38 protein-coding genes are annotated in these 43,842 nt (G+C 68.3%); 15 read left to right on the forward strand and 23 right to left on the reverse strand.

The window, feature by feature from the left end; all coding sequences use genetic code 11:
* The 4 genes from PMI02_RS08865 to PMI02_RS08880 all read right to left on the reverse strand — a co-directional run.
* Window positions 1–810 (reverse strand): hypothetical protein (locus PMI02_RS08865; protein WP_007681709.1); only part of this gene is annotated, 810 nt, incomplete at its 3' end.
* Window positions 807–1,565: an SDR family oxidoreductase gene (locus tag PMI02_RS08870; protein WP_007681711.1), complete on the reverse strand. Its 759-nt coding sequence runs from the start codon at window positions 1,563–1,565 to the stop codon at window positions 807–809. The genes PMI02_RS08865 and PMI02_RS08870, both read right to left, overlap by 4 nt.
* Before the next feature lie 74 nt (window positions 1,566–1,639).
* A complete protein-coding gene (locus tag PMI02_RS08875) occupies window positions 1,640–2,269 on the reverse strand; it encodes a glutathione S-transferase family protein (protein WP_007681712.1) in 630 nt (209 codons plus the stop codon).
* An 84-nt stretch (window positions 2,270–2,353) separates the two neighbouring features.
* On the reverse strand, window positions 2,354–2,983 hold the full coding sequence (locus tag PMI02_RS08880; protein WP_007681713.1) for a DUF4198 domain-containing protein: 630 nt from the start codon (window positions 2,981–2,983) through the stop codon (window positions 2,354–2,356).
* Window positions 2,984–3,120: 137 nt separating this feature from the next.
* On the opposite strand from PMI02_RS08880, the gene PMI02_RS08885 reads away from it, so the two are divergent.
* Together PMI02_RS08885 and PMI02_RS08890 are read left to right on the forward strand one after the other, a co-directional pair.
* Complete coding sequence (locus PMI02_RS08885; protein ID WP_007681714.1) at window positions 3,121–3,444, forward strand: hypothetical protein; 324 nt, start codon at window positions 3,121–3,123, stop codon at window positions 3,442–3,444.
* A gap of 63 nt (window positions 3,445–3,507) precedes the next feature.
* On the forward strand, window positions 3,508–5,466 hold the full coding sequence (locus PMI02_RS08890) for a TonB-dependent siderophore receptor (protein ID WP_007681715.1): 1,959 nt from the start codon (window positions 3,508–3,510) through the stop codon (window positions 5,464–5,466).
* Window positions 5,467–5,475: 9 nt separating this feature from the next.
* Here PMI02_RS08890 and PMI02_RS08895 read toward each other — a convergent pair whose 3' ends face one another.
* The 9 genes from PMI02_RS08895 to PMI02_RS08935 form a co-directional block, all read right to left on the reverse strand.
* Window positions 5,476–6,477: a L,D-transpeptidase gene (locus tag PMI02_RS08895; protein WP_007681716.1), complete on the reverse strand. Its 1,002-nt coding sequence runs from the start codon at window positions 6,475–6,477 to the stop codon at window positions 5,476–5,478.
* Window positions 6,474–7,142 carry a hypothetical protein gene (locus tag PMI02_RS08900; protein WP_007681717.1) on the reverse strand — a complete coding sequence of 223 codons (669 nt, stop codon included), beginning with the start codon at window positions 7,140–7,142 and terminating at the stop codon, window positions 6,474–6,476. Before PMI02_RS08900 ends, PMI02_RS08895 begins: the two co-directional genes overlap by 4 nt.
* Window positions 7,139–8,137: a 2-hydroxyacid dehydrogenase gene (locus tag PMI02_RS08905; protein WP_007681722.1), complete on the reverse strand. Its 999-nt coding sequence runs from the start codon at window positions 8,135–8,137 to the stop codon at window positions 7,139–7,141. The genes PMI02_RS08900 and PMI02_RS08905 overlap by 4 nt, the downstream gene beginning before the upstream one ends.
* Before the next feature lie 6 nt (window positions 8,138–8,143).
* Entirely contained in the window at window positions 8,144–8,941 is a 798-nt protein-coding gene (locus PMI02_RS08910; RefSeq protein WP_007681723.1) for a hypothetical protein, read from the reverse strand.
* A gap of 81 nt (window positions 8,942–9,022) precedes the next feature.
* Window positions 9,023–10,231, reverse strand: a complete 1,209-nt coding sequence (gene nhaA / locus PMI02_RS08915) for a Na+/H+ antiporter NhaA (RefSeq protein WP_007681724.1) — start codon at window positions 10,229–10,231, stop codon at window positions 9,023–9,025.
* Between the two features lie 137 nt (window positions 10,232–10,368).
* The gene (locus PMI02_RS08920) at window positions 10,369–12,795 is read right to left on the reverse strand and encodes a DUF3772 domain-containing protein (protein ID WP_007681725.1); all 2,427 of its coding nucleotides are present in this window, start codon (window positions 12,793–12,795) and stop codon (window positions 10,369–10,371) included.
* 115 nt (window positions 12,796–12,910) lie between these two features.
* Window positions 12,911–13,327, reverse strand: coding sequence for a thioesterase family protein (locus PMI02_RS08925; RefSeq protein ID WP_007681726.1), 417 nt, complete (start codon window positions 13,325–13,327; stop codon window positions 12,911–12,913).
* 77 nt (window positions 13,328–13,404) lie between these two features.
* Window positions 13,405–14,256 carry a sigma-70 family RNA polymerase sigma factor gene (locus tag PMI02_RS08930; RefSeq protein WP_007681727.1) on the reverse strand — a complete coding sequence of 284 codons (852 nt, stop codon included), beginning with the start codon at window positions 14,254–14,256 and terminating at the stop codon, window positions 13,405–13,407.
* On the reverse strand, window positions 14,256–14,708 hold the full coding sequence (locus tag PMI02_RS08935) for a carboxymuconolactone decarboxylase family protein (protein WP_007681728.1): 453 nt from the start codon (window positions 14,706–14,708) through the stop codon (window positions 14,256–14,258). Before PMI02_RS08935 ends, PMI02_RS08930 begins: the two co-directional genes overlap by 1 nt.
* Before the next feature lie 161 nt (window positions 14,709–14,869).
* On the opposite strand from PMI02_RS08935, the gene PMI02_RS27030 reads away from it, so the two are divergent.
* The 7 genes from PMI02_RS27030 to PMI02_RS08965 are packed head-to-tail and all read left to right on the forward strand — an operon-like array spanning window position 14,870 to window position 22,851.
* Window positions 14,870–15,013 carry a hypothetical protein gene (locus PMI02_RS27030; protein WP_157222449.1) on the forward strand — a complete coding sequence of 48 codons (144 nt, stop codon included), beginning with the start codon at window positions 14,870–14,872 and terminating at the stop codon, window positions 15,011–15,013.
* Between the two features lie 13 nt (window positions 15,014–15,026).
* Window positions 15,027–15,116 carry a K(+)-transporting ATPase subunit F gene (gene kdpF, locus PMI02_RS08940; RefSeq protein WP_007681729.1) on the forward strand — a complete coding sequence of 30 codons (90 nt, stop codon included), beginning with the start codon at window positions 15,027–15,029 and terminating at the stop codon, window positions 15,114–15,116.
* A gap of 13 nt (window positions 15,117–15,129) precedes the next feature.
* On the forward strand, window positions 15,130–16,833 hold the full coding sequence (gene kdpA, locus PMI02_RS08945) for a potassium-transporting ATPase subunit KdpA (protein WP_007681730.1): 1,704 nt from the start codon (window positions 15,130–15,132) through the stop codon (window positions 16,831–16,833).
* Between the two features lie 12 nt (window positions 16,834–16,845).
* Window positions 16,846–18,876, forward strand: a complete 2,031-nt coding sequence (kdpB, locus tag PMI02_RS08950) for a potassium-transporting ATPase subunit KdpB (RefSeq protein WP_007681731.1) — start codon at window positions 16,846–16,848, stop codon at window positions 18,874–18,876.
* Between the two features lie 23 nt (window positions 18,877–18,899).
* Complete coding sequence (gene kdpC / locus PMI02_RS08955; RefSeq protein WP_007681732.1) at window positions 18,900–19,490, forward strand: potassium-transporting ATPase subunit KdpC; 591 nt, start codon at window positions 18,900–18,902, stop codon at window positions 19,488–19,490.
* Window positions 19,487–22,156 carry a sensor histidine kinase KdpD gene (locus tag PMI02_RS08960; RefSeq protein ID WP_007681733.1) on the forward strand — a complete coding sequence of 890 codons (2,670 nt, stop codon included), beginning with the start codon at window positions 19,487–19,489 and terminating at the stop codon, window positions 22,154–22,156. Before kdpC ends, PMI02_RS08960 begins: the two co-directional genes overlap by 4 nt.
* Complete coding sequence (locus PMI02_RS08965; protein ID WP_007681734.1) at window positions 22,153–22,851, forward strand: response regulator; 699 nt, start codon at window positions 22,153–22,155, stop codon at window positions 22,849–22,851. Before PMI02_RS08960 ends, PMI02_RS08965 begins: the two co-directional genes overlap by 4 nt.
* 503 nt (window positions 22,852–23,354) lie before the next feature.
* Here PMI02_RS08965 and PMI02_RS08970 read toward each other — a convergent pair.
* Window positions 23,355–25,247, reverse strand: coding sequence for a potassium transporter Kup (locus PMI02_RS08970; RefSeq protein ID WP_086000108.1), 1,893 nt, complete (start codon window positions 25,245–25,247; stop codon window positions 23,355–23,357).
* A gap of 239 nt (window positions 25,248–25,486) precedes the next feature.
* Here PMI02_RS08970 and PMI02_RS08975 point away from each other — a divergent pair, with 239 nt between their 5' ends.
* A complete protein-coding gene (locus PMI02_RS08975; RefSeq protein ID WP_007681740.1) occupies window positions 25,487–25,789 on the forward strand; it encodes a hypothetical protein in 303 nt (100 codons plus the stop codon).
* On the opposite strand, the gene PMI02_RS08980 is transcribed toward PMI02_RS08975, so the two are convergent.
* Complete coding sequence (locus tag PMI02_RS08980) at window positions 25,758–28,127, reverse strand: TonB-dependent receptor (protein WP_007681742.1); 2,370 nt, start codon at window positions 28,125–28,127, stop codon at window positions 25,758–25,760. The two genes, PMI02_RS08975 and PMI02_RS08980, sit on opposite strands and share 32 nt — an antisense overlap.
* A 136-nt stretch (window positions 28,128–28,263) precedes the next feature.
* Between PMI02_RS08980 and PMI02_RS08985 the strand changes: the two genes are divergently transcribed.
* Together PMI02_RS08985 and PMI02_RS08990 are read left to right on the forward strand one after the other, a co-directional pair.
* Window positions 28,264–28,470 (forward strand): molybdopterin-binding protein, encoded by a 207-nt coding sequence (locus PMI02_RS08985; protein WP_007681744.1) that lies wholly within the window; start codon window positions 28,264–28,266, stop codon window positions 28,468–28,470.
* A 102-nt stretch (window positions 28,471–28,572) separates the two neighbouring features.
* The gene (locus PMI02_RS08990; protein ID WP_238539038.1) at window positions 28,573–30,327 is read left to right on the forward strand and encodes a sensor domain-containing diguanylate cyclase; all 1,755 of its coding nucleotides are present in this window, start codon (window positions 28,573–28,575) and stop codon (window positions 30,325–30,327) included.
* 43 nt (window positions 30,328–30,370) lie between these two features.
* Here the strand turns inward: PMI02_RS08990 and PMI02_RS08995 are convergent, their stop codons facing one another.
* The 6 genes from PMI02_RS08995 to PMI02_RS09020 all read right to left on the reverse strand — a co-directional run bounded on the left by PMI02_RS08995 (window position 30,371) and on the right by PMI02_RS09020 (window position 37,557).
* Window positions 30,371–32,779 carry a TonB-dependent receptor gene (locus tag PMI02_RS08995; RefSeq protein WP_007681771.1) on the reverse strand — a complete coding sequence of 803 codons (2,409 nt, stop codon included), beginning with the start codon at window positions 32,777–32,779 and terminating at the stop codon, window positions 30,371–30,373.
* 170 nt (window positions 32,780–32,949) lie between these two features.
* Complete coding sequence (locus PMI02_RS09000) at window positions 32,950–34,548, reverse strand: alkaline phosphatase (RefSeq protein WP_007681774.1); 1,599 nt, start codon at window positions 34,546–34,548, stop codon at window positions 32,950–32,952.
* Window positions 34,549–34,604: 56 nt separating this feature from the next.
* The gene (locus PMI02_RS09005) at window positions 34,605–35,048 is read right to left on the reverse strand and encodes a pyridoxamine 5'-phosphate oxidase family protein (RefSeq protein ID WP_007681775.1); all 444 of its coding nucleotides are present in this window, start codon (window positions 35,046–35,048) and stop codon (window positions 34,605–34,607) included.
* A 17-nt stretch (window positions 35,049–35,065) separates the two neighbouring features.
* Window positions 35,066–36,025, reverse strand: a complete 960-nt coding sequence (locus PMI02_RS09010; protein WP_007681776.1) for a DMT family transporter — start codon at window positions 36,023–36,025, stop codon at window positions 35,066–35,068.
* Between the two features lie 61 nt (window positions 36,026–36,086).
* Complete coding sequence (locus PMI02_RS09015; protein ID WP_036503047.1) at window positions 36,087–36,845, reverse strand: AraC family transcriptional regulator; 759 nt, start codon at window positions 36,843–36,845, stop codon at window positions 36,087–36,089.
* Window positions 36,846–36,891: 46 nt separating this feature from the next.
* Window positions 36,892–37,557 carry an extensin family protein gene (locus PMI02_RS09020; RefSeq protein WP_007681778.1) on the reverse strand — a complete coding sequence of 222 codons (666 nt, stop codon included), beginning with the start codon at window positions 37,555–37,557 and terminating at the stop codon, window positions 36,892–36,894.
* Between the two features lie 197 nt (window positions 37,558–37,754).
* Here PMI02_RS09020 and PMI02_RS09025 point away from each other — a divergent pair, with 197 nt between their 5' ends.
* Window positions 37,755–38,888, forward strand: a complete 1,134-nt coding sequence (locus PMI02_RS09025; RefSeq protein ID WP_007681781.1) for a phosphoserine transaminase — start codon at window positions 37,755–37,757, stop codon at window positions 38,886–38,888.
* A gap of 102 nt (window positions 38,889–38,990) precedes the next feature.
* The gene (serA, locus tag PMI02_RS09030) at window positions 38,991–40,574 is read left to right on the forward strand and encodes a phosphoglycerate dehydrogenase (RefSeq protein ID WP_007681783.1); all 1,584 of its coding nucleotides are present in this window, start codon (window positions 38,991–38,993) and stop codon (window positions 40,572–40,574) included.
* A gap of 189 nt (window positions 40,575–40,763) precedes the next feature.
* Here the strand turns inward: serA and PMI02_RS09035 are convergent, their stop codons facing one another.
* The gene (locus tag PMI02_RS09035; protein ID WP_081496666.1) at window positions 40,764–41,771 is read right to left on the reverse strand and encodes a hypothetical protein; all 1,008 of its coding nucleotides are present in this window, start codon (window positions 41,769–41,771) and stop codon (window positions 40,764–40,766) included.
* 101 nt (window positions 41,772–41,872) lie between these two features.
* Between PMI02_RS09035 and PMI02_RS09040 the strand changes: the two genes are divergently transcribed.
* Entirely contained in the window at window positions 41,873–42,997 is a 1,125-nt protein-coding gene (locus PMI02_RS09040; protein WP_036503051.1) for an ATP phosphoribosyltransferase regulatory subunit, read from the forward strand.
* Between the two features lie 9 nt (window positions 42,998–43,006).
* Here the strand turns inward: PMI02_RS09040 and PMI02_RS09045 are convergent, their stop codons facing one another.
* Window positions 43,007–43,840 carry an alpha/beta hydrolase gene (locus PMI02_RS09045; RefSeq protein WP_007681793.1) on the reverse strand — a complete coding sequence of 278 codons (834 nt, stop codon included), beginning with the start codon at window positions 43,838–43,840 and terminating at the stop codon, window positions 43,007–43,009.
* Window positions 43,841–43,842: the final 2 nt, after the last annotated feature.

Raw genomic sequence — 43,842 nt, forward strand, 5'->3', positions numbered from 1 at the left:
CGGCGGGGCACCCCCGCCGATACGGGCGGTCGCCACGGTGGCGGAGTGGGGCCGGATGCCGGGCTTGTGCCACGGCTTCCAGAACAGTGCGTCGGGAGAATGGGCGAGGTTGATCGAGGGTCCGGCGCGCCACTCGCTGCCCGGCGGATAGGCGAAGTAGAGATCGCCGAGCGGGCGCGTCTGCGCCCAGTACTGCCCGCCGACCAGCCCTTCGAAGATCAGCATGTCCTTGTTCTGGTGATCGAGCACGATCGCCTCGAAAGTCCAGTCGAGCCCGTCCTGCGAGCTGTAGAGCGTGGTCGAATGCCGCTCCGGGCTGACCGAGCAGGTGGTCATCAGATAACGCCCCTCCACGCGGCTGATTCGCGCGTCCTCCACCCCGTAGCACTGGAAATCGTGGGTGGGCGCCACCGCGCGGTCGTAATGGAAGGCGACCACGTCCAGCCCGTCCGGCGACAGTTCGACCGGCAGTAGCCACGACAGCGAGGTCAGCGCCATGACCGGCCATTCGCCGCCGCGCAGCATGAACTTGCGCGGGTCGGCGGTGTCGGCATGTTCCAGCGGCCAGGCGTCGAGCACGTAGCGGCCATCTTCCCAGCGGATCGCGTGGACGTGCCCGTCGTGGATCGGATGACGCAGCGCCTCGGCGACGCGCACCATCGCCAGCAGGTTGCCACTGGCCAGCCGAGTCAGGCCGGGGTTGAACGCGCCCAGCACGTAGGTCTCGGCGCCAAGATGGCCGGCGAGCGGCGAGCGGGCGAGGTCGATATCCCCGGGGGTGACGACCAGCTTGTCGACGGCGAACTTCATTCGCCGTCCTGCGCGCGGGGGACTATGGTGAGCTGCTGGACGACCGCCCGGCGCGGCTGGGTCAGCAGGTAGTGCACGCCGACCGCGATATCCTCGGCCCTCAGCATGGATTCGGCGTGGATCATTGCGCGCTGCTTCTCCGCAGGGATATCGGGATATTGGAAGTCGGCGCCGGTCTTCCCGGGCTCGACCAGTGCGACCTTGATGCCCATTGGCCCCAGTTCGCGGCGCAAGGCCTCCGAGAACCCGGCGATCCCGGCCTTCATGCCCGCGTAGACCGTCGAGCCGGGGCCAAGGACATGCGCACTCATCGAACCGATCAGAACGATGTCGCCCTTGTCGCCGAGCATTTTCTCGGCGGCATGGGCGCTCATCACGTAGGCGGTGAAATCGGCGGCGATGGCATAGCGGACTTCCTCGGCGCTCATGTCCGAAAGCGCGCGTGCCGGGACGGCGGCGTTGATCACGACGATGTCGGGCGAGGGCAGATACGCTCTCGCGGCCTCGAAGAAACGGTCGACGCCGTCAGGCTCGGCAAGGTCGAGGGCGATGCCGTCGCCCTCGCCGACCTCGCGGATGCGGGCGAGGGAGTCCTGGAGATGCTCGGGAGTCCGGCCGCAAACGAAGACCTTCACGCCCTCGCTCGCCAGCAGCACAGCGATGGCGCGGCCGATGCCGGTGGTGCCGCCCGAGATCACCGCCTGTCGGCCCTTGAGTGTCGGATGCCCGGTGTGCGCGTCTGCCAGATCGGTCATGCCATTCCCCGAGAGTGGCCCGCACAGCGCGAGCACCATCAGTTCAACGGCGGCGGCGCTGGCCCGTTCCCGGCTCAGGCGTACCTGTAGGGGCCGCCCCTCTCGAGCGCGGCCTCGTAGGCGGGGCGGGCGTGGATCGTCTCGAGCCATGCGCTCGTGGCGGGGCGTGAGCCATCGAGCCCGGCGCGGTCGCGCGCGGCCTCCAGCGGGAAGCTCATCATGATGTCGGCGGCGCTGAACTCCTCGCCCGCGAACCACGGACGCGAGGCGAGTTCGCTTTCGACGAAATCGAGATGGACATCGATCATCGGCTGGATGCGCTTCTGCGCGGACTTGCCGAACAGCGGCACCCGGCCGAGCACCAGCTTCATGACCAGCGGCGGCATCAGCGAGCCTTCCGCATAGTGCAGGAAATAGCGATAGCGCAGCGCCGCTTCGGCGTCGTCCGGCGGCCCCAGCCTGCCGCCTGCCTTGGCGACGAGGTACTCGATGATCGCCCCCGTCTCGGCCACCGTCAGCGAGGTGTCGCTGTCGACGATGACCGGCGACTTGCCCAGCGGATGCACGGCGCGCAGTTCGGGCGGGGCGAGCATGGTCGCCTTGTTCCGCTCGTAGCGCTTGACCTCGTAGGGCATCCCCAGTTCCTCGAGCATCCACAGGATGCGCTGCGAGCGAGAGTTCTCGAGGTGGTGGACGGTTATCATGGGTATGTCCTTGCGGTCGCGGGCCCTGCGTATAATGCCGGGGCCCCGCGGCGGTTGCCGAGGCCCCGGTCATGGCCGCGATGCTCAGTCGACGAAGGTGGTCGTCGCGGTGTGGTACAGCACCGCGACCTTGCCGCCCGAAGTGTCGAACGCGCCTTCCTCCTTGTGCGAGGCGGAGAGCAGGTAGCGGCCCTTGCCGCGCACAGGGACGGTCAACGTGCCGTCCTTGCCGGTCTTGAGCGACTTCGACCACTTGTCGGGGGAGATCACGGTGACGTCGGCATCGGCCACCGGCTTGCCGTCGCGGATCAGCTTGAACTGGCTGGAACCGGCGCTGACGGGTGCGATCTCGAAGGGCATCACCGCGCGGGCGTCGCTGCGGCCGGCGCGGGCGTAGTAGACGATGCCTTCCTTCTTGTCGTCCGGGCCCCAGGGCTTGAACACCGCATCGTCCTGCGCGCGCACGTCGCCAGCCGGGACCGCGACTTCGAGGTAGCCGGCCTTGCGGACCATCGGGGCGCTGCCGCCGCCTATGAGCTTGGGCGCCTTGAGGTTGCCGAACTCGGGATCGCCGCCCTCGGGCATGTCCATCGCCGGCTCACCGAGATAGATGCGCGCGGGGCCGTTGCCGTCACGCTCGATCCATACCTCGTGCGCCTGCGCCGAGGAAAAGGCGAACACGGCGAGCAGGGGTGCGAAGTATCTGGCTTTCATTTCAGGCTCCTTTAGCTTCATCGGCTATGTTGAGAATGAGACACAGTAGCCGCGAAATCGGGCGCAGCCAGCCGGAAAATCGCAGGCCTGTCCAAGGATGCCTTAACGAAGCCCCATGTCTGCTCTATGTGCGCCCCATGCGCGGGCTGATAAATCTCCTGATCATACTCGGCGTCCTGTGGTGCGGGCTCCAGCTTTCGCCTGCGGAGGCCGAGGAATGCTGCGTCGATCACTGCGCCGAAGCCGGTCTGGAAACCCCGCCTGACGAAGGCGCCGGCGTCGACCGGGAGCAGTCACATGCTACCCACCTCGGTCATAGCCACTGCCCGGTCGCGCCCGAAGGCGGCCTCGCACCGGCGCTAGCCGTGCCCGTTTCCACCGCCGCACCGCTGTTCGCCCGCGCTATCCGGGCCCTGACTTCCGCTCCCCAGGCCCCGCCGCTGGAGCCTCCCGCAGCCTGAAGCGACCGTCGTGCGGGCCTTCGCGCCTGCCTCTCGACTGCCGAGTTCAGGAGCCTATTTCCAATGCATTCCCCCGTCCGTGACGTCCTGCTTGCAGGCGTTGTTTTCCTCGTGCCCTCCGTCGCCGTCTCCCAGTCCGTCCCCGATACGCCCGCCGCCGAAGAAAAGGGCGGCGAGGAGATCATCGTCCAGTCCACTCGCTCCGGCCGCCGCGTGCAGGACGAACCCGTCCGCGTCGAGGTGATCGACCGCGACGAGATCGAGGAGAAGATCCTCATGCGCCCGGGCAACATTGTCATGATCCTGAGTGAAACCGGCGGCCTGCGCGTGCAGATCACCTCCCCGGCGCTCGGCGCGGCGAACATCCGGGTGCAGGGCATGGACGGGCGCTACACCCAGCTTCTGGCGGATGGACTGCCGCTTTACGGGGGGCAGGCGTCCTCGCTCGGCCTGCTGCAGATCCCGCCGACCGACCTTGGCCAGGTCGAAGTCATCAAGGGTGCGGCCTCGGCGCTCTACGGTCCTTCGGCGCTGGGCGGGGTCATCAACCTCGTCTCGCGGCGACCGGCTGGCGCGCCAGAGGCGGAAGCGCTGTTCAACGTGACTTCGCGCGATGGGCAGGACCTGACGGCCTATTCCTCGGCTCCGCTGGCCGAGGGCTGGGGCGCGTCGATCACCGGGGGCTATCACCGCCAGACCCGGCAGGACCTCGACGACGACGGCTGGATCGACATGCCCGGCTACGAGCGCTGGACCGTGCGCCCGCGCGTGTTCTGGGAGGGCGGGGACAACGCCTCGATGTTCCTGACCGCCGGCGCCATGACCGAGCAGCGGCGCGGCGGCATGCTGCCCGGCCGCACCACGCCGGACGGCAGCACGTTCGTGCAGTTGCAGGATACCGACCGCTTCGACGCCGGGCTGGTGGCGCAGGTGCCGCTGGACGGTGTGTGGACCGCGCACTTGCGCGCCTCGGGCATGACGCAGGACCATCGCCATGTGTTCGGCGACGTGACCGAGAATGATCGCCACGACACCGTGTTCGCCGAGGCCTCGCTGTCAGGCAGGAGCGGCACGACGTCGTGGATCGGGGGCGCGGCCTATCAGCGCGATGGCTTTCGCTCGCGCACTTTCGGAGCGTTCGATTATGCCTACGTCGTGCCGGGGCTGTTCGCCCAGCTGGAGCAGGACCTCGGGCCGGAGGTGACCATGGCGGCGAGCGGGCGCGTCGACTTCCACGACGAGTATGGCACGCAGTTCAGTCCCCGCCTCTCGCTGCTCTACCGTCCGGGACGCTGGACCATCCGGGCTTCCGGCGGGCGGGGATTCTATGCGCCGACGCCGTTCGTCGAGGAGATCGAGGCGGCGGGCCTGTCGCGGCTGGAACCCCTCGGCGACCTCAAGGCGGAATCGGCGAAGACGGCATCGCTGGACGTCGGCTACAAAGCGGGGCCGATCGAGGCCAACGTGACGCTGTTCGGCTCCAACACCAGCGACACCACGCGGTTGGAGACGGTCGCCGTGGACCGCGTGCGGCTGATCAACGTCGATGGGACCACGCGCATCCGGGGTACCGAACTGCTGCTGCGCTACCGGCGTAACGGCTTCACGGTGACGGGCAGCTACGTCTACGTCGATGCGAAGGAGCCCGATCCCGATGCCGCCCGCCGCCGCACCGTCCCGCTCACTCCCAAGCACACCGGTGGACTCGTCGCGATGTGGGAGGAGCATGACAAGGGTAGGCTCGGCCTGGAGGTGTACTACACCGGTCCTCAGTCGCTGGAGGACAACCCCTATCGCACCCGGTCGCCCGGCTACTTCGAGGTCGGCATGATGGGCGAGATCTCGCTCGGCAAGGCGCGGCTGTTCCTCAATGCGGAGAACGTCTTCGGCAAGCGCCAGACGCAGTACGACCCGCTGGTCCGGCCGAGCCGGGGACCGGACGGGCGCTGGACGGTCGATGCCTGGGGGCCGCTCGAAGGCTTCGTCCTCAACGGAGGCATCCGCCTGAAGTTCGGCGGCTAGCCCCTCGTCCTATGGCGTCGGCGCTACCGCGTCGAGCACGGTCATGGGTTCGTCCGGGGCCGTGCCAACGGCGGAATCGGTGATGAGGATCGTCGTGCCCGGCTGCAGCGCGGCCAGCACCGATTCGTAGAACCGGCGGGGCAGGTGGATGCGGTTCATCACCGCTTCGTCGACAACGCGGCCCTGCTCCTCGGCGTGGCCGGGTAGGCCGACATAGATCCAGCGGCGCTTGCCGGCGGCGGTGCGCGTCAGGGTGACGACGTGGGTGCCCGGATCGTCGTCAGCGACTTCGGCTACGCTGCGGCCGATCTCGATGCCGCTGCGCAGGACGACGACGCGCTGCTCGCGCTTCGAGACGATGATGGTCATCTGCCCTTTGGAAGAACGCTCGGGCGTCCAGGTAAACTGCTGGCTGCCGAGCGTGTCGGAGGCCAGCTTGCGGCCCTTTGCATCATAAGGCGCGAGCAGGCTGGCCTCGGTGGAGCGGACATGGTCGATGGCGTCGCCGTCGATCACGACGGTCGCCCCGATCGAGGTTATCTGGAACAGCGAGCGCGAGAAGCCGTAGGGCAGGTGCACGCAGCCGTGGCTCTCCGGGTAGCCGGGCAGGCCGCCCGCGTGGAGCGCCACGCCGTCCCAGGTCAGGCGCTGCTGGTAGGGCATCGGGGCGTTGTTGTAGACGCTGGAGTGGTGGTCGGCGTCCTTCTGGAGGATCGTGAAGACCCCGGTAGGCGTCTCGTGTCCCGCCTTGCCCGACGATACCGAGGTCACGCCGATGCGCACTCCGTTGCGGTAGACCGTCGCCAGCTGGCGCGAGAGGTCAACGTAGACCAGCACCGGCCCGCTCGGCGCGATGGCCGGTGCCCAGACCCATTGGCCCGGCTTCAGCCGCTCAGCGGTCCGGGCGAACTCCGCCGGGGAGCTGGCCGTCGATCCCTGCGCGGCGGCCGGGTTTGCCCAAAGCGCGCAAAGCATGAGCGCACCTGACAGGACGAGGCCGGTACGTGTCATTTGAAAAGAACCCCAAGCGTGAAGGTGACGGCGAGGCTCGCAGCCATGCCGATCGAGGCGTCGAGGAAGGAGCGCAGGTAGGACTGGCCCAGTTCATGGCGGAACCAGCGCACCTGGACCACGCCGTAGTACAGGAACCCTGCAAGAACCGACACGAGCCCCGTGATCTGGACCCATTCGTGATGGTGCATCGCCGCGTTCAACCCTCCACTCAGCAGCAGCGCAAAGGGCGAAATCGCATAGCACTGCGCGTAGAATGGCGGCTTAAGGGTATCGCGGTCGAGGTCGGCGCTGCTGCGGTTGACCTTGCGCGTCGCCAGCATCAGCGCGAACGTGCCGAACAGCACCACCCGCAGGAGCAGCAGCGAGGTGTTGTCGTTGACGAGCCCCGCCAGCCCGCTGTGGCTGGCGACGATGGGGCTGGTGCCGTCGATGGCGAGGCCGATTCCCTGCATGAGCAGGATGGTCAGGATGAGCATGATCGGCGGGCTGACGGTGCCGCGATACTGCACGTCCGGGTCGAGCTGCAGCTGGTCTTCCGCGTACTGCATCGTGGCGAGGGGCCGGCGCAGGATCCTCCACAATGTGACCGGAAAGAACACCAGCCAGCTCATCAGCTCATAGAGCAGTTCGTCGAGCGAGTTGAGCCACTGGACGAAGTTCATCCGGCGTGAAGCGCGTTGGCGAGCGGACGGCCGTTCTCGAAGTCGGTGAGGCTGGTCAGCGTCGTCTCGGCGATCGCGGTGAGCGCTTCCTCGGTGAGGAACGCCTGGTGGCCGGTGACGAGGACGTTGGGGAATGTGAGCAATCGCTGGAGCACGTCGTCATCGATGATCTCGTTCGACAGGTCGCCGAAGAAGATGCCCGCTTCCTGCTCGTAGACGTCGAGCGCGACGCCGCGGATGCGGCGCGTCTTGAGCGCGTCGATCAGCGCCTGCGTGTCGATCAGCGCGCCCCGGCTGGTGTTGACGATGACGAGGCCGGGCTGCGCCTCGGCCAGCGTCTTTGCATTGATGAGATGGCGGGTCTCGGGCGTCAGCGGGCAGTGGAGAGTGACGATCTCCGCCTCGCGCAGCAGCGCTTCGGGCGTGCTGTAGCGCACGCCGATGGCTTCGAGTTCGGGGTTGACCACGGGGTCGCTCGCCAGCACCTCGCAGCCGAATCCGGCGCGCAGGGTCCTCGCCACCAGCGCGCCGATCTGGCCGGTGCCGACGACGCCGACGAGGCGGCCGTGGAGGTTGCGGCCTACCAATCCGTCGAGCGAGTAGTTGTTCTCGCGTACCCGCGACCAGGCGCGGTGGATGTTGCGGTCGAGCGCGAGCAGCAGGCCCACGGTGAACTCGGCGACGGCGTGGGGCGAATAGGCGGGAACGCGCGTAACGGCGATACCGGCATCGGCGGCAGCGGCGAGGTCGACGTTGTTGTACCCGGCGCATCGCATCGCGGCGATCTTAACGCCCAGTGCCGCCAGCCCTTCGATCACCTCGGCATCGAGCCTGTCGTTGACGAAGGCGCAGACGCCGCCGCACCCCGCCGCCAGCGGCACGGTCAGCGGGCTCAGCCCGGCATCGAGAAAGACAAGGTCATGACCGTGCGCGGCATTGCCGGCAGTCAGGAACTGACGGTCGTAGCTGCGGGCTCCATAGACGGCGACGCGCATGGAGGTTTATTTGCAGCCCTGGTAGGTGCCGATGTCGGACACGTTCTGAACGCGCCCATCGGCGACGCCCATCTGCACGCACTGCCGGGTGCGGCCGTTGTACCAGTAGGTGTAGCTGGTGTTGCCGCTCTTCAACCCGCCTACGTTGCGGAAGCCCCGGCTCTGCATCTCGCCATCCGCGCTCGATCCGCGCGCGTCGACGAGGTCGTTGACGCCCACCGAGGGGCTGTACCCGGCGCCGTCGGAACGGTGGCCGCCGCGGTAGCTGGTCTCGTGGCCGTGCTGGGACACGCCGGATTCGTAGCCGCGCGAGTAAGGATCGGACTTGTCGTAGTTGTGGTATGGCTCGTTGTAGAGACCGTCGCGGTAGCCGCGCTCGAAGCCGGCGTCGGAGGCGTCGTCCGGGTAGTGCTTGCCGTCCTCGTGGTTATGCGACTTGTGGGCGAGCGCGATGGCGCCGATGATCGCGGCCACGCCCACGCCTGCTGCGATCGCCGCGCCATTCGAACTCTTGCTCGCTTTCTGGTTGCAGTCGGGCGCGGGGGTGGTGGTGATGGCATCGAACCGGCCGTCTATCACCGCGACACTGGCGCAGGTCTTCTGCGCGGGCTGCCACCAGTAGCTCCACTTGCGGTCGTCGCCGGTTTCGGTTTTGATGTGAACCCAGCCCCGGCTCTCGAGTTGGGTTTCGCCGCCTGCAGCCCGCGCCCCGACGAGATCGCGTAGTCCCGACGGCGGCTCGGCATGGCCGGGCGCGGAAAACAGTAGCGCCGCGGACATCGTGAGAGTCGTGGTCTTGCGCATCTCAGGTCCCTGTCCGCTATTGGAATAATACGTATCGATGGTCGCACACGAGGCGCGATTTTCCAACAACTTGGCTTCGAATTATTTCGGGTGAAAGACGTCTTTTCGAGATGGCGTGGCCGGCATGTCGCGCCGGGCGACGCGGAGCAGCGCATAGCCGAGCAGGCCAGAGAGGAACGACCCCGCAAGGATTCCGACTTTCGCCTCGGCCTGCAGGATCGGCGCGCCGGGGAAGGCGAGGAGGGTGATGAACAGACTCATGGTGAAGCCGATCCCGCACAGCAACGCCACGCCGACCATCTGCAGCCGCCCGGCGTGGGCGGGCATGTCGGCCAGGCCGAGCCGGATCGCCACCATCGAGAAGCCGAGCACGCCGATCGGCTTGCCCAGCAGCAGGCCCAGCCCCACCCCGAGCGTGACCGGCGCGACGAGGGCGTCCGGCGAGAGGCCCAGGAACGCCACGCCCGCGTTCGCGAAGCCGAAGATCGGCACCACGAGGAAGCCGACAGGCAGGTGCAGCGCATGTTCCAGCCGGTGCAGCGGGCTGCTGCCTTCGGCGTCCGGCCGGCCCGGCGTCGCCTTGAGCGGGATCGCGAAGGCGAGGACGACGCCGGCCAGCGTCGCATGGATGCCCGAGCGCAGGACCAGCACCCAGAGCACCGCTCCGAGGATGAGGTAGGGCGTCAGGCGAACCACGCGCATCCGGTTCAGGGCGAACAGCGCCGCGATCACGACTGCCGCGCCCGCGAGGTCCGGCAGCGACAGCGTGGTCGTATAGAACAGCGCGATGATGATGACCGCACCGAGATCATCCATGATGGCGAGCGCGGTCAGGAACACCCGGAGCGACACCGGCACCCGGCTGCCCAGCAGCGCGATGACCCCGAGCGCGAAGGCTATGTCAGTCGCCGAGGGGATGGCCCAGCCACCGATGCCGGGGCCGGGGTTGAAGGCGATGTAGATGAGCGCGGGCACGGCCATCCCGCCTGCCGCCGCGATGCCGGGCAGGACCCTGCGCGGCCAGCTGGACAATTGCCCGTCCATCACCTCGCGCTTGATCTCCAGGCCGACGAGCAGGAAGAACACCGCCATCATCCCGTCGTTGATCCACTCGTGGAGCGAAAGCGGGCCGAGGGGGGCGTGGAACAGGGCTTCGTAGTTGTCCCCCAGCGGCGAATTGGCGACGATCAGCGCCAGCGCGGCGGAGGCCATGAGCACCAGTCCGGCGGAGGATTGCCCCGTCAGGAACTGGCGAAGAGAGCTGACGTACTTGCGGGTGATCGGGGCCATGGGGTCTCCGGGCAGGCGTTCACGGCGCTGGCGGCCCGACCAGCGCAAAAGACCCTGCCCGCTCCCGCAAAGACCGGACACCCGCCTTTTCTATCGCACCCCGTGCCGCGATGCACAATGGCGGCAGGTTGGAAACGTCAGGTGGGGGCGGGATTCCCCGGCGCCTCATCCTCGTCCTTCCGGCGCGGCTCGAGCAGCCGGGGATGTTCGGCCAGCACTTCCAGGCGCTGGGGCACAGTGCCGATGTCGATCTCGTTGGCGGCGAACTCGCGCAGCAGGGCAAGGAACGTACGGCTGCGCGCGCCGTAGACGTCGCGGGGCGAGCCGACGTGGGCGAAGCAGTTGAACAGGATGCGTCCGTCGGCGATGGAATCGACGAAGGCGGCCGGGGCGGGGTCCTCCAGCACGGCCGGCTCCTCCACGAAGGCGCCGAGCACGATGCCCAGGACCTTGTCGACCTTGGTGCCCAGCGGCACCGAGAACTGGATCTGGATGCGGCCCAGCGGGCTCGACAGCGTCTTGTTGAGCACGGTCTTGGTGATGAGCTCCGAGTTGGGGACGATCAGCGTCGAGTGGTCGGCGAGGGTGATTTCGGTAGAGCGCACGCTGATGCGTTTCACGTCGCCCTCGTCGGTACCGACGCGCACCCAGTCGCCGATCTTGATCGGGCGCTCGGCCAGCAGGATCAGGCCCGAGACGAAATTCTGCGTGATCGCCTGGAGACCGAAGCCGATGCCGACCGACAGCGCGGAGAGCAGCAGCGCGATCCGCTCCACCCCGATGCCCAGCGACGCCAGCGTCCAGATGATGGCGAGCGCGATGCCGACGTAGCGCGCGACCAGCCCCGCCGAATTGCGCGCCGAACCGTCGAGGTCGGTGACGGGCAGGTAGCGCTTCTCCAGCCAGCCGGTGAAGCCGCGCACGATGGCAAGGCCGAGGGTAAGAACGATGACCGCGCGCAGGATCGCGCCCGGCGAAATGGCGACGCCGCCGATCTCGATCCCTTGCGCGAAGGTGCCCAGCCGGCCGAACACGCTGCCCAGCCCGCCGCCGCCGCCGAACGGCATCGTCAGCAGGCCCAGCGCGACCAGCACGAGCAGGATGCGCACCGCGCCCGAAATCAGCACGCCGAACTGGTCCACCACGCTGCCGCGCAGGCCGACTGTCCGGCTGAGGGTCTGGCCGAGATGGCTGTCGCGACTGAACAGCGTGGTCGCCACGTCGTCAGCGGTGCCGAGCAGGAGATAGAGCGCGGCGCCCAGGATCGCGACCCAGATGATGAGCCGGGCGACGAACAGGCTGAGCCCGACGTAGCCGCAGGCCAATGCGATCAGCGCCAGGATCACCAGCGCCCAGGTGACCAGCGTGGCCATCGCGAGGCCGGCACCGATCGGCAATCCGCCTTCCGCTTCGTGCCGGTCGGCCCGGGCCGCGCGAAGACGGCCGAGCAGGAGCAGGAAGGCGGCGATCCATGTGAGGTGGACCACCCCTTCGATCATCTGCCAGGCCGCCATCGCCGTGCGGCTCGCGCCCACCGCACTGTTGAAGTAATCGAGCAGGACGCTGGCGAAGGCGATTCCTGCCAGCAGCAGGATCATGGGATGGAGGCGCTTGGCCGTCTCGTCCGCCAGCGGTGCGATCCGCCACGAGGGTTGGCGGCGCATCAGCAGCGCCCCCGCGAGCGAGGCGGTGAACGCGGCAAAGCCGGTGGCGCCGACGAAACCGTCCAGCAGGGTGTCCCAGCGCTGCGGAAGCAGGCCGGCCCACCGGAAACCCTGCACCAGCATGAAGGCGGCGAGCACGGGCGCCAGCGTGCCGACCAGTACCCGCCACAGCGCGTAGACCGACCGGCGGACGCGGTGGCCCGGCGCGCTGCCGATGAGGTAGTGCTGGCCGAAGCGGCGACCGGCGAGCCGGATCGGGAACAGGAAGGCGAACGCCAGCGCCGCGCCCAGCAGCACCTGCCAGGGGAGCCCCCCGTCCCATTGCGCGCGGATCTGCTTGAAACCCTGCGTCAGGAACAGGTCGACCCGGCGCATGTCGCGCGGCATTGAGGCGAACAGCGAAGTCCAGAACGCGGGGGCCAGCGGGGAGTGGACGCGGGTGGAGAGCGTCTCGTTAAGTTGCTCCGCCTGACTACGGTCCATCTCGTCGACGAGTTGCTGCGCCTCGACTTCTGCAAGGCGGCCGCGCTTGAACGCCGCGTCGATCACCGTCCGGTTACGGGCGAGGTTCTGGCGCTGGCGCTGGATATCGGGCGCCTCGGCCACGTCCTTCGTCACTGGCCCGAGCCCCGCTATGCGCGCGTCCACCATGGCGAGCTGGTCTTCCAGCTGGCCTTCGGTCGCGCGCACGGTCTGCTGCACCGCCAGCGCCTTGACCCGCAGCGCCGAGCGATCGTCCGCGTCCACGGGGGTGTCCAGGGCGCGGTCGACGGCGCGCAGATCTGCTTCCGCCTGCGCGATCTGGCGCGAGAGTTCGGCGGTCGGCGCCACCTGCGCCTGCGCGGGTGCGGTTCCCAGGACAAGAAGCAGGGTTAGCAGCAGGCGGACGAAGACGGACATCAGTGCATTCTCTGGCGGGGGGACCGGGACGGTGCCCCGGTTAGGCAGCAATGCGCAAGGGGGCAATGTCCGCAGGCATGGTGCCCGGAGTAATGCGCGCCGACCGGAGCCCGGCTCAGGCCGGGTCGGCGCTTTCGCTCGTGAAGAAGCGCTGGATGATGTCGCGCGCCAGCCGGGCGGGGCGCAGGGTGGTGGCATCGACGCAGCACCAGCTCGACTTGACCTCGGCCAGCACTTCCTCGCCCCGGCGGATCACCGTTTCGTACATGGCGCGGGCGCCCTGGACCTTCTCGAGCAGGACCGTGGCGATCACGTCGTCGTCGATGAAGGCCGGCTTGCGGTAGGTGATCTCGTGCTTGAGCGCGACCCACAGGTGCTGGGCCACGGCCTCCGACGGGGCCAATGCGCGCCAGTGATCGAGCACGGCGGCCTGCACCCACTTGAGATAGCTGGCGTTGTTGACATGACCCATGAAGTCGATGTCGTCGGACTCGATGCCGACATGGAAGCGATGGGGGATAGCGTTGTTCACGTCGGCCCTTCTAACACTCCGACAAGGCGAGAGGTAGCCGAAAAGCGGGATTGGGTGGGCGTCCGTCGCATTCGGGCTTAATGTGCGGCCTTGTCCAGATGCCGCAGCTTGTCCGGGTTGCGCATGACGTAGATCGCGCGGATCAGTCCGTCCTCGACCAGGAGCGCGGTGGTCTGGAGGACGCCGTCCGGCTCGCGGGTCACGAAGCCCGGCAAGCCGTTGACGAAGCCGTAGCGGATCAGCTGCGATGGTCCGTGGCCGAGGCGGGCGATGGCGGCGTGGGCGCGCACCACTTCGCTCGTGCCGACCAAGACGCGGGCGACGGCGGGCCTCTTGCCGCCGCCGTCGGCATGCATGCGCACCCCGTCGGCGAGCAGCGCGCCGAGCTGGGCGACGCCCTCCCCGCGCGAGGCCTGAAAGAACGCGGCGGCGAGTTCCAGCCCCTGCTCGCGGTCCACGCGGTAGCGCACCCGCTCCGCCCGCACGTTGGTCCGCGCCCGGCTGGCAAGCTGGCGGCAGGCGGCGGCATCGCGGCCGATCGAGGCGGCGACATCCTCGAAGCTCTCGCCGAACACGTCGTGGAGCAGGAACGCCGCGCGCTCGAGCGGGGAGAGCCTCTCGAGCGCGAGCATCAGGGGTAGGGTGACGTCCTCGTCCGGTTCCTCCTCGACCACCGGTTCGGGCAGCCATGGCCCGCTGTAGCTCTCGCGGCGCACGCGCGCGGATTTCAGGTGGTCGAGGCAGAGGCGGGTGACGACGCGGCGCAGGAACGCGGCCGGAACCAGCACCGCCGCCCGGTCCGTCTGCGCCCACCGGATGAAGGCCTCCTGCACGACGTCCTCCGCATCGGCCATGGAGCCGAGCATGCGGTAGGCGACGCGCAGGAGGCCGGTGCGGTGGGCGTCGAAGCTGGCGGCGGCGTGGTCCATTACTTCCAGCCCAGCTCCGGGGCATAGAGATTGAAGCCGACCGCGAGGCGGTTCCAGCCGTTGATGACCACGATCGCCAGGCTCAGCTTCAATTGCTCCTCCTTGCTGAACTGGGCGTCCAGCGCCGCGTAGACGGCATCGGGCGCGCGGCGGGTGGCCACCTCGGTCATGTGCTCGGTCCAGCCCAGCGCGGCGCGTTCGCGGTCGGTGTAGCACGGAGCCTCGTGCCACGCGGCCAGCAAATGCAGGCGCTGCTCGGTCTCGCCCAGTTTGCGCGCCTCGGCGGTGTGCATGTTGAGGCAGTTGGCGCAGCCGTTGATCTGCGAGGCGCGGATCTTGACCAGTTCGAGCAGCGGCTTCTCCACGCCGCTCGCTGCGACCTGTTCGGAAAATGTGTACCAGGCTTTGAAGATTGCGGGCGAGACGGAGTAGATATCGGCGCGGGGCTGCATGGGGCTCATCCTTGTTTCGGGGTTGATGCCGACATGACGAGGCAGCGCGCGCCGGTGTGACATGGGCGGCGAACTTTTTTCGCCGCACTCGCCAATTCATATGAAAATACTATGCGGGCGGGCCTGGTCTCGTCTCGAATTGCAACGGCGGCACGGCCTACTTGGCGCCTGCAGACGAATCGCGCCGCCCTCTCGCGGCCGCGCCTGCAGGAGCATCACCCATGCAGGACATCCTCTGGATCGGCCTCTTCCTTACCCTGCTGGCGGCGAGCCTTGGCTACGTCGCCCTGTGCCAGCGCGCGTGAGGGACAGGCGATCATGACACTCGACCTCTGGCTGGCGGCGCTGACCGCGCTCGGCCTCCTCGTCTATCTTGTCGCCGTCCTCGCGCGGCCCGAACGCTTCTAGGAGGGGCACTCCCATGACATTGCAGGGATGGCTGCTGATCGCGGCCTTCGTCGCCGTTCTGCTGGCGCTCACCAAGCCGATGGGGCTGTGGCTCCACGCCCTCTACGAAGGACACCGCACGCCGCTGCACAGCGTTCTCGGCCCGGTAGAGCGGGGCTTCTACAGGCTCTCGGGCATCGACCCCGACGAGGACCAGTCGTGGCGCCGCTATGCGGTCCACATGCTGGTGTTCAACGCGGCGCTGCTGGCGCTGACCTATCTGGTGCTGCGCGCGCAGGGGCTGCTGCCGCTGAACCCGCTGGGTTACGGCGCGGTGAGCGAGCCGCTGGCGTTCAACACCGCCGTCAGCTTCACCACCAACACCAACTGGCAGAGCTACGGCGGGGAATCGACGATGTCGAACCTCAGCCAGATGCTCGGCCTTACGATCCATAACTTCCTCTCGGCGGCGACTGGCATCGCGCTCGCCTTCGCGTTCTTCCGTGGTTTCGCGCGGCGGAGCGCGACGGGCATCGGCAACTTCTGGGCCGACATGACGCGCGTCACGCTCTACCTGCTGCTGCCGATCTGCGTGGTCTACGCGCTGTTCCTGATCGCGAGCGGCGTGCCGCAGACGCTCGCGGGATCGGTCGACGTCTCGACGCTGGAGGGCATCAGGCAGACCCTCGCGCTCGGCCCGGTCGCCTCGCAGGAGGCGATCAAGATGCTCGGCACCAACGGCGGCGGCTTCTTCAACGCCAACTCCGCGCATCCCTTCGAGAACCCGAACGCGCTGACCAACCTGGTGCAGATGCTGTCGATCTTCGTCATCGGCTTCGGCCTAACCTGGACCTTCGGCAAGGCCGTGGGCAACACCCGCCAGGGCTGGGCGATCCTCGCAGCGATGCTCACGATCTTCCTCGTCGGCACCGCCGTGACCTATTCGCAGGAGGCGGCGGGCAACCCCATCCTCCACAGCCTCGGCGCGGCCGGCGGCAACATGGAGGGCAAGGACGTCCGCTTCGGCGTGGTCGGCTCGGCGCTGTTCTCCGTCGTCACCACGGCAGCGAGTTGCGGCGCGGTCAACGCCATGCACGACAGCTTCACCGCGCTGGGCGGACTGATCCCGCTGTTCAACATCCAGCTGGGCGAAGTCGTGATCGGCGGCGTCGGCGCGGGCATCTACGGGTTCCTGCTGTTCGCCATCCTCGCCGTCTTCGTGGCGGGGCTGATGGTCGGCCGCACACCCGAGTACGTCGGCAAGAAGATCGAGGGCCGCGAGGTCAAGCTGGCGGTCCTGGCGATCGCGGTGCTGCCGCTGATGATCCTGGGCTTCACGGCCATCGCCTCGGTGACTGAGGCCGGGCTGGCAGGTCCGCTCAACAAGGGGCCGCACGGCTTCTCGGAGATCCTCTACGCCTTCACCTCCGCCGTCGGCAACAACGGCTCGGCCTTCGCGGGACTGAGCGCCAACACGCCGTTCTACAACGGCCTACTGGGCGTGGCGATGTGGGTCGGCCGCTTCTTCATCATCATCCCGATGCTGGCCGTCGCGGGCAGCCTTGCCGCCAAGAAGCACACGCCCGCCACCGCAGGCAGCTTCCCGACCACCGGACCGCTGTGGACGGGCCTGCTGATCGGCATCGTGCTGATCGTCGGCGGCCTGACCTTCCTGCCCGGTCTCGCGCTTGGCCCCATCGCCGATCATTTCGCGATGATCCGTGGCCAGCTCTTCTAAGGACCCATGACCATGGCCCGTACGCCGCAGAAATCGCTTTTCACGGCCGACCTGATCGTTCCCGCGATCGGCGACGCCTTCCGCAAGCTCGACCCCCGCGAACTGATCCGCAACCCGGTGATGTTCACCACCGCCGTCGTCGCGGTGCTGCTCACCGTGCTGCTCATCGCAGGGCACGACGGGCTCGCCGCCGGCTTCAAGATCCAGCTCGTGCTCTGGCTCTGGCTGACGGTGCTGTTCGGCACTTTCGCCGAAGCGCTCGCCGAAGGGCGCGGCAAGGCGCAGGCCGCCTCCTTGCGCGCCACCAAGGCGGATCTCATCGCCAAGCGGCTCCGTGGGGACGGCTTCGAGGAAGTCCCCGCCAGTGCCCTGCGGGTCGGCGACGTGGTGCTGGTCGAGACCGGCGACCTCATCCCCTCGGACGGCGAGGTCGTCGCCGGCGTCGCCTCCGTCAACGAGGCCGCGATCACCGGCGAAAGCGCGCCCGTGATCCGCGAGGCCGGCGGCGACCGCTCGGCGGTCACCGCGGGCACCCGCGTCATCTCCGACCGGATTCAGGTGCGCGTCACCGTCAATCCGGGGCAGGGCTTCCTCGACCGCATGATCGCGCTGGTCGAAGGGGCCGAGCGCCAGAAGACGCCCAACGAGATCGCGCTGACCATCCTGCTTGTCGGCCTCACGATCATCTTCCTGATCGCAGTCGGCACTATCCCCAGCTTCGCATCCTACGCCGGGGGCTCCATTCCGATCTCGATGCTGGCGGCGCTGTTCATCACGCTGATCCCGACGACGATCGCCGCGCTGCTCTCGGCCATCGGCATCGCGGGCATGGACCGGCTGGTGCGCTTCAACGTGCTCGCCAAATCGGGCCGCGCGGTGGAGGCGGCGGGCGACATCGACGTGCTGCTGCTCGACAAGACCGGCACCATCACAATCGGCGACCGCCAAGCGACCGAGTTCCGCCCCGTCGGCGGCACCGATGTCGGCGAACTCGCCGAAGCCGCGCTGCTCGCCAGTCTCGCCGACGAGACGCCCGAAGGCCGCTCGATCGTCGTCCTGGCGCGCGAGCAGTTCGGGCTCGATACTTCGGCGCTGCCGGAGGGGGCGCAGGTCATCCCCTTCACCGCGCAGACCCGCATCTCGGGCGTCGATACCGGCGGACGGGTCATCCAGAAGGGCGCGGTGCAGGCGATCCTCAAGGCTAATCCCGGCGCCGGGGCCACCACCGCCGCGACCGAATTGCGCCGCATCACCGACGAGATCGCCCGCGCCGGCGGCACGCCGCTGGCCGTGGCGGTGGACGGGCGGCTGCTCGGCGCGATCTTCCTCAAGGACATCGTCAAGGCCGGCATCCGCGAGCGCTTCGGGGAGCTGCGGGCAATGGGCATCCGCACGGTGATGATCACCGGCGACAACCCGCTCACCGCCGCCTCGATCGCGGCGGAGGCCGGGGTGGACGACTTCCTCGCCGAAGCCACGCCCGAGGACAAGCTGGAGCTGATCCGCAAGGAACAGCAGGGCGGCCGCCTCGTCGCCATGTGCGGCGACGGCACCAACGACGCGCCCGCGCTGGCGCAGGCGGACGTCGGCGTCGCGATGAACACCGGCACCCAAGCCGCGCGCGAGGCGGGCAACATGGTCGACCTCGACAGCGACCCGACCAAGCTCATCGAGGTCGTCGGCCTCGGCAAGCAGCTGCTGATGACGCGCGGCGCGCTGACCACGTTCTCGGTCGCCAACGACGTGGCCAAGTACTTCGCGATCATCCCGGCCATGTTCGTCGCGCTCTATCCGGGTCTCGGCGTGCTCAACGTAATGGGTCTTTCCGGCCCGGAAAGCGCGATCCTGTCCGCGATCGTGTTCAACGCGCTGATCATTCCGCTGCTGGTGCCGCTCGCGCTGAAGGGCGTGGCCTACAGGCCGATGGGCGCGGGGCCGCTGCTGGCGCGCAACCTCGCCGTTTACGGGCTAGGCGGCCTCGTCGCGCCGTTCATCGGCATCAAGCTCATCGACCTCGCCGTCACCGGGCTGGGGCTGGCGTGATCGCCGGCCCAAGGAGATCTCAAATGAACAATGACATCCTCTCATCGCTGCGCCCGGCCCTCGTCATGACGCTGCTGTTCGCCATCCTGCTCGGCCTCGCCTATCCGCTCGCCCTGACCGGCATCGGGCAGCTGCTGTTCCCCAGCCAGGCCAACGGCAGCCTCGTCACCGCGAACGGCAAGGTTATCGGCTCCACCGTGGTCGGGCAGGCCTTCACCTCGGAGCGCTACTTCCAGACGCGCCCCTCCGCCGCCGGCAAGGGCTACGACGGGCTCGCCTCGTCGGGCTCCAACCTCGGCCCCACTTCGCAGGCGCTCGCCGACCGGGTCAGCGCCGACATCCAGCGCCAAGAGACTGCGGCACCAGGCCGACCCGTTCCGTCCGACCTGGTGACCACCTCCGCCTCGGGGCTCGACCCCCACATCACCCCCGAGGCGGCCTTGTATCAGGTGGAGCGCGTCGCCCGCGTCCGCGGCATCGAGCCCGAAGCCCTGCGCCGCCTCGTCGGCGAGGCCGTCGAACGCCCGCTGCTCGGCTTCATCGGCGAGCCGCGCGTCAACGTGTTCGAACTCAATCGACGACTGGACACGATTGGCGCTAAGCCAAATCCGTGAACGAGCCCGACCGACCCTCTCCCGAAGCCCTCCTGCGCGCCGCCGCGCAGGAGGGGCGCGGCCGCCTCAAGGTTTTCCTCGGGGCGGCTCCTGGCGTCGGCAAGACCTGGGAGATGCTGACCGACGGCCACCAGCGCCGCGAGGCCGGGATCGACGTGGTCGTCGGCGTCGTCGAGACCCACGGGCGGCGCGAGACCCAGGCGCTGGTCGAAGGCCACGAGGTTATCCCTCGCCGCGAGGTCGACCATGTCGGCCATACCCTTGGCGAGATGGACCTCGACGCCATCCTCGAACGCGCGCCCCAATTGGTGCTTGTGGACGAGCTTGCCCACACCAACGCGCCCGGCAGCCGCCACCCCAAGCGCTACCAGGACGTCGAGGAACTGCTCGCCGCCGGGATCGACGTCTACTCGACGATCAACATCCAGCACGTCGAGAGCCTGAACGACCTCGTCGCCTCCTTCACCCGAGTCCGCGTGCGCGAGACGATCCCCGACAGCGTGCTCGAACAGGCCGAGATCGAGGTGGTCGACATCCCGCCGGGCGAGCTGATCGAGCGGCTGAAGGAAGGCAAGGTCTACGTCCCCCACGAGGCGACGCGGGCGCTGGGCCACTTCTTCTCCAAGTCCAACCTCACAGCCTTGCGCGAACTGGCGCTGCGCCGGGCGGCACAGGCGGTCGATGCGCAGATGCTGGAGCATTTGCGCGCCAATGCGCTGGCGGGCAGCTTCGCGGTGGGCGAGCGGGTGCTGGTCGCCATCTCGGAGCAGCCGCACGCCGCCGGGCTGGTCCGCGCGGGCAAGCGCCTGTCCGATGCGCTCAAGGCGCCGTGGTCCGCCGTCCACATCCAGACCCAGCGCGACCGCCACTTCACCGACGCCGACCGCCGCCAGCTTGCCGACACCCTGGCGCTCGCCTCGCGCCTCGGCGCCTCCACCGCGAGCATCCCCGCCGCCAGCGTGGTCGAGGGCCTGCGCGGGTTCGCGCAGGACGCGCGGGCGACGCAGATCGTCATCGGCAAGTCGGACCGCTCGTGGCTTTTCGAGCTGCGCAACGGCTCGGTGGTGGACCGGCTGGTGCGCACGCTGGGCGACGTGGCGATCCACGTCCTGCCATCCGGCACTCCCGCCGCCGAGCCCAAGAGGCCGCGCGAGGCGACGCGGATCGACTGGGGCCGCCCGGCGCATTACCTCTGGTCGCTGCTCACGGTGGCGGCGATGACGGTGCTTGGCCGCCTGCTGCTCGAAGCGCTCGACCTCGGCAACATCGCGCTGCTGTTCCTGATCCCGGTGATGTTCGCCGCCGCCACCTTCGGCGTGCGCGCGGGGCTGTTCGCGGGACTGGCGTCGAGCCTCGCCTACAACTTCTTCTTCCTGCCGCCGAACGGCACCCTCACCGTCAGCAATCCCGAGAACGTCATCTCGATCCTCGTTTTGCTGGGCGTCGCGGTGGTGACCAGCCAGTTGGCCGCGCGGGTGCGGGCGCAAGCCGACCTTGCCGGGGCGAGCGCGCGGCAGAACGCCGCGCTCGCCAGCTTCTCGCGCCAGCTGACGATCGCCGCCACGCGCGAGGAACTGGTCCAGGCGATCTGCGCCGAAGTCGCCCGCCTGCTGGATGTGCGCACGGTGCTGCTGCTGCCCTCGTCCGACGGCCCCGTCCTCAGCGCCGCCTACCCGCCCGAGGATCGGCTGGAGCAGATCGAGCAGGCCGCCGCGCAGTGGGCGATAGACAACGAGCAACCCGCCGGGCGCGGCTCCGCCACGCTCACCGCCTCGGACTGGCTGTTCCACCCGCTGCGCACGACGCGGGGCGTGCTCGGCGTGCTCGGCCTCGCGCGCGATGACGCGGGCGATCCGGTGCGCTCGGACCAGGTGCCGCTGCTGATGAGCCTGCTCGACCAGGCCTCGATCGCCTTCGACCGCATGGCGCTGGAGGAGGAGAACCTGAAGGCGCAGGCAGTGGGGGAGCGCGACCGGCTGCGTTCGGCGCTGCTGTCCTCGGTCGGGCATGACCTGCGCACCCCGCTCACCACCATCCTCTCGGCGGCGCAGGAGATGAAGCTGCGGCCCTCCGTGGAACTGGCGGAGGTGGTGGAAACCGAGGCGCGGCGGCTCAATCGCTTCGTCGCCAACCTGCTCGACATGGCGCGGGTGGAGGCGGGCGCACTGCCGATGAAGCCCGAGGCGACCGACCTGTTCGACGCCGTTGCCAGCGCCGTCCACGACACCCGCGCCTCGCTGCAGGGGCATGAGGTGGAGGTCGATATCGCGCCCGGCGTGCCGCTGGTCCGGCTCGACCCGGTGCTGCTGCACCATTGCCTCATCAACCTGCTCGACAATGCCGGGCGCTACGGCGATCCCCGCACGCCGATCGTGGTGCGCTGCCGCCGCGTGCCCGACGCGCTGCTGCTCTCGATCGTCGACCAGGGGCCGGGCATCCCTCCGGGCCAGGAGGCGCGCGTGTTCGAGACGTTCACCCGGCTCGAAGGCTCGGACCGGGTGCGCCACGGCACCGGACTCGGCCTCGCTATCGTCAAGGGTTTCGCCGAGGCCATGGGGCTGTCGGTCTCGGCCACGAACAACGAGGACCCGCACGGCGCCTGCTTCACCCTGCGTATTCCGCAGGCGCTGATCCTCGCCACTATCGAAGACAGGGAAATGTCATGAAGCTGCGCGACAAGGTCCTGGTGGTGGACGACGAGCCGCACATCCGCCGGCTCATCCTCGCCGCGCTGGAGCGGGCCGGCTATGCCGCGATCGAGGCCGGGACCGGGCGCGAGGCGCTGGAGCGGCTGCGGGCGGAACGGCCCGACGTTGTCCTCCTCGACCTCGGCCTGCCCGACCGCGACGGGCTGGAGCTGGTGCCGCTGGTGAAGCGCGAGGGCGATACCACGCTGATCGTCGTCTCCGCCCGCGACGCCACCGACGAGAAGGTCGCCGCGCTCGACCTCGGCGCCGACGACTACCTGACCAAGCCGTTCGACACCGACGAACTGCTCGCCCGCGTGCGCGTCGCCCTGCGCAACCGCACCACGCGCGGCGGCGCGGCGGCGGCGCTGGCGGTGGGGGACGTGACCATCGATCTGCTGTCCCACACGATCACCAAGGCCGGGCGCGAGGTCCACCTGACGCCCAAGGAATACGCGGTGCTGGCGCAGCTGGCGAAGTTTCCGGGGCGGGTCATCACCCACAACCAGATCATGGCGCAGGTCTGGCCCAACGAGCACGAGCACCACGTCGAATACCTGCGCGTCCTCGTCCGCAGCCTGCGCCAGAAGCTGGAGACGGACCCCCAGCGCCCGCAGATCATCAGCAACGAACTGGGCATCGGCTATCGGTTGCGGCTGGTGGAGGGGGCATAGACGCACGAAAACGCCCGCTGGCGAGTGCGGGCCTTACGCCGGAAACTGCGCGAAAAACGTCGGGTCGGCGTCACGGGCGCCCATGCCTGAGGGCGCGGGTACTTGTAGTGGGTTATGCCTTGCGAGCGGGTGCCAGATAGAGGCATGGTTCAGCCCGGCTTGACCTGTAGTTCCATAGATCGGCGCTTCGCTGCGATGGGGTCCGCGTCTAGCACAGGCGAGGGGACTTCCGGGAGAGCGTTCCAACCAGGGGAACGCCGGGCCAGAGCCACGATGACTGATCCGTATGAGCGCATGGGAACGCGCAAGGTTTGCAACTTGAACTCGCGACCCTCCGCCCATGACGTCGACCCGAAAACACCGCCATGCCTTGTACTTCGGCTGGCGGATGTCGCGGAGTATAACCTAAATGGTTCGTTTTGTAAAAAATCGTTGTCCCAGCGTAGTGCTCCGCACTGCCTTCCAGGACGCTGGGGTGACGGGATGCGGAACTAGGGTGTGACCTAGATCTCTACCTGCGAGCCCAGCTCCACGACCCGGTTGGTGGGCAGGTTGAAGAATTCCATCGGCGTCGCGGCGTTGCGGATCATCCAGGCGAACAGCTTCTCGCGCCAGATCGCCATGCCGGGGCGCTCCGAGGCGATGAGGGTCTGGCGGCTGAGGAAGTAGCTGGTGTCCATCTTGCCGATAGGGCCCTGGCACTGCGTGACGGTCTTCATCGCGGCGGGAATGTCCACGTCCTCCATGAAGCCGTGCCGCAGGCGCATGCGGTAGAAGCTGGAGCCGTGGTCCGAAACCTCGATCCGACCTTCTTCGGGCAGGTGGGGGACGGCCTGCGGGGTCACGGTCAGGATGATGACGCGCTCGTGCAGGACTTTGTTGTGCTTGACGTTGTGGAGCAGCGCCGGAGGCACGCCCTCGCTGCTCGAGGAGAGGAAGATGGCGGTGCCGGGCACGCGGCGGAGCGAGCCGGCGGTCGAGCGGATGAACAGGTCGAGGTCCATGGCCCCCACCGCAAGGTAGTGGCGCATGATCTTGCGGCCGGTCGACCAGGTGGTCAGCAGCAGGAACACGATCGCGGCGACCACCAGCGGCACCCAGCCGCCGTCGGGGATCTTGGTGGCGTTGGAGAGGAAATAGGCGCCGTCGATCAACAGGAACAGCCCGGTGACGCCGCCGGCCACCAGCGGCGGCCAGCGCCAGACGCTGAAGGTCAGCACGACCAGCATGCAGCTGGTGATGACCATCGTCCCGGTCACCGCGATACCGTATGCTGCGGCGAGGCTGGTCGAACTGCGGAAGAACAGCACCAGCAGGATCACGCAGCCCAGCAGCAGCCAATTGACCATCGGCACGTAGATCTGCCCGGCGGCCGACGCGCTGGTGTGAAGGATGCGCAGGCGCGGCAGGAAACCCAGCTGCACGGCCTGCCGGGTGACCGAGAACGCGCCCGAGATCACCGCCTGGCTGGCGATGATGGTCGCCATGGTCGCCAGGATCACCAGCGGCAGGCGGGCCCACTCGGGCGCGAGGAGGAAGAACGGATTGCTTGCCGCCGCCGGATCGTCGAGCAGCAGCGCGCCCTGTCCGGCGTAGTTGAGCATGAGGCAGGGGAGCGCCGCGTAGAGCCAGGCGATGCTGATCGCCTTGCGCCCGAAATGCCCCATGTCGGCATAGAGCGCCTCGGCGCCGGTCACCGACAGCACCACCGAGCCGAGCGCGAGGAACGCCAGCTTGGGGTCGAGCGCGAAGAAGTGGAATGCCCACCACGGATTGACGATCGCGAGGATCTCCGGGTGGCGGGCAAGGTTCAGCACGCCGAGCAGCGCGAGTACCAGGAAGTAGACCGCCATGATCGGCCCGAAGAAGGTGCCGACCTTCTCGGTCCCGTGCTTCTGGATCACGAACACGCCGACGAGGATGACAACCGCGATCGGCAGCACCAGCCGGCCCAGAGAGGGCTCTACCACGGTCAGGCCCTCGACCGCCGAGAGCACAGAGATGGCGGGGGTGATGATCGCATCGCCGTAGAACAGCGCGGTGGCGAGCACGCCGAGCATGGCGATCGCCGGGGTCCAGCGCGTCTGTCCCAGCGTGCGGGCGATCAGCGCCAGCAGCGCCATGCTGCCGCCTTCGCCTTCGTTGTCGGCGCGCATGACGATGAAGACGTATTTCACCGTCACCACCAGCATCATCGTCCAGAATATCAGCGAGAGGACGCCGTAGATGTGCGGCTGGTCCACCACCAGCGGATGGTGGCCGACGAAGCTCTCCTTCAGCGCATAGAGCGGCGAGGTGCCGATGTCTCCGAACACCACCCCCAGAGCGCCGAGCGCCAGCGTAGGCAGCCGGCCCTGGGCGTGAGTGCCTGCATGAGCCCCCGCGTGAGGCTCCAGATGCGCGGCCGGGTGGGCAGGGGTGTCGGTCAAGTCAGGCCTCGTGGTTGTCGATTACCGGACATGGCATGGAACCCCGTTTGATCTCCATAGGGGAAACCCGCGCGAGGCATATGAGCCGCATATGATTTGTCTCCGATGGCGGCGATGGCGGGCGTTTTTCTATGCAATCACAACGGCGGCGGCAGGTTCCCGCTCTCGAATTGCTATGGGCGGGCGCGTAACTGGAGGGCCTCCCCGTGGAGGTTTTCGAAGTGACCTGTTGGCATCAAACCCTCGCCGCCCGCATCGGGTTGCGCCTTGGCGGCATGGCCACGCTCTCGCTCGCCTGGCTGGCGGGAGCGCGGCTCTATGCCGAGGTCCACGCGCAGCCGGCCCGCGCGGCGACGCCGGGCGAGCTGGGACTGTGCGCCGTGGTGGTGGGCTGCCTGCTGGCGGGCAATGCCCTGCTGGTCGTCGGCCCCGGCTTGTGGGCCCGGGTGAGCGTCCCGGGCCGGTGGTTTCCAGAGCCTACTGCCAGGCGCGGAAGGTCAGGCCGATGACGCGCGGATCGCTTGGCGTGCCGAGGATCAGGCCCGAGTTGCCCGCCTGGATCGTTAGGTTCTGGATGTAGTCCGACTTCAGCAGGTCGCGCGCGAAGACGCCCAGTTCCCACCTGTCTTCCGAGCGGTAGGCGAGGCTGGCGTTGGTGAGGTTGTACCCCTCGATCAGCGTGAAGCGCGAGAGGCTGGGGTCGCCGTAGTAGCTGCTGCGCCAGCTGGTGTCGCCGTGGAGGACGATGGCGCCGCCGCCGACCGGGACCTGGTAGTCCACCGTCACCGATTCCGCCCACTTCGGCAGGCCGGCGAGCGGCTTGCCCGAGAGGTCGCAGGCGGTTGTGGCGCTTCCCTGGAGTTCGAGCGGGCAGGGGCCGGCGGGGTACTTGGCATATTCGCCGTCCGCATAGGAGAGCGCGCCGCGGATCGTCAGGCCGGGCAGGGGCTGGACGGCGGCGTCGACCTCCACACCCTTCACGGTCACCTTGGGAATGTTCGACAGATAGCCGCGCAGCGCCACGGTCTGCGTGCTGTCGACGATGGTTGCCTGGAAGTTGCGGACCTCGGTGTAGTAGCCGGTGAGGTTGAAGATCAGGCGGCGGCCCCACAACTGCGACTTGACGCCGGCCTCGTAGGTGGTGTTGCGCTCGGGCTTGACCACGGCGGTCGAGAGGGCGGGCTGGTTTTGCGCGTCGAGCGGCAGGCCCGACATGTTGATGCCGCCCGACTTGAACCCGCGCGCCGCGCTGACGTAGCCGAACAGCGCGTCGGAGAAGCGGTACGACACGTTTGCACGGCCCGAGAGGCTGCCGTCGGTGTCCGATGCCGAGTAGCTCTGCGGCCGCAGGATCGACAGCTTGGCGTTGTTGAGCGCGGTGCTGGTGGTGGCGAGGCCGCCCGATACGGTCGTCTCGTAGTCGCCCGACTTGTCCTCGTAAGTGTAGCGCAGTCCCCCCGTCACGGTGAGGCGCGGGGTCAGGTCGTAGTTGACCTCGGCGAAGGCGGCGTAGCTGTCGCTGGTGAAGCGGGTGTGGCCGTCCTGCCCGTAGCCGTCGAGGAGGCCCGCCGGCACCGGGGTCGCATTGGCCCCGGTGGTCGGGCCGATCAGCCAGTACGCGGCGCGCGGGCCGTAGATGCTGATCGGGCGGCCGGTGATCGTCTGATGGAAGTAATAGAGGCCGCCGACGTAGCGCAGCGGTCCGTTGCCGTTGGAGGCGACGCGCAGTTCTTGGCTGAACTGGTCCTGCCGCGAGGGGATGTGCTGGGTGATCTGGATCGGCGCGCCGGTATAGTCGCGGTCGTTGGCGGCGTCCCAGTTCCAGAAGCGCCAGGCGCTGACCGAGGTGAGCGTGACCGGCCCTAAGTCCCAGTCGGCGATGGCGGAGGTGCCGCCTTCGTTGGTATCGGTACCGACGGCGGCGTCGATGTCGGTCACGCGGTCGTAGGGGTTGGTGCTGGGCGTCACATAGCCGAGCCCGGCGGCGAGTGCGGGATACTGGCGCGAGGCGGGACGCAGGCTGGTGCCGACGCGCAGGTAGACCTGCGTGCAGCACTCGGCCTCGAAGTTGGTGAAGTCCGCCGTCAGCCGCAGCTGGAACTGCTCGGTGGGCTTGAACAGCAGCTGGCCGCGCACTGCCTCGGTGCCGAGGTTGTTCTGCTTGCCGCCGAGCGCGACGTTGCGGATCACGCCGTCGCGGCGGGTCGAGACACCGGAGACGCGGAACGCCAGCGTGTCGGTGATCGGGCCCGAGCCCGACGCCTTGACCTGAACGAAGTCACGCTGACCGACGCTGATCTCCTCGTTCGCCTCGGGCGTGAAGGTGGGGATGCGGGTGGTGACGTTGATCGCCCCCGCCGTGGTGTTCTTGCCGAACAGGGTGCCCTGCGGCCCGCGCAGGACCTCGATCTGCTCGATGTCGGTGAAGTCGAACGCGGCGGTGGCGGGCCGGGCGTGGTAGACTTGGTCGACGTAGAAGCCGACGCCCGGCTCCAGCCCGTCGTTCGACTGGCTCACTGCGACCACGCTCGAGCCGAGGCCGCGGATCGTGAACGAGGTGTTGCGCGGGTTGGCCGAGGAATAGTTCAGCGTCGGCACGAAGCTGGTGAGGCTTTGAGTATTCACCACATAGGCGCGGTCGAGCTGGGCGCCCTGCACCACCGTCAGCGCGGCGGGGACGGTTTGCGCATCCTCTTCGCGGCGGCGGGCGGTAACGAGGATCGGCGAGATGCCGGAGTCGGTGGCATCGGCGGCATCGGCGGGGGTCTCCTGCGCCGATGCGGCGAGGGGCATGAAGCCCATGACGAGGGGAGCAGCGCCGAGCGCCGTGCGGATGGTGGAGTGCATGGTCGGGTTCCCCCCTTGGGACGATGATTCTATATCGTCACGTATATAGATTGCGATCCGGAGAAAAGCTTGATTTTGCGGGGGCCGGAGAGGAAATTACGGGACGTGCGCGGCAACGCCGCGCCGACAACAGCCCATGAAGATCAGTGCGCGCAACCAGCTTTTCGGCACGGTCTCGTCGATCACGCCCGGCGCCGTGAACGGCCAGATCAAGGTCGACGTCGGCGGTGGCAACGTGATCACCTCGAGCATCACCGAAGAAGCCATCGCCGAGCTGGGCCTCGCAGTGGGTGATACCGTGACCGTCATCGTCAAGGCCAGCGACGTTCTGATCGGCAAGTGACCGGCCGCCCTCCCGGCGCAGTCGATTATTTACCCAAAACTAACTACGGTTTAGTATTGCAGTGCGATGCACCGTCTTGCGGCCCCGAGATCTAACCACCGCGTGCGGGACGCCGTCACCACTGCGATTGCCTATTTCGCCTGCGCCTCCGCCTCGTTGCTGCTGACCCGGTTCGATGGCGGCGTCGCCATCGTGTGGCTGGCCGGGGCGGTGCTGTTCGCGAAGCTGTGCGCGGCGCCGCGTCGTCAGTGGACCGGGATCACCCTGGCCTGCGGCGCGACCGGCGTTCTCGCATCCCAGCTTTTCGGCATCCACGGCTGGGTTGCGGTGCCGCTGCCGTTCATCTGCGTCGCCGAAGCCTACGCCGCCGCCTGGTTGGTGAAGCGGACCTACCCGCGCTTCGGACGCTTCCAGTCAGTGCCGGAAGTGGCGTCGTTCCTGGTGATCGGCGGCGTCGCCGTTCCCGTCGTGACGGCCTTGCTCGCCGCCTGGTCCATACACCACGGCCGGGACATTCCCTATTGGACGGCGTGGCGGGACTGGTACGCCGGGCATGCGCTCGGCATCGTCGCCTTTGCGCCGCCGCTGCTGCTCACCTTGCGCGGCCAGACGCGCCAGTGGATCTCCGCCGCCGACGGCAACCGCTTCGCAGAGGCCGTGATCCTGCTCGGCCTCGTCGTCGCCGCCTCGCTCGTGACCTTTGGTCAGGACGATATTCCGCTCGTGATCCTGCCGTTTATGCCGATGATCGCCGCGACGCTCCGCCTCGGCCGCTTCGGGGCCATCGCCTCGATCCTGATCCTGCTGTGCATCGCGCTGCCGTTCTCACTGGCGGGTCACGGGCCGACGACGCTGCTCCACGTCAGCATGGCGGTGAAGCTGCAGGTGCTGCAGATCTACTTCGCCTCGATCGTGATGATCCTGCTGCCGCTCGCCGCCGAACTTCGCGCGCGCCGGCGCCTGCTCGACCGGATGCACGCCGCCGAGGCGCTGCACCGCCTCGTCCTCGACCGCACGAGCGACATCGTCATGCGCCTGGGGATCGACGGCACGCTGCGCTACGCCTCGCCCTCGGTCGAGCGCGTCTGGGGCTACCGGCCCGACGAACTGACCGGCCGGAAGATGTTCCACCTCGTTTCGCCCGAGGACCTGCCGGCCGTGCTCGACGCACGCCGCCGGGCGCTGGCCGGACCGGAGGAAACCGCGATCGCCGAGTACCGGGTGATCTGCAAGGGCGGCGGCATGGTCTGGGTGGAAAGCCACATGCGCGCGACTTTGGACGAGCACGGCAATGCGATGGGAACCGTCAGCATCGTGCGGGAAGTCACCGGCCGCCGCAAGCTGATGGAGGACCTCACCCAGCAGGCCATGACCGACCCGCTGACGGGCGCCTACAACCGCCGGGCCTTCGACGCGGCGCTGCGTGCCCTGCTCGCCTCGGTGCCGACCGACGGGGTGCTGGGCTGCATCGCGGTGTTCGACCTCGACCATTTCAAAAGCGTCAACGACCGCTACGGCCATGCCGCCGGCGACGTGATGCTGCAGCGCTTCGCCGGTGTCCTGCGCGCCTCGGTGCGCGACGGCGACCTCATAGCCCGGCTGGGCGGCGAGGAATTCGCGGTGGTGCTGGGGGGCATGGCGGCCGACCAGGCGCGCCTCGTCTGCGAGCGCATCCGCAAGCGGCAGGAGCGCGCCGAGGTCCTCGACGCCGCAGGCAATGCCATCCGAGCGACGGTCAGCGTGGGCATCGCCCCGCTGGTCCCCGGGCAGGACGCCGAACAGGCCATGAAGACCGCAGACGCGGCGCTCTACCGCGCCAAGAATGCCGGGCGGAACCGCTCCGAGGACGCGGCCTGAAAGACTGATGGGCCCGGCGTTCCACCGCGCCCGCCGGCCCCATTTACATCTTCACGCGGACGGTCACGCCGTAGGTGCGCGGATTGCCGGGGTAGCCCTGGATGATCCCGGTCGACTTCGTGTAGCCGAGCAGGTTGATGTAGTAAGCCTTGTCGAACAGGTTCTCGACCCAGAGCTGGACGTCGAGGCGGCCGTTGTCGAGCAGGGTGCCGGCGCGGACGCTGGCGAGCGCGTAGCCCTTGATCTCGGCCGAGGGATCGAGCGTGATCGTGGTGTTCTGCTTCGAGCGGTAGTTGACGTCGAACAGGCCGTAGACCTGCGTCGTGTCGTTGATCGGCACGGTGTAGTCGACGGTGAAGTCCGCCGTCCACTTGGGCGCCCAGGCCACCTGGCGGCCGGTGAGGTCGCAGGTCAGCGCGGTCGACTGCGCCGGGCAGACCGAGTTGTGGAACGAGGAATAGGTCGCCTTGTTGTAGGCCACGAAGCCCTTGGTGTGCAGGCCGCGCGCCAGCCAGGTCTGCATTTCGGCCTCGATGCCCTTCGAGGTCACCGAGCCGACGTTCGACAGGAACTTAAGCGCTGTGTTGCCCACGCCGATCGCCTGGTTGGCCTGATAGTCCTTCACCTTGGTGTGGAACGCGGTGAGGTTGAGCATGACCTTGTTGTCGAAGAAGGTGCTCTTGAAGCCGACCTCGAAGTTGTCGGCGGTCTCGCCGTCGACGGTCTGCTTGGCGCCGACCGCGATCGCCTGCGGGTCGACCAGCGGTAGCAGGTTGAAGCCCGCCGACTTGTTGCCGCGCGCGTACTTGGCATAGACGAAGAAGTCCGGCGTGACCTTGTAGTTGATGCCCGCCTCGCCCGAGAGCGCGCTGTCCTTCAGGCTGGTGTCGACGTGGCCGAGCTGCGCGTTGGCGCCCGCCGCCGACATCGCGTTGATCTGCGCGGTGTTGAGGTTGCCCGGATTGGAGACGACCTGGCCGTCGTAAAGCTGCGAGCGGCGCTCCCAGGTCTGGCGCAGGCCGACGTCGATCGAAAGGTTGCGCGCGGCGTCGGGATGCCAGGTTACGTTGCCGAACAGCGCCTCGGTGTCGGTGTGGAACACCGCCTGGCTGGCGATGCCGAAGCCGTCGAGGCGCGCGGCGTAGGCGCCCTGGGCCCAGGTCCGGCCGCCCACGGTCGGGAAGGCGGTCGCGCTCGGGTTGGCGGCCCAGATGTTGTACTGCGGGCCGAACTCGATGCGCGAGTCCACCTGCAGACGCTGGCGGCTGAGGAAGCCGCCGACGGTGGCCTCGATCGGCTGATCAGCCGGGGTCGACCAGCGCAGTTCCTGGCTGAACTGGTGCTCCTTGTTGCACGAGCCGTAATCGGTGATGGCGTCGAGCTGGGTGTAGTCGTTGTCGTTGTTGGTGAAGCACTCCCACTCCTGATACGCGGTGATCGAGGTGAAGGTGCCGACGCCGTCGACGTCGAAGTTGATCTCGCCGCTGGCTGAGTTCGACTTGGTCTGCGCGTTCAGCGCGCCGTCGATGTTGACGTAGCGGTCCTTGGCGTTGCTGGTCAGCAGCGTGTAGCCCGCCGCCGCCATGCGCGCCTGCAGTGCTGCCGGATTGTAGACCGACAGGATCACCGGCGACATGGTGTTGAAGTCCTGCTCGCCGTGCATGCCGATCAGGCGGACCGTCAGGTTGTCGGTCGGAGTGGCGAGCAGCTGGGCGCGGATGCCCGAACCCTGGCGGGCGTTCTGGTCGCCGCCGTTGTAAAGGTTCTTGTAGGTGCCGTCGCGGCTGCTGTCGAAGGCGGAGACGCGCACCGCCAGCTTGTCGGCGATCAGCGGGCCGGTCACGCTGGCCTTTACTTCACGCAGGCCGAAGTTGCCGAAGCTGACTTCGCCGCCGCCCTGAAGCCCGAACTCGGGCTTGAGCGTGTTAATGATGACTGCGCCGGCGGTGGTGTTCTTGCCGAACAGCGTGCCCTGGGGGCCGCGGAGCAGTTCCACGTCGGCGACGTCGTTGAAGTCGGTCGAGACCATGCCCTGGCGGCCGGTGTAGACGCCGTCGACGAAGATGCCGACCGAACCGTCGATGCCGTCGGTGTTGAAGCCGTTGTTGCCGATGCCGCGGATGCCGAGGTTGAGCTGCTTCGGGTTGGTCAGGTAGACCGAGAAGGACGGGAACTTGTTCTGGAAGTTGGTGAAGTTCACCAGGTTCTGGCGGGTCAGTTCCTCGGCCGAGATGACGGTGATCGGGATCGGCACCGTCTGCGCGTTCTCGCTGCGCTTGCGCGCGACGACGGTGATCTCGGCGCCGCCGTCCGAGGCGTCGGAGGCAGCGGCTTCGGCGGCATCGGCAGCCGTCTCGGCATGGGTGACGGTGGCGAGCGGGAGCAGGCTGGCGGAGATCAGCAGGAGGCCGACGCTCTTCCTGAGCGACGCGCGGAGCATGGAAACGGACATCGATGGACCCTCATTTTTACACGCGCACAACCACGCCTCCCCCATCGACGGTCGCAGGGAGAGTTGGATGAAAGCAGCAGGAAAGCCGTGCCGCCGGATCGGTCGCGATTGCGTTGAGCGGCCGATAGTGTCGCTAGATGGCGGTATTGTTACAGTTTGTGTCTCGCCGTTCAGATTGTTTCGACGTGGAGACCGGGCCGGCCGGCTTCCAGCGAGAAACGGGCGATATCAGCAATCCCTGAATCCTCCCGGCGCGCGTCCGCAAGGCCGCGATAGGTCACGCTGCCGCCCCTGGCGTCGATGTCGAGCCGGCCGTAGCCGCGCACCATGTTCTCCGCGAAGGCGAGGCCGTTGCCGGGGGCAAGGCGCTTGAAATCGGGGTCGTTGCGCAGCGAGGTGATCGAGCCGCCGACGAATTCGGCGGCGATGGGCGCCCCGTCGGGACGGTCCGGGTCGACGATCTGCGCGGCGGCGAAGGCATGGATGTCGCCGCCCAGCGCCAGCGGATTGCTGGTCTTCGCCTCGACCCAGCGGCGGAAGATCTTCTCACGCGCGGCGGGGTAGCCGGACCAGTTGTCGGCGGAATAATGCGGCGCGTCGGAAGGGTCGGCGGCGTCGGGCACGATCGACTGGCGCATGATTGTCTGCTGGCCGAGGATGTTCCACTGCGCGGGGCTGCGGGCAAGGCGTTCGTCGAGCCACCGCTCCTGCGCAGCCCCCAGCATGGAGCGGCTTGGATCGCGCAGGTCTGCGCAGTCGCCGATGACGCTGCGGTAGGGCTTGTGGGCTTCGATCAGCCCGGCCGGCTGGCAGGCGTGCGGACCGCGGTACTGCCGGTCGTCGACGATCTGGAGCTGCGCGAGGGCGCCCCAGTCGAGCGTGCGATAGATGCGCATGTCCGCGCCGCGCGGCGGGCGCACGCGCAAGGGCTGATGTTCGTAATAGGCCTGATAGGCGGCTGCGCGCCGGCGCAGGAAGGCCATGGGGTCGCCGTTGCCTTCGCTCAGTGCGCCAGCATAGTCGTTGGCGACTTCGTGGTCGTCCCAGGTCAGCGCCCAGGGCGCGGCGTGGTGAGCGGCTTGCAGCAGCGGGTCGAGCTTGTAGGTCGCATAGCGGGCGCGGTAGCCGGCGAGGTCGATCGGCTCGGGGTTGCGGTGCAGCCGGACCGCGTCCTTCTTGTTGGGCGCGCCCTCGTAGATGTAGTCACCGAGGAACAGGATGAGGTCCGGGTCCTCGGCGACCACATGGCGCCAGGCGGCGTAGAAGCCGGCCTCGAATTTCTGGCAGGACGCGAAGCACAGGCGCAGCCGATCGACCTTGGCGCCGCGTGCGGGCGCGGTCCTGGCGCGGCCGACCGGGCTGGCCTCGCCGCCTGCCAGGAAGCGGTAGAAGTACGCGCGGCCCGGCTTGAGGCCATCGGCATCGACATGGACCGAGTGCCCCCACCACGGCTCGGCGCGGGCGGTGCCGCTGCGCACCACGCGGGCGAAACGCTCGTCCTCGGCCACTTCCCAGCGGACCGGCACGGAGGTCGCCGGCATGCCGCCGTCACCGGCGAGCGGCTCCGGCGCGAGGCGGGTCCATAGGATCACGCTGTCGGGTTCGGGATCGCCCGATGCGACGCCGAGCGAGAACAGCCCGCTCGGCAGCCGGGATGCCCCTTGAGCGCCGATCGAGAACAGCGCTCCCGCCGCCGCCGCCCCGCCGAGCACCAGTCGGCGCGAGAATTCGGGAGGGCGGGGCGGCTGCGGCGCGTCGGGAGATGTCATGATGCAGGCGCCTATCGGCCCGGCATGTTACTTAACCATGACAGTGCGCCCGCCGGTCAGACCTGCGCGGCGATCGTCAGTTCGCCTTCGTCCTCGCCGTCCCAGTAGTGCACGCGCTCGCCGGATACTTTGATGAGCAGCAGGCCCGGCGTGTCGATGCCGTCCGGCCACCAGCGTTCGAGGCCCTTGGTCCAGTGCTCCGCGAACAGCGCCTTGTCGCGGATCAGCGAGGCCTTGCCTTCGACCGCGAGAAAGAACGGGCGCATGCCGAGGAATCCCGAGGTGCCCTGGTAGCTGAGGCCGACGTGGGGATCGGCCTCGATGTCGCCTACCATGCGCGTCGTCTCGTCGGCGAAGAACCAGGCGTCGCCGCTGTAGTCGACCTCGCGGTTGTTGCTCATGGGCCGCGCGGCGATAGCGCCGCCGTTGGTCCGGGTCGACAGGACGGTGAAGTCGATGTCGCGCATCTTCTCGGAGAGTTCGGCGAGGGTTCGGGTCATGACGGGTTCCTTTGGCTCTACTCCACGGAACGCCGGGCCTGCGCAGATGGTTTCGCCGGCTTGTGCGCGGCAAGGCACGAGACGACGCTGGCCAGCACGAACATCATCGCCAGCACCTCGAGCGGCGTGGGCAGTCGGCGTTCCCAGATGAAGGCGTAAAGCAGCGCGAACAGCGTCTCGAACAGGATCATCTGCCCGGCGAGGGTGAGCGGCAGCAGCCGGCTCATCCGGTTCCACAGCGCATTGCCGACCACCGAGGCCAGCAGCGCGATCCCCCCGCTCAGCGCAAGGAAGCGCATCCACGCGGCGGCGGCATGCCCCTGCGGCTCCAGCACCAGCGCGGCGGGCAGGAGCAGCACCGCCTGCGCGCCCGTCGCGACGCCGAGCAGCAGGCTCCAGTCGTGCGCCGAAACCTTGTCCACCCGCGCGAGGCAGCGGCTGTTGGCGACGGCGAAGGTCGCCCATGAAACGAGCGCCCCGATCGCGCAGAGCAGCCCGGCCAGCTGGGTCATGGTCGATCCGGCGCCGGGGCTCGCAATCGCCTGCCAGCCGATGCAGATTGCGGCGCCGGCGGCCAGCAGCAGCGAGGGCGCGAGTCCCGCCAGCGAGGGCGACGCCGCGTCCCGGCTCCCGACCACGGTGACGAGGACCGGGATGAAGCCGATAACCAGCGAGGTCATGGCAATCCCGCCCATCTGCACCGCGCTTGCCAGCAGGACATAGTAGAGCGTGTTGCCCAGCAGGCTGAGCCAGGTCAGCGCCAGCCAGTCGTCGCGGGTCAGGTGGGCCAGCGTGCTCGACCAGCGAGGTGCGAGCAGCACCGCCGCGATCGCTCCGTAGGCGAGATAGCGCCCCGCGGCGAGGTGTAGCGGGCCGAAGTCCCGCGCCAGTTCAGGTACCAGGAACACCAGCCCCCAGAGCGCGCCGGCGCCTATGCCGCAGGCGATGCCGACCGTGGTTTTCCGTGCGTCCGTCATCATGGGCTCCCTGCGAGAGCGGCGGCAGTCGCACGGCGCAGCGCGGATGTCTTGGCGCAGGCTATCGAAGTCTGGTCCCGGCCTCCCGCATCATGCGCCGGTAGGCGGCGGGCGGCAGCCCGGTCGCCTCGCGCATCGCGCGGGTCAGGGCGCTCTGGTCGAAGTAGCCGTAGCGGTGGGCGAGCTGCGCGATCGGGACGTCGCCGGACCCCAGATCCTCGCGCACGCGGGCGAGGCGCATGGCCGAAAGCCATCCGCGCGGTGTTGTGTCCAGTTCCTCGCGGAACAGCACATGGAGACGGCTGACGCTGAGACCGCCGCGCCGCGCCATGGCGGAAGCCGTCCAGTTCGCGCCCGGCTCGGCTTCCAGCGCGGCCAGCACCGCCGCGAGGCGTGACTTCGGACGGGGCGCCGCGCCTTCGACGGTGTCGAGCAGCAGCGGCACCCATCGCTCCAGGGTCGCGGCCGGGGCAGGGCCTGCGGACGCGGTGAGCGCCATGAAGTCGACCAGCTTGGTCGCGGCGAAGGGGAGGGGGTGGTAGGGTTGGCGCGCCAACTGCTCCCGCAGCCTCGGCGCCATTTCGCCCGGATCTAGGTCGAGGATGAAGGCGCTGTTGGCCTGCCCGGCCATCTGGTCGTGCTCGGTGTCAGTCTCCACGAACGCGAGGTCGCCCCGCCCAATCGCGCCGCCGCGCCCGCCGATCTCCATCTCCAGCGCGCCCGTCACCGGCAGCACGATCTGCGCGAAGCCGTGTTTGTCGAGCGTGCTCGACGACCCGTAGCTGCGGATCGCCAGCGCGAAGGGCGGTGAGGATGCCATGGGAGACATATAGCGCCGTTTCCTTTTGGAAACACGCTCTCTTGTATCAGCGGCAGAAGTCGGCGCCGTCCGCTTCGAGGTGGAGGTGGTTGGCGTGGGCGGCGTTGTAGCCCGGCCCCAGCGTCGTGCCGAAGCGCTTGCAGGCGCTGTCGTGGACGGTACGCAGGAAGCGGCGCTCCTCAGGCGTGCCACCATTCCAGTCTTCGAGCACGGTGATCCGCCGCCCGTCGCCCAGCACGAAGCCCGAGACGTCGATGGCGTTGGCGCTGGCGTGGCCCGAGCGGCGGTTGGTGCCCGCCACGTTGCGGCACGAGTAGCTGCCGAAAGTCTCGATCTTCACCACCCGGCTGCCGAGGATCTGCAGCGCCGCGCGGTCCACGCCGTAGCGCGCCCAGGCGGCGAAGGGCGCGGCCATCGCGCAGGTCACCGGGCCGAGCCCGGACAGCGAGACCGTCGCGTTGTCGGTGTTGAGTGCGGCCAGCTTCACCGATCCCACGGCGGAGCAGGCGCTGCCGTAATATCTGTCCTCCACCGGCGTGAACACCGCCTGCTGCGCGCTGAGCTTCGCGAGGCACTGGCGGACGTCGGCGCGCTGAGGCGGCGCGACCGGACGACTCGACGAGCGACTTGGCTGCCGCTTCTGGGGCGCCGGTCGGTCGATACACCCGCTCACCAGCGCAAGGAGAGGAAGGGCGATTAAATATTTCCGCATAGGGTCAAACTTCTGGGGGCTCCGCTTAACCTGCGCTTACCCGTGCCTTACGCCGCGCCGGGGCGCCATATGCATGCGGTCGTTTTGCACAGGCAACCGGCCTCCAAGTCGATTGACATATCCCGGCACGTCTCTAGGAGCGGCGCCGGGCCACGCGGTCCCAACGCCGCGCGAGCTCTCTGTAAGGAGAGTCAGAAATGACTGATTTTAATGCCGTACCCGCGCGTAAACCTGCTCGTCCGCAGTTCTCTTCCGGACCCTGCGCCAAGCCTCCCGGCTACTCCCCCGACAAGCTCGCGACTGAATCGCTAGGCCGCTCGCACCGTGCCAAGATCGGCAAGACGCGCCTCGCATACTGCATCGACCTGATGCGCGAAGTGCTGCAGCTGCCCGACACCCACCGCATCGGCATCGTCCCCGGTTCCGACACCGGCGCCTTCGAGATGGCCATGTGGACCATGCTCGGCGCGCGCGGCGTGACGACGGTTGCGTGGGAAAGCTTCGGCGAGGGCTGGGTGACGGACGCCGCCAAGCAGCTCAAGCTCGATCCCACCGTGATCCGCGCCGACTACGGCCAGCTTCCCGACCTCACCCAGATCGACTTCAGCACCGACGTGCTGTTCGCCTGGAACGGCACCACCTCGGGCGTGCGCGTCCCCAACGCCGACTTCATCCCGGCCGACCGTGAAGGCCTGACCTTCGCCGACGCCACCTCGGCGGTCTTCGCCTACGACATCGACTGGTCGAAGATCGACGTCGCCACCTTCTCCTGGCAGAAGGTCCTGGGCGGCGAAGGCGGCCACGGCGTGCTGATCCTCGGCCCCCGCGCGGTCGAGCGCCTCGAAACCTACACCCCCGCCTGGCCGCTCCCCAAGGTGTTCCGCCTGGTTTCCAAGGGCAAGCTCGCCGAGGGCGTGTTCAAAGGCGAGACGATCAACACCCCCTCGATGCTTGCCGTCGAGGACGCCATCTTCGCGCTCGAATGGGCCAAGGGTCTCGGCGGTCTGGAAGGTCTCAAGGCCCGCTCGGACGCCAACGCCGCCGCGCTCTCCAAGATCGTCGCCGACCGTGACTGGCTGGGTCACCTCGCTCTTGATGAGGCGAGCCGGTCGAAGACCTCGGTCTGCCTGACCGTCGAAGGCGCCGACGCGGACTTCATCAAGAAGTTCGCCGCCCTGCTCGAAAAGCAGGACGCCGCCTACGACGTCGCCGGATACCGCGACGCTCCGGCGGGTCTGCGCATCTGGTGCGGCGCCACCGTCGATACCCAGGACATCGAGGATCTCGGTCCCTGGCTCGACTGGGCCTACGCCGCCGTCAAGGCCGGCTGAACTTCTACGCGTATTTGATGGCGTCGCCCTGCAACGGCAAGGGCGACGCTTCCTTCCCGCACCGCGCACCGCCGCGCGCGGGATCGAGCAAGGATTAGAAACATGACCAAGCCCAAAGTCCTCATTTCCGACAAGATGGACCCCAACGCCGCCCGTATCTTCGCCGAGATGGGCTGCGACGTCGACGTCATCACCGGCGAGACGCCGGAACAGCTGATCGCCCGCATCGGCGAATACGATGGCCTGGCCATCCGTTCGTCGACCAAGGTGACCAAGGAAATCCTCGCCGCCGCGCCCCGCCTCAAGGTCATCGGCCGCGCCGGCATCGGTGTCGACAACGTCGATATCCCGGCCTCGTCGGCGCAGGGCGTCGTCGTGATGAACACGCCGTTCGGCAACTCGATCACCACCGCCGAGCACGCCATCGCGCTCATCTTCGCGCTGGCCCGCCAGCTGCCCGAAGCCAACGCCCAGACCCAGGCGGGCCTGTGGCCGAAGAACGGCTTCATGGGCGTCGAAGTCACCGGCAAGACGCTCGGCCTCATCGGCGCGGGCAACATCGGGTCGATCGTCGCCAGCCGTGCGCTCGGTCTGCGCATGAAGGTCGTCGCCTTCGATCCGTTCCTGACGCCTGAGCGCGCCGTGGAAATGGGGGTCGAGAAGGCCGACCTGGAAACCCTGCTCGCCCGCGCCGACTTCATCACGCTGCACACGCCGCTGACCGACCAGACCCGCAACATCCTCTCGGCCGAGAACCTCGCCAAGACCAAGAAGGGCGTGCGCATCGTCAACTGCGCGCGCGGCGGGTTGATCGACGAGGCGGCGCTGAAGGCGGGTCTCGATTCCGGCCACATCGCTGGCGCCGCGCTCGACGTGTTCCAGACCGAGCCTGCCAAGGACTCGCCGCTGTTCGGCACCCCGAACTTCATCTGCACCCCGCACCTCGGCGCATCGACGACCGAAGCGCAGGTCAACGTCGCCCTCCAGGTGGCCGAGCAGATGGCCGACTTCCTGGTCAACGGCGGCGTCACCAACGCGCTCAACATGCCTTCGCTGAGCGCCGAGGAGGCCCCGAAGCTCAAGCCCTACATGAAGCTGGCCGAAGTGCTCGGGTCGATGGTCGGCCAGCTGACCGTCGACTCGGTGCCGCGCATCTCGATCCACGTCGAGGGCGCCGCTGCCGAACTGAACCAGAAGCCGATCACCGCCGCCGTCCTCGCCGGTTTCATGCGCGTCCAGTCGGCCACTGTGAACATGGTCAACGCCCCGTTCCTCGCCAAGGATCGCGGCCTGGAAGTGCGCGAAGTCAAGACCGAGCGCGAGGGTGACTACCACACCCTGATCCGCGTTTCGGTCAAGACCGAGGCGGGCGAGCGTTCGGTCGCCGGCACGCTGTTCAACAATGTGGAGCCGCGCCTTGTCGAGATGTTCGGCATCAAGGTCGAGGCCGAGCTGGAAGGCTCGATGCTCTACATCGTCAACGAGGACGCGCCGGGCTTCATTGGCCGCATCGGTACGCTGATGGGTGACAACGGCATCAACATCGGCACCTTCAACCTCGGTCGCCGCGATGCTGGCGGCGAGGCGGTCCTGCTGCTCTCGGTCGACAGCCCGGTCGCCGGCGAAGTGCTGGAAGCGGCCCGTGCCCTCCCCGGCGTGAAGACGGTGAAGGCGCTGTCGTTCTGACCTGACCTTTATTTTTCGAACAAAGGGGTCGGCGTGAAAGCGCCGGCCCCTTTTTCGTTTCAGGAGGGTGCGGGATCGACGCTGTGAAAGAACCTGCGCGAACGTAGCGACGCGGGGCGATGCAGGAAAACGGGGAGGCGGCTTGCATCTCCCCCCAAATCGAGAGTGGCGCTCTCGACTGGGCGCGCCTTACTTGCGCTTGGCGACGAGGAACCCGATGAGGTGCGGCCGTGAAGGCGCACTCGCATCGACGAGGCGCAGCACCACGCCCAGCTGGCTCCCGTTGGGGCCATAGAAGCCGCCTACGAATTTGCCTGCGTACTTGCCGTCGGCGTTGACGATGTCGCCTGTGACGCGGATTTTGCTGGTGATGACGCCGGTGAGCTTGAAAGTGTCTTCATCGAATGGCTCGCCGCCGATCGACGTGGCGGTCTTCACCGGGATGGTCGCCTGCAGGGTGGCCGCGGCGAAGTCCACCGACAGCGTGCCGGTGCCCTGGAAACCGCTGGACGAGCCGACTCTGTCGAAATCAGGGTGGCTGGTGACGATCCCCGTTTCATAGGTGAAACTGCCCGAGGTCAGCATTTCGGAGGCGGCGCTGTCCGAGCCGAACAGGAAGTAGCGCATCGTCTCGGACGAGGCATCGCCGACCCGCTGGGTATCGCGTTCGTACTGACCAATCGCGACATATTCGTAGAGCATCGAATTGGTAAGATCGAGGGATTCGTACCCGCAGTAGTCATTGACCGAGGTCGGGGTGCAGAGAACGCGCTTCGAGTAGTACCGATACCCGTCGCCCGTGCGGCTGATCTGGTCCTTGGTGAAGGCGGTGTAGTAGCCCCGGTACTTCACGCTCATCTCTTCTGTCGGCAGCGTGTAGTTGACCTCGGCGGTGCCGTCGGAGGTGTGCAGTTCGCTTTCGTGGTGGTCGAACAGCCAGTAATTGGGCACGCCGCTCGCCTCATAGCGACGGAACGTGTTCATCTCGACGCCCGGCCCATGCCGGGTCCACGAGGCGGAAGTGAAGTCCCATACCTTCGCGTGCGCCGTGGCTGGCGGCGTTGCGACCGGCGTCGGCGTCGGCGTCGGCGTCGGCGTCGCGGTCGGCGCGGGCGCGGGCGTGGAAGAACCGGAATCGCCGCCGCACGCGGCAAGGAACAGCGGCAATGCCGCGGCGCAAAGGTACGAGAATTTCATGGAGCCCCCCGCATGAACGCGCGGGGATATTCCAAGGCCGGCCTTTCGACAACATCCGCCACTCGCCAAACCCGCCCCGGCCCGCTAAGGGCCCGCGCACTATGCACGAAAACGACCGCGATCTTCTGCCCGAAGGCTTGGGCGACCGTCTGCCGCAGCAGGCATGGGCCTCCCAGACGGTGCGCCGCGCCGCGCACGACGTGCTGGCGAGCCACGGCTACGCCCGCGTCGAGACCCCGGTGCTCGAATTCGAGAAGGCGCTGGCCAGCCGCATGGCGGGCGTGCGCGTGCGGCGCATGTTCCGCTTCATGGACCCCGTCTCGCTGCGGATGCTGGCGATGCGCTCGGACATCACCGCGCAGGTCGCGCGCATCGCCGCCACCGGCCTTGCGCAGGCGCCGCGTCCGCTGCGCCTCTCCTACTCGGGACAGGTCGTGACGGTGAAGGGCGACGGGCTCGACCCCGCACGCGAGCGACTGCAGGTGGGCGCGGAACTGATCGGCGCCGATTCGGTCCATGCCGCCGCCGAAATCGTCGAACTTGCGATCGAGGCCCTGCGCGCGGCGGGAGCCGCCGGCGTTTCGGTGGACTTCACGCTGCCCGACCTCGTCGACACGCTGAGCGCAGGCGCGCTGCCGCTGCCGGCCTCGGGGATCGAGGCGGTGCGCCAGATGCTCGACGCCAAGGACGCGGGCGGCCTGGTCGATGCGGGCGGCGAGGCATACCTGCCGCTGCTCTACGCGGTCGGCCAGTTCGACGAGGCGATCGAGCGGCTGGCGGCCTTCGACGTCGACGGCGTGCTCGCTAGCCGCATCGCGGGGCTGCGCGCCATCGCCGCGCGGGTTAACGGCAAAGCCCGCCTGACGCTCGACCCGTCGGAGCGCCACGGCTTCGAATACCAGTCGTGGTTCGGCTTCACCATCTACGCCGACGGCATCCCGGGCAGCATGGGCCGCGGCGGCACTTACGCCATCCTGGGCGGTGCCGGGCTCGACCCCGAACCCGCAACCGGCTTCTCGCTGTACCCCGACCCGCTGATCGAGGCGCTGACGGCCGTTGCGGCCGAGGAGCGCCGCCTGTTCCTGCCGCTCGGCCACGACCGCGAAGTCGCCGCCCGCCAGCGGGCGATCGGCTGGATCACGGTCGCCGCCCTGAGCGAGACCGACGAGCCCATGGCGCTCGGCTGCTCGCACCGGTTGGAAGGCGGCCAGGCGGTTCCGGTCTGAGGGCCGCCCCTACCGCAGCACTTGCGCCAGCCACTTGTCCACCGCGCCGGTCGCAGGATAGGCCGGCTCGCCGAGGTCGCGGTTGATCTGCATGTGGCCGCGCAGGCCATGGCCGTCGAACCCCTGCCGCTCCACCGGAGTGCCGGCCTTGCGCAGCGCGGCTTCCAGTTCATGCGCCTGCCGCACGCCGTCCGGGCGCTGGACGTGGAGCAGCAGGAACGCGGGCGCGTTGGGCGCCGCCGCCTGCACCGTGGGCGACAGTGCGCGCTGGCGGGCAGGCTCGGTGCCGAAGGCCTGCGCGTAGGTCTTCTGCATGATGCCCGGCCCGTCTTTCATCTGCTCAGGGACGTCGTAGGCGGCGCCGTCGATCGGGATAACGCCGCGAACGTCGGCGTAGGAAAGCCCGGCCTTGCGCAGGTACCGCGGGTCCGTGCCGACCAGCGCGACGAGCTGCGCGCCCGCGCTATGGCCCATCAGCACCACCTTGCCCCGCGCGATGCCGAGCGAATCCGCTTGGCGGAGCAGCGCGGCGAGGGCGTCGGCGATGTCTTGGGCCTGCTGCTCCACCGTGGCGCCCGGCACCAGCCGGTAGTTGACCGAGGCGAAGGCATAGCCGAGGCGGGTGTAGTGCGCGGTCTTGTAGGCCCCCGTGGCATTGGCCTTGTCGCCGCGCTTCCACCCGCCGCCGTGGACGAACAGCACCAGCGGGGCCGCCTTGCGCGCGCCCACCGCAGGCGAGAAGTCGAGAGTCTGCAGGACATCCGGGCCGTAGGATATCGTCGTCGGTGAAGGCGCCGCCGGTGCGGCCTGCGCCATCGCGGCTGGCGCCGCCGCCAGCGGCAGGG

The organism is Novosphingobium sp. AP12 (assembly GCF_000281975.1).
Classification (GTDB): Bacteria; Pseudomonadota; Alphaproteobacteria; order Sphingomonadales; family Sphingomonadaceae; genus Novosphingobium.

Bases quoted from the DNA above. Each gene is read 5' to 3' on its own strand.
- PMI02_RS08870 (WP_007681711.1), bottom strand. From the start codon at position 1,565: ATGACCGATCTGGCAGACGCGCACACCGGGCATCCGACACTCAAGGGC.
- PMI02_RS08875 (WP_007681712.1), bottom strand. From the start codon at position 2,269: ATGATAACCGTCCACCACCTCGAGAACTCTCGCTCGCAGCGCATCCTG.
- PMI02_RS08880 (WP_007681713.1), bottom strand. From the start codon at position 2,983: ATGAAAGCCAGATACTTCGCACCCCTGCTCGCCGTGTTCGCCTTTTCC.
- PMI02_RS08885 (WP_007681714.1), top strand. From the start codon at position 3,121: ATGCGCGGGCTGATAAATCTCCTGATCATACTCGGCGTCCTGTGGTGC.
- PMI02_RS08890 (WP_007681715.1), top strand. From the start codon at position 3,508: ATGCATTCCCCCGTCCGTGACGTCCTGCTTGCAGGCGTTGTTTTCCTC.
- PMI02_RS08895 (WP_007681716.1), bottom strand. From the start codon at position 6,477: ATGACACGTACCGGCCTCGTCCTGTCAGGTGCGCTCATGCTTTGCGCG.
- PMI02_RS08900 (WP_007681717.1), bottom strand. From the start codon at position 7,142: ATGAACTTCGTCCAGTGGCTCAACTCGCTCGACGAACTGCTCTATGAG.
- PMI02_RS08905 (WP_007681722.1), bottom strand. From the start codon at position 8,137: ATGCGCGTCGCCGTCTATGGAGCCCGCAGCTACGACCGTCAGTTCCTG.
- PMI02_RS08910 (WP_007681723.1), bottom strand. From the start codon at position 8,941: ATGCGCAAGACCACGACTCTCACGATGTCCGCGGCGCTACTGTTTTCC.
- nhaA (WP_007681724.1), bottom strand. From the start codon at position 10,231: ATGGCCCCGATCACCCGCAAGTACGTCAGCTCTCTTCGCCAGTTCCTG.
- PMI02_RS08920 (WP_007681725.1), bottom strand. From the start codon at position 12,795: ATGTCCGTCTTCGTCCGCCTGCTGCTAACCCTGCTTCTTGTCCTGGGA.
- PMI02_RS08930 (WP_007681727.1), bottom strand. From the start codon at position 14,256: ATGGACCACGCCGCCGCCAGCTTCGACGCCCACCGCACCGGCCTCCTG.
- PMI02_RS08935 (WP_007681728.1), bottom strand. From the start codon at position 14,708: ATGCAGCCCCGCGCCGATATCTACTCCGTCTCGCCCGCAATCTTCAAA.
- kdpF (WP_007681729.1), top strand. From the start codon at position 15,027: ATGACACTCGACCTCTGGCTGGCGGCGCTGACCGCGCTCGGCCTCCTC.
- kdpA (WP_007681730.1), top strand. From the start codon at position 15,130: ATGACATTGCAGGGATGGCTGCTGATCGCGGCCTTCGTCGCCGTTCTG.
- kdpB (WP_007681731.1), top strand. From the start codon at position 16,846: ATGGCCCGTACGCCGCAGAAATCGCTTTTCACGGCCGACCTGATCGTT.
- kdpC (WP_007681732.1), top strand. From the start codon at position 18,900: ATGAACAATGACATCCTCTCATCGCTGCGCCCGGCCCTCGTCATGACG.
- PMI02_RS08965 (WP_007681734.1), top strand. From the start codon at position 22,153: ATGAAGCTGCGCGACAAGGTCCTGGTGGTGGACGACGAGCCGCACATC.
- PMI02_RS08980 (WP_007681742.1), bottom strand. From the start codon at position 28,127: ATGCACTCCACCATCCGCACGGCGCTCGGCGCTGCTCCCCTCGTCATG.
- PMI02_RS08985 (WP_007681744.1), top strand. From the start codon at position 28,264: ATGAAGATCAGTGCGCGCAACCAGCTTTTCGGCACGGTCTCGTCGATC.
- PMI02_RS08995 (WP_007681771.1), bottom strand. From the start codon at position 32,779: ATGTCCGTTTCCATGCTCCGCGCGTCGCTCAGGAAGAGCGTCGGCCTC.
- PMI02_RS09000 (WP_007681774.1), bottom strand. From the start codon at position 34,548: ATGACATCTCCCGACGCGCCGCAGCCGCCCCGCCCTCCCGAATTCTCG.
- PMI02_RS09005 (WP_007681775.1), bottom strand. From the start codon at position 35,048: ATGACCCGAACCCTCGCCGAACTCTCCGAGAAGATGCGCGACATCGAC.
- PMI02_RS09010 (WP_007681776.1), bottom strand. From the start codon at position 36,025: ATGACGGACGCACGGAAAACCACGGTCGGCATCGCCTGCGGCATAGGC.
- PMI02_RS09015 (WP_036503047.1), bottom strand. From the start codon at position 36,845: ATGGCATCCTCACCGCCCTTCGCGCTGGCGATCCGCAGCTACGGGTCG.
- PMI02_RS09020 (WP_007681778.1), bottom strand. From the start codon at position 37,557: ATGCGGAAATATTTAATCGCCCTTCCTCTCCTTGCGCTGGTGAGCGGG.
- PMI02_RS09025 (WP_007681781.1), top strand. From the start codon at position 37,755: ATGACTGATTTTAATGCCGTACCCGCGCGTAAACCTGCTCGTCCGCAG.
- serA (WP_007681783.1), top strand. From the start codon at position 38,991: ATGACCAAGCCCAAAGTCCTCATTTCCGACAAGATGGACCCCAACGCC.
- PMI02_RS09035 (WP_081496666.1), bottom strand. From the start codon at position 41,771: ATGAAATTCTCGTACCTTTGCGCCGCGGCATTGCCGCTGTTCCTTGCC.
- PMI02_RS09040 (WP_036503051.1), top strand. From the start codon at position 41,873: ATGCACGAAAACGACCGCGATCTTCTGCCCGAAGGCTTGGGCGACCGT.